Genomic DNA, 43,884 nt, shown 5'->3' on the forward strand with positions numbered 1-43,884 from the left:
CTGCCCCGCCTGCCCCGCAGCCCGCCCCCCCGGGCCAAACCCCCCAAACGTGGGCCCCGGCGCCGGGGGGGGGGGGGGGGGGCCCCCCCGGGGCCCCCCCGCCCCCCCCGCCCCTCCGTGATGCACCGACAGCGCGGTGACCCTCACATTCCGTGTTTCCCGGCACGACCCGGCCGGCGCCCGATGGGAGCTCACTGATGGCAGAACCTCAGATCCCGCCGAATCCCGATCAGGTCGGCCTGCCGGTGGACGTGCCGGCGGCCGACCTCCTCAATGGATTCATCGGCACTCATGTGCTGTACGCATTGACCATGACCGGCGTGTTCGACACGCTTGAGGCCGAGGACCGGCCGATGCCCCTGCGACAACTCGCCGAGACCACGGGAGCGGACCGGGGTGTGCTGCGCTCCCTGCTGAGCGCGGCGCACCGGATCGGCCTCGTCGACCATCAACGGCAGCCGGACTTGGTCGGCATCACCGAACGCGGGCGCGAGGCATATCGCATCCGCGGGTACTTCACCACCGCCGTGGGAGGCTTCGGCGAGGTCTTCCGGCACCTCGACTCGATCGCCGCCGGAAACGACGTCTTCGGCGAGTCGATCCTCCAGGACGGCCATCTGACCGCGATGGGGTGCGCGCAGAACTGGGCTTTCCAGCAGCCCATCTTCGACGAGGCCGTCGGCGGCCTGGACTTCCGCAAGGTGGCGGATATCGGCTGCGGAGCCGCTGCCCGGCTGATCCACCTGGTCGGCTCGCGGCCCCATACGACCGGTATCGGCGTCGACCTGAGCACCGAGGCGTGCCAGCTCGCCCGCGAGAACGTCAAGCACGCGGGGCTGGACGACCGCATCACGATCATCCAGGGTGACCTCGCGGATGTGGTCGGCACACCGGAGAGCTTCCCCCAGGTGACCGACGCCGACCTGGTGACCTCGTACTTCATCCTGCACCACTTCGTCGGACGGCAGATCGGCAACCGGGCATTTCTGCAGGCGCTGCGCGCGGCGTTCCCGGCGGCCCGCCACACCGTGCTGGCCGACGGGTTCCGTGAGCCACGGCCGGACCCGGAGCGGCCCGCGCCCTTGTTCACCCTGGCCTACCAGCTCTTCCACGACTGCACGGGAATCGACCTCCGGACACACGACGATCAGCGCCGGATGTTCCTCGACGCCGGATACGAGATCAGCCGGGAGGTTCCCTTCGGCCATCCACTGGAGTGGCTGTTCGTCCTTCGCCCGGTTCCGGTGTCATGAAGGCGGACGGTACGGGTGAACACCCCCTCGCTCAGGGCCCTTCGGGGAAGTCCCCCCGCATCATCTACATCCATGGCAACCGGACCATGCACTGGGCCACGGCATGGACCCGCTGGCTGCGGGACGAACTACGCGTCCTCGGCTTCGACACCTCCTTCGGAACGTTTCCGGACTCGATCGCCGCCCGCAAGGAGTACTGGCTGGCCTATCTGCACGACCATCTCGAAGCGGGGCCCGACGACGTGTTGCTCGGCTGGTCCTCGGGGGCGGTGGCGGCCATCCGCTACGCCGAACAACACCGGATCAGGGGATCGGTGCTGCTGTGTCCGTACACCGGCCTGGACGACGCCCTCGAACGAGAGAGCGGCTATTTCGACACGTCATGGGACTGGGCCGCCGCCCGGCGGAATCAGGAGTCGGTCGCGGTGTTCCACAGCGATGACGACCCCTTCATCCCGCAGCGCCAGTTCCACTTGATCGCCGACCAACTGGACGCCACCACCTTCGAGATCAGGGGGGCGGGACACTTCCTGCAGCAGCCGGAATTCCCCGAACTGCTCGAATACCTCCGGTTGACCTATGGATGACCGGCCGGCGACGGTCCGCCCCCCATTCGTCAGGAGAGCAGGTGCCGCAGCCGGCGCAGATGGACGGCGGTCGGCCCGTCACCACGCGCGACGGCCGATGGGTCGCCCTGATTGATCAGCCTGCCGCCGTCCGCGCCCGCGCCCGGCCCCATGTCCAGGATCCAGTCCGCACAGGCTGCGAAGTGGAGGTCGTGCTCGGCGACCACGACCGTGTTGCCGTGCTCCAGCAGCAGCTCGAAGGTGTCCACCATGCGCTGCACATTCGCAGGGTGCAGCCCGGTGACGGGCTCGTCCAGGATCACCAGGCCCCGGCCGCGCCCCCTGGTGCCGCGCATGACCGCGGTGGCCAGCTTGAGCCGCTGCGCCTCGCCTCCCGAGAGCTCGGTGCCGCTCTGACCGAGGTTCAGATAGCCGAGGCCGACGCGTTGCATCGCCCGCAGGGTCTCGACCAGGGTGCGGGGCTGGTCGAAGACCTCCACGGCGTCGTCCACGGTGAGTGCCAGCACTTCGTCGATGGCCAGCCCCCGGTAGGTCACGTCCAGTACCCCGGGCAGGAACCGGCGCCCGTCGCACGCTTCGCAGGTCGCCCATACGTCCGGCAGGAAGTGCATCTCGACCAGGCGGCGGCCGTATCCACGGCACTGCTCGCACCGGCCGCCCGCCGAGTTGAAGGAGAACGCCGACCCCTTCAGCCCGCGGTCCCGGGCGGCGGCGGTGTCCGCGAAGAGCGCGCGGATGAGGTCGAACGCCTTGGTGTAGGTGGCCGGATTGGAGCGGGGGGTCCGGCCGATGGGGTCCTGGTCGACCACGGCCGTCCAGTCCACGTACTCCAGGCCGTCGACCTGTCCCACGGCCCCGCCGCCATCCCCGGCCGAGGCCTGGGCCACGCTCACGAGCCCCCCGTGGAGCAGGCTGCTCTTGCCGCTGCCGCTGACGCCGGTGATGCAGGACAGCCGGTTCAACGGGAACCGCACCTCGTCGACTTGGACATTGTGTACCGCCACATCAGTGAGGGTCAGCCACCGGCCGGTGTGCGGGTCCGTCGTCCGCCGGGCCCGGACCGCCCGCTTCGCCCGGGGATCGAGGTAGGCACCGGTGACGGACTCCGGCAGGTCCCTGAGCTCGGCCGGCGGTACCGAGGCGATCAGCCGGCCGCCCTCCCGCCCGGCGTGCGGACCGATGTCGATCACCCAGTCGGAGCAGGCGATGAGCTCCGGGTCGTGTTCCACCAGCAGGACCGTGTTCCCGCTGTCGCGCAGGCGCTCCAGAATGCCGAACAGCGATTCCTTGTCGGCCGGGTGGAGTCCGGAACTGGGTTCGTCGAGGACGAAGATGATACCGGTCAGCGCGGTGCTCAACTGTGCCGCGAGCCGGGCCCGTTGGAGTTCACCCCCGGACAACGACGGTGCGGGCCGGCTGAGCTGGACGTGCGCCAGCCCCAGCAGTCCCAGCAGGTCCAGCCGGGCGGAGATGTCCGGCAGCAAGGTGTCCGCGACCTGCCGCTGCTGCTCGGACAGTTCGTCCGCCAGCCGGCCCACCCAGGCCGAGAGCTGCCCGACCGGAAGGCCGACCACGTCCAGAAAGGTCAGCCCACCCAGTCGGACGTGGCGCGCGGCCGGACCGTATCCGCTGCCGCCACACTCCGGACACGGCACATGCCGCATGAACTTCACATAGCGATGCTTGGCGCTGTCCGTCGCCGCGGCCGCGAACAGCCGCTCGACCTCGGCCAAGGCGCCCCGCAAAGGCCCGTTGTTGTTGTAGGTCCACTCCGCATCGGAGTTCTTGTTGGGGATCCTGATGCTCACCTGGATCGGCTCGTCGCCCGTACCGTGCAACAACGCGGTACGGAACCTCTCGGGCAGCTCCCGCCATGGCACGTCGAGGTCGACGCCGTAGTGGTCCGCCAGCGCGGGAACAGCGGCCTGCTCCGGCGAAATCAGCTTCGCGAACCAGGGCGAGGCCCCTGACATCAGGGGCAGTTCGGGTGCGGGCACGATGAGATCAGGGTCCGCGTGCAGAGTTCCACCGGAACCATGACAAGCCGGGCAGCCCCCTTCCGGGCTGTACCGGTCGAAGGTGGCCCCGGAGAACATTTCGCCGGCCTCCTGCCACCCGGGCGCGAACCGGGGCAGCCTCGAGTAGACGAGACCCAGATAGGCGTCGATCCCCGTCAACGTCGCCAATGTGGACCTTACGTTCCGGTTCAACTTGCGCTGGTCGACCGCGAGCGTCGCGGTCAGCCCCGTGATCCTGTCCACCCGCGGCCGGTCCCTCGGCGTGACGTACTGCCGGACGAAGGGCGACAAGCCCTCCAGGTAGCGCAACTGCGCCTCCGCGTGGACGGTGTCCATCACCAGCGAGGTCTTGCCGCTGCCGCTCACTCCGGTGCAGGCCACAATCCTGCCGCGGGGGATGCGCACACTGATATCGCGGAGATTATGCGTCCGCGCTCCGACAACCCCGATCCATTCAGAAATATCGGTTGCAAAACCGCCGTTCACCATATGGGCCTCCCAGGCTGGGTTCAGTGCGCGCAGCATAGCGAGACGCCCCGGGCGTCCCGAAACGGGATACTTGGCAGCTCAGTCGGAATTCTGTCGGAATTCTTTCGGAGATGGGTCGGAAGTCTCCGGCGGACAGACGCCGGACGTTACACTCCTCCCGACCGGAGAATCCTGTCGATTCATCTTCACCAGCCAGGGGGTCCGCGTGGCCGAAGCAAGTGAGGAACAGCTGGAGAATGCAAGCAGAATGCGGCGGATGCTCTTCGGTCAACTCGCGTCCAGGGCCCTTTGCCTGGTGGCCGGGCTCGGCATCCCGGATCTCCTCGCGAATGGTCCGCGGCCCACTGCGGAGCTCGCCGCCGAGACCGGCACCGACCTTCCGTCGCTGCGCAGGCTGCTGCGCGGACTGGCGATGCACGACGTGCTCCGGGAGATGCCCGGGGATGCGTACGGACTGACCCCTCTCGGACGCACCCTGTGCCGTGACGCACCCGCCTCGGCACACCCCTCGGCCCAGTTGCTCTCCGGTGTTGTCGGCGCGGCCTGGGCCGGTCTCGAACAGACCGTCCGGACCGGTAAGCCGGTCTTCGACGACATCTTCGGCATGGATTTCTTCACCTATCTGGAAAGTAATTCAGGGGTTCGCGAGACATTCAGCGCCTCGCAAGCCGAGGGACTCGCACTGGAGATGGGCGAGATTTCCTCGCAGGTGGATTTCTCCGAATACCGGAACATCGTGGACATCGGTGGCGGTGAGGGCACTCTGCTCTCCCATGTACTCCATCGGAATCCCCATGCCCATGGGGTTCTCTTCGAACTCCCCGGCACTGCCGAACTGGCCAGAAAATTCATTGCGGAGCAGCAGCTGACCCACCGCTGCACGACGGAGTCCGGCGACTTCTTCCGGAATGTGCCCGGCGGCGGAGATGCCTATCTCCTGTCCCATATATTGCACGACTGGAACGACCGGGATGCGGCGCGGCTGCTCCGCGTCTGCGCCGACACCATGCCGGAGCACGCGACCCTGCTCATCATCGACCTCGTCACCGCCGAACAAGGCGGCACGGACCCGGGCTACCGGTATGCGGGTCTGCTCGACCTCTACATGCTGTCGTTGTTCGGCGGTGACGGCGGCCGGGAGCGCAGCGCGTCCGAGTTCACCGCGCTCCTCGGGTCCGTCGGGTTCGACGAGGTCACCGTGCGGCGGCTGCCCAGCGGAATCGCCTGTGTCCAGGCGTACCACGGCAGATCACGGGGCTAGTCCGGACCCGGTAGGGCGGGGGGCCGGCGGCCTCGGGAAACCCGTCAGTCCCTGCCCAGCCGCTGCTTGACCTGGCGCGCCAGGGGCTCGAGATCCGCCCACGGGAAGTCGTCCGGCACCGCCAGCCCCCGGTCACGGAGATAGCGGTCGCTCGCCCGGTCGGCGTCCTCCGGCCCGTGCTTCTGCGACATGACCCGTTCAGGACGCACCAACCAGCAGCCGTCCTCGTCCACCAGTTCACCGCGCACGGCGAGCGTGTGCTGGACGTCGAGGTTGTCATCGTGTGTGTGCCAGAGCAGCCACGCCGGCCCCGAGGCCGCCGGCACACCTTCCGGCATGGTGATGCGGAAGACGTTCTCCCGGCGATCCTGCCGCGCATAGGTGCGCACGCTGAACGGATAACCGTCGATGTCGGTGAAGGTCAGGACGGTACGGGCGAACAGGTGCAGGCTCTGGTCGATCTCATCCCACAGGTTCATGCCACACGCTCCAGGGTCTGTTCACCGCTCGGGTCCCGGTGGTAGACCCAGACCCGTTCCGGGGTGACGGTGATGCGAACGCGCCAGAGGAATCCGGGCGGAACTGCCTGCTGGGCGGCCGGATTCAGCGCGAGGGCGTCGATGGCGTTGGGCTTGCGCCGGAAGAACTCCTCCCAGAAGTCTTCAAGTCCGGCCACCCCGAGCACCTCGTCCGGCACCCGTCCCCGGCCCTGTACCAGCACGGCGGGCGGTGAGTGCAGCCCGCTGCCGGCGAATTCGGAAAAGAGCAATGAAACCCGGTCGTCGCGCTGGATGTTGTACAGCTTCCTGGGCAGGCCGATGCCCGTTACCAGGTCGAACTCCCCACGGCCCGGCTTCCACAAGGCCATGAGGGGAAAGGTGACCGGACCGCTTTTCGCCACGGTGGTCACCTCACAGGTCAACCCCCTTTCGAATACCTGTCGCACCTGCTCGGGCAGGTCGTCAATCATGCACTCTCCTTCCTCCGGTTCCCGGCTGGTCAGTATGTTCCATTCGCCTGCCGCCGGGGAGGATTCGGTCAGCTTTCTTTCAGCCAAGCGCAGTTGAGGTGTTCCGGTGTGCGTGGTGGGCGATGCGGAGGAAGCCGGTGCGCGGTGCCCCCGCACCGGATCAGGGCCCGTGCCGACCATCGGACACCCCCTAGCCCCCGGGTGACCTGGCTGGCAGGATCCGCCCATGGCTCCCCGGCTCCCGCAGATCGGCAGGCGCCGCGCCGTACAAGCGGGTGCGGCGGCAGCCGTGGTGCTCACCCTGCTGATGTGGTTCCTGACCATGCAGCCCGAGGGGCCGGCGCCGAGCGGGCGTATCTCGATCGCCACCGGTGTGCAGACGGGGGTGTACGCGAGGTACGGCGACCTCCTGAAGGAGGACCTCGCACAGGATCTGCCGGCCCTGGACGTACGGCTCAGGCCCAGCCGGGGCTCTCTCGACAACCTGCGCCAACTCACCTCCGGTGCCGCGGACTTCACCCTGGCCACCGCCGATGCGGTGGCCGACTACCGCAATCAGGGGCAGCCGGGCGGACAGCGGCTGCGCGCCTGCGCACGGCTGTACGACGACTACATACAGCTGGTGGTGCCCGAGGACGCGCGGATACGGTCGGTGCGCGACCTCAAGGGGCTGCGGGTGGGTGTGGGTGCCCAGGGGTCGGGGGTACAGCCCATCACCAAGCGGCTGTTGAAGGCCGCGGGACTGGACTTCGAGAAGGACATCAAGCCCGTACAAATGGGCATCGACACCATGCCGGGGCTGTTGCAGAAGGGCGAGATCGACGCCTTCTTCTGGTCCGGCGGGCTGCCCACCAACGCCATTCAGCTCCTCGGCCGCCGGATGCCGATCCGGCTCGTCCAACTCGGCGACCTGATCGGCCCCTTGCACGAGCTGGGCCGTGAGGCGCGCTTCTACCGGGCGGCCGTCATGCCGCAGGACGCCTATCCGGATCTGCCCGCCGTGGAGAGCGTGAAGACGATCGCGGTCGCCAACCTGCTGGTCACCATGGACGACACGGATCCCGAACTCACCGAGAGCGTGACCCGGTCGGTGATCGACAGCCGGGACCGGATCGGTGCCGAGGTGCATGCCGCACAGCTGGTGGACCTTCGCACGGCGGTCTTCACCGATCCGCTGCCACTGCATGCGGGAGCACGGCGCTACTATGTGTCGGTCAAGCCATAGGCAGTTCACGCGGCACCCCGATGGTCACCCGCAGACCCTGCGGCTCATTCGACCCGAAGGAAAGCGTCGCACCTCCCGCCGCGAGCAGGGCGCGGGAGATGGACAGGCCCAGCCCGGAGCCGGTGACGTTCTGGTGCCGGCCGCTGCGCCAGAAGCGGTCGCCGATACGGGTGAGTTCGTCCTCGGTGAGGCCGGGCCCGCCGTCGGCGACCGTGACGACGACGCTGTCGCCGCCGACCGTGACGGTGACGTTCACCCTCGCACCCGCCGGCGTGAACTTGAGGGCGTTGTCCACGACCGCGTCCAGCGCGCTGGAGAGCGCGACCGGGTCGGCCCACCCCGTCGCGGCCGAGGGGCCGGCATAGCCGAGGGTGACCCGCTCCCGATCGGCGACCGGGGACCAGGCGCCCACCCGGTCCGTAACGATCTCGGCGATGTCGGTCAGCCGCAGGTCGGTGGCGGCATGCTCGGCCAGCGCCAGGTCCAGGAGGTCGTCCAGGACCTGGGCCAGCCTCTTGCCCTCGGCCCGCACCGAGGCGACCTCCGCGTGCCCCTCGGGGAGGTCCAGGGCCAGGAGATCGATCCGGAGCAGCAGAGCGGCGAGCGGGTTGCGCAATTGGTGCGAGGCGTCGGCGACGAAGGCGCGCTGCTGTTCCAGAACGTCCTCGACGTTGTCGGCCATCTCATTGAACGACCGGGCCAGGCGCCGGAGTTCCGGCGGTCCGCTGTCCGCTCCGACCCGGGAGTTCATCCGGCCGGTCGCCATGGAGTGGGTGGCCGCGTCGAGGATCCGTACCGGCCGCAGCACCCAGCCGGTGAGCCGGAAGGCCGCCGCGACGGCCAGCAGCATCGCCGCCATCTCGCCGGCCACGAGCAGCAGCCACTGGTGCAGGATCCGCGAGCGCAGACCGCCGGTGGGAGAGTCGGTGACGACGACCGCGATCACATCGCCGTCCCGGATGACGGGCGAGGCGACGGTGAGCCGGTCGCGCTGCCATGGCCAGACCTGCCCGGGATCATGGCTGCGGCGGCCGGCCAGGGCCTCCTGGAACGCCTCGGCGCGGAACGCCACTCCCCAGCCGGCGGGAGCCGCTGCCATGGCCTTGCCATCGCGGAGGAAGACCCCGGCCCGTATGCCGTACAGGCTCTGGTATCGGTCGAGTTCGTCCCGAAGGGTGAGGAACCGTTCGTCCGTCTCGGCGGCCGGGCCCGGCGACCCGGTGGCGACGTACTGGGCGAGTGAGGCGAAGCGGGCGGTGTCGTCGATCCGGTCGACGACCACCCGCTGCTGCTGTACGGCGGCCATGCCCGCGCCCAACGGGAAGCCGAGCGCGAGCAGCACACCGGCCAGGAGCACGATGAGCAGCGGCAGGAGTCGGGTGCGCACGGCCGGGCAGAACCTCTATCCCGCGGGGACGACGATTTTGTAGCCGACACCGCGCACCGTCTCGATCAGCGCGGGCATCCGCAGCTTGGAGCGCAGCGAGGCGATGTGCACCTCCAGGGTCCGTCCGGTCCCTTCCCAACTGGTGCGCCAGACCTCGCTGATGATCTGTTCGCGGCGGAAGACCACCCCGGGCCGCTGGGCGAGCAGTGCCAGCAGGTCGAACTCCTTGCGGGTGAGCGGAACGGTGCAGCCGTCCACGGAGACCCGGCGGTTGGGGAGTTCGATGGTCAGCGGGCCCAGCCGCAGGGCCGCCCGGGAGACCTCGCCCGGCGCACCCCGCCCGCCGGCAGCGGGCGGGGTGCGCCGGGCGACGGCATGGATGCGGGCGAGCAACTCGCCCGTGTCATAGGGCTTCACCACATAGTCGTCGGCGCCGAGGTTCAGGCCGTGGATCTTCGAGCGGGTGTCGGCACGGGCGGTCACCATGATGACGGGGGTGCCGGTGCGCTTGCGGATCTTGCCGCAGACCTCGAATCCGTCCTGATCGGGCAGGCCGAGGTCGAGAAGGACGACGCCGAACGGCGCGCCGTCGTCCGGCAGCAGCGCCTGCAGCGCCTCCTCGCCGCTACGGGCGTGGGTGACGGTGAAGCCGTGCCGGGCGAGCACAGCCGACAGCGCCGCTGCGACGTGATCGTCGTCCTCCACCAGCAGCAGTCTCATCGGCCCCTCCGCACGGCTGTGCTCCAACACCGCATCCACGCCGATGGATGCCCGGTGCGTCAAGGGGATTCCGGCTGCCGGGGGCTTCTGTTACTCAGCCGGTACCCCCTGCGCACCCCTCGCGCCCCCTTCACATAGAGTGTCCGTTTGCGGCCGGATCGTTATGCTCAATTTCAGCTCAGATGTAATGACGCTGGTTGGCGCGGCTCATTAGGGTCCCTCTCATTCCACTGGAGGACGGAGCGAGGAACGCCGATGAGCGAAGCACCGGTGACCAAGGAAGCGGCCCCCGCCCCGGACGCCCTGGTCGTCCTGGACAAGGTCAACAAGCACTTCGGCGCACTGCATGTCCTGCAGGACATCGATCTGACCATCGCGCGCGGCGAGGTCGTGGTCGTCATCGGGCCCTCGGGGTCCGGGAAGTCGACGCTGTGCCGGACGATCAACCGGCTGGAGACGACGGACTCCGGCTCCATCAGCATCGACGGCAGGCCGCTGCCCCAGGAGGGCAGGGAACTGGCGCGGCTGCGCGCGGACGTGGGCATGGTGTTCCAGTCCTTCAACCTCTTTGCGCACAAGACCGTCCTGGAGAATGTGACGCTTGGCCAGGTGAAGGTGCGCAAGAAGGACCGCAAGTCCGCCGAGACGACGGCCCGTTCACTGCTCGACCGGGTGGGCGTGGGCGCCCAGGCGGACAAGTACCCGGCGCAGTTGTCCGGCGGCCAGCAGCAGCGGGTGGCGATCGCCCGCGCGCTGGCGATGGACCCCAAGGTGATGCTCTTCGACGAGCCGACCTCGGCCCTGGACCCGGAGATGATCAACGAGGTGCTGGAGGTCATGCAGCAACTCGCCCGGGACGGCATGACGATGATCGTGGTCACCCACGAGATGGGCTTCGCCCGCTCCGCCGCCAACCGTGTGGTCTTCATGGCGGACGGCCGGATCATCGAGGAGGCGCGGCCGGACCAGTTCTTCAGCAACCCGCGCAGCGACCGGGCGAAGGACTTCCTGTCGAAGATCCTGCACCACTGAACCCCACGGGCCCCGGCACCCGACCCTCCCCCACCGCTCGCCGCACTCACCGCCTTGCAACGCAGGCAGACATAAAGGATGTTCACCATGAAGCTCCGCAAGACCGCCGCGGTGGCCACCGTGGTACTGGCGCTGACCGCGTCCGCGACCGCCTGTGGCAAGTCGGGCAGCCCGGACGACAACAAGGACAAGGCAAGCGACGGCAAGTCGGCACCGCCGCCGCCCAAGTACACGGTGAACACCTCGGCCGACATCAAGGATTCGCCCGTCTTCCAGCGGATCAAGGGCAAGACCATCACCATCGGCACCAAGGCCGACCAGCCCTACCTGGGCAACGAGGACCCCACCACCAAGAAGCGCTCCGGCTTCGACGTGGAGATCGCCCGCATGATCGCGGCCGATCTCGGCTTCGACGAGGACCACATCACGTTCAAGACCGTGCAGTCCGAGGCCCGCGAGACCCAGATCGCCAACGGCGGCGTCGATCTGTACGTCGGCACCTACACCATCAACGACGAGCGCAAGAAGCAGATCGCCTTCGGCGGCCCGTACTACGTCGCGGGCCAGGACCTGCTGGTCAAGAAGGACAACACCAGCATCAACGGCCCGGAAGACGTCAAGGGCAAGAAGGTCTGCTCGGCGACCGGCTCCACCCCGCTCAAGCGGATCAAGGAATCCAAGTACGGCGCCTCCGAGGTCAAGGGACTGTCGACCTATCAGATGTGCGTCCAGCAGCTGCTCAACGGCTCGGTGGACGCGGTCACCACGGATGACGCGATCCTCATGGGCTATGCCGCCCAGAACAAGGGCAAGTTGAAGGTCATCAACAAGCCGTTCTCCAAGGAGCCGTACGGCATCGGTCTGAACAAGAACGACAAGGCACTGCGCGAGGCGGTCAACAAGGCCCTCGAGGCCCATGAGAAGAACGGCGACTGGAAGAAGGCGTTCGACGCGACCCTGGGCCTGTCGGGCTCCCCCGCCCAGAACCCGCCCGCCATCGACCGTTACTGACGGGTCCCGCGCCCGGACTCCGGCCGCCCGCGATGAAGCGGCCCCAGGAGTCCGGGTGTGCCGGCCGCGGAAGCCCGCCATGTGATCCCGGAGAAGTGATGTGAACGTTCTGTCGGACAACTTCGCGGACTTCCGCGAAGGCTTTATCAACACCGTCGAGCTGACGGCGTTCAGCGCGCTGCTCGCCCTGGTCCTGGGCACCCTGATCGCGGGGTTCCGGGTCTCTCCGGTGCCCGCGCTGCGCGTATTCGGCACCGCGTGGGTGACGCTGCTGCGCAACACCCCGCTGGTGCTGCTCTTCCTGGCCGTCACCCTGGGGCTGCCCCAGCTCGGGCTCACGGGCTGGGACGACTTCTGGCTCGCCGTGCTGGCCCTGGGGTGCTACACCTCGGCGTTCATCTGCGAGGCCGTCCGGTCCGGCATCAACACCGTGCCGGTGGGCCAGGCGGAGGCGGCCCGTTCCATCGGGATGACCTTCCCCCAGACCCTGGGCCAGATAGTGCTGCCGCAGGCCATCCGCACCGCGATCCCGCCCATCGGCAGCCTGATGATCGCCCTCGCCAAGAACACCGCGATCGCCTCCGGCTTCAATGTCTCCGAGCTCGGCTCCGTGCAGAAGACCCTCAACGCCGATGCGGGCTACAACATCTACGTGATCTTCCTCTGGATCGCGATCTGCTATCTCATCATCACTTTCGCGATCGGCGGCCTGTTCCGGCTGCTGGAGAACCGGTTGGCGGTGGCCCGATGAGCAAACGCAGTGAGCACATCATCGAAAGGCGCGTGCCGCGCTCGCGCGGGCCCGAGCGAAGCGAGGGACAAGCATGAGTGCAAGCGTTCTCTATGACGTACCCGGCCCCAAGGCACGGATGCGCAACCGGATCTACGGCGTGGTGTCCATCCTCGCGATCCTCGGCCTGATCGCCTTTGTGGTCCACCGGCTCGACGACACCGGGCAGTTCCAGTCCGGGCTGTGGGAGGCCTACGAATACTCCAGCACCCAACAGCAGATCGTGGATGCCCTGGGGACGACGCTCAAGGCGTTCGCCCTGGCGGCGGTGCTCTCGCTCGCGTTCGGTGTGCTCCTGGCGGTCGCCCGGCTCTCCGATCACCGTCCGGTCCGCTGGGCGGCCACGGTGGTGGTGGAGTTCTTCCGCGCCATGCCGCTGCTCATCATGATGTTCCTGCTGGCCGCGGCGTTCTTCACCACCACTCCCATGTGGGCGGTGGTCATCGGGCTGATGCTGTACAACGGCTCGGTCCAGGCGGAGATCTTCCGCTCCGGCATCAATGCGGTGCCCAAGGGACAGAGCGAGGCCGCGTATGCCATCGGGCTGCGCAAGACCCAGGTGATGACCGGCATCCTCGTCCCGCAGGCCGTCCGCTCGATGCTGCCCTCGATCATCAGCCAGCTGGTGGTGACCCTCAAGGACACCTCGCTGGGTTCCATCATCCTCTTCGAGGAGCTGCTGTTCGTCGGCAAGAGGTTCGGCACGGTGCAGGTGAACGGCGTCTATGCCTTCATCCCGATGGTGATCGTCTTCGGCTCGATCTATGTCCTGCTGTGCCTGGCGCTGTCCTCCGTGGCCACCTGGGTCGAACGGCGCACTCAGCGCTCGCGCAAGGGTGCCCCGCCCGCACTGGTCGCCGCGGGCGCGGCCGTCATGGCCGATCCCGGACACAGCGCTCATGAGGCCGGACCGGGCGCCTCCGGCGCGGATTCCCCCAAGGCCGACTGAGGCCGCGGCAGCTGACGCCCCGTCGTCCGGTCCCGGGCGACGGGGCGCACACCACCGGCGCACCGCCCGGCCGGCACTGATCACTTGACGCATGCAGCGGCAGTGGGTTGCATACGTTCTGTGATCGCGCTCCTCCGTCTTCTCCCCTCCGGTGCACCGTGGACCCGGTGATCGTCGTCGGGGCCGGCCCGGTCGGCCTCACGCTGGCCCTGGCCCTGGCCCACCGCCAGGTACCCGTCGTCGTCCTGGACGAGGCACCGGCCGACGGCACGGACGGCGACCGGCGCCTGGCCCGCACGGCCGTGCTGCGGCCGGACACCGCCCGGATGCTGGAACGGCTCGGGTGCGCCACCACGGGCGGCGCCCGCTGGACGGGCTGGCGCACCCTGCGCCGCCGCTCGGTGGTGGCCCGGGTGGCGTTCGACGCTCCCCCCGAACCGGATGGGGACGACCCCCGGGCACCGGACGGAGCCGAAGACCTCCCGGTGGACTCCTCGGTGGACCCCTCGGTGGACCTCTCCGTCGGGGAGAGCGCCGGGGAACCATCTCCGCTGCACCTGCCGCAGTACGTCCTGACCCGGGAGCTGCGCGCCGCGCTCGCCGCCCAGGAGGGCGTGCGGATCGTTCCGGACAGCCGGGTGACCGTTCTCAAGCAGGACGCCGACGGGCTCACCGTGCGCACCCGGGGCGACAACGGCCCGTCCTGGCGGGCCAGTTATCTGGTCGGGTGTGACGGCGCGCGATCCGTGGTGCGCAAGCTGCTGGGCGCCCGCTTCCCGGGGCGCACAGCCGTGGAGCGGTATGCGGTCGCCGCGCTGCGCGCCCAACTGCCGTGGCCCGGCGAGGCCGTGCTGCACCGGTCTCCGGTGCGCGGCGGAGAGGTGACGGCCCGTCCGCTGCCGGACGAGGTGTGGCGCCTCGACTGGCTGCTGCCACCGGATGGCGAACTGGTCACTCCCGACGCCCTGCTCACCCTCGTCCATGACTCGCTGGCCATGTGGTGCGATGGCATTCCGTCGTACGACCTCCTGGACACGGGTGTGCACACCGTGCACCATCGGCTCGCGCGCCGCTGGCGCAGCGGGCGGGCCTTCCTCGCCGGGGATGCCGCGCATCTGCTGGGCGCGCTCGGTGTCCAAGGGGTCGAGGAGGGACTGCGGGACGCCGAAAACCTCGCCTGGAAGCTGGCGTTGGCCTGGCATCACGGTGCCTCGGAAGCGCTGCTCGACAGCTACCAGGCCGAGCGGCGCGCGGCGGTCGGGGCGCGGCTGCGGGCCGCCGACCGGGCGCTGCCCGCGGTGCGCGGCGAGGGCGGCTGGCGCACCGTACGGCGCGCGATGGTACCGGGCGCCGTACGCGGGCATGACGCGCTGCTCACCGAAGGCCAGCTGGGGCGCGGTGGGTTGGGCGCGCCACCGGTCCATGCCCGCACGGCCCTGGCTCCGGCGGCCCCGCCCGCCAATGCCGTCCCGGTGGAGACCGGTGTCGGCGCACCGGTGACGGATGTGCCGGTGACCGCGCCGGACGGGTCGGCGGTGGGGCTGCGCGACCGGCTGAACGGGGATCTGCTGGTGGTGCTGGTCGCCCCGGGCACGGGCGTGTGGGACCGGCGGCACTGGCTGGGCGCGGGGCTGATGCCCCGGCTGGCGGCCGCCGTCGGCGCGCTGCCGATGCGGGCGGAGCTGCTGGTCGCCGAGGGCTATCCAGGGGCCCCGGCGCACACGGTGCTGGTGGTGCGGCCGGACGGCCATCTGGTGGCCGCGCTCGCCGGGGTACGGGCCGCGGAGCTGTCCGCGTGCGCGGATGCGGCGCGGGGCGGTCCGGCGGAGCCGGGGCGGGCGGACCGGGCCACCGGCCGTGACCGGGAACTCCCGGAGCTCGACGGCGAGCCCAGTGAGGCTACGGCCAAGCGTTGACCGGTTCGTACCGTCGTGATTGACTCCGATGCGTGACAACGAGCGGCGCGCGCTTCTGGCGGAGGGTCCATGTGGACCTCCTCCGCTACGCGGGCTGCGTCTGTCGTCCGTCCTGTTGATCCGCTTTCTCGCCGCGCGGCCGGGTGCCGTGTGCTCTCTCGCGATCTCCCAGGACGGTTCCCTTGTCTCTTCCTGTACACACTGCTCCTGTACACACTGCCGCACCCGAGGCCCCGGGCGCACCGTCGGGCGCGCCCTCCGCGGCCGATCTGCTGCGCTTTGTACGCGCCACCGCCACCGATGAGGCGCTGGTTTCCGCTCTGCCGCTGGATCCCGAGGGCCGGACCTGGATCCGGCTGGAGGGGCCGGGCGGCAGCGAGGCCTGGCTCATCGGCTGGCCGCCCGGTTCGGGTACCGGCTGGCACGATCACGGTGGCTCCAACGGGGCCTTCGCGACGGCGGCGGGTGCGCTGATCGAGCAGTCGCTGGCGGCCCAACTGCCCACCGAGGGCTGGAAGGTGCTGGAGCTGGCGGATGGTGTCGACCGCGAGCGGCGGCTTGCCCATGGGGAGGGGCGGGCATTCGGCCCGCACCATGTGCATCAGGTGTGCAACGCGTCGTCACGGCATGCGGTGTCCGTGCACGCCTACCATCCGCCGCTGCCGATGATGCGCAGGTACAGCCGGGTTGGGCAGGTGCTGCGGCTGGAGCAGGTGGAGTGGCCGCAGGAGTGGGCATGAGGGTCGAGGAACTGCTGGCCGCCGCCCGCGCGGAGCTCGACCGCCTGGGCCCGGCCCGGGCGGCGGAAGTCCAGGCCGGGGGCGGGCTGTTGGTGGACATCCGCTATGCGGCGCTGCGCGAGCGCGACGGAACGATCCCGGGGGCGCTTGTGGTGGAGCGCAATGAGCTGGAGTGGCGGCTGGATCCGGCCTGCGCCCACCGCGCGGCGGAGGCGACCGGACATGATCTGCGGGTGGTGGTGATCTGCGACGAGGGCTATGCGTCATCGCTGGCGGCCGTGTCCTTGCGGCGGTTGGGCCTGTACCGGGCCACGGATCTGGCGGGCGGCTTCCAGGCCTGGCGGGCGGCGGGACTGCCGGTGGAGAGGGATGGGCGATCCGGTCCGTCCCGGGAGCACCCCCAGCGGTAGCCGGGGAATCCGGCACCGGACGAAACCGACATCGGCGGAACACCGCTCACCCCTCCGGAAGGTATCCGTCCAGCAGCTCGGGGTCGTCTCCCTCTGCCGCGAGAGCATCCCGCACCACCCGCAGGGCGAGCCCCTCGTCATAACCCTTGCGCGCCAGCATGCCGACCAGCCTGCGCACCCGCTTCTCCCGCTCCAGCCCCCGAGTGCCGCGCAGCTTGCGCTCGGCCAACTCCCGTGCCGTGCACTCCTCCTGCTCGGCATCGAGTTGCCCCAGCGCCTCGTCGATCACCGCCGAGCCCACCCCCTTGGTGCGCAGTTCGCGCGCCAGCGCCCGGCGGGCCAGCCCACGGCCGTGGTGCCGGGACTCCACCCATGCGCCGGCGAATGCCGCGTCGTCGACCAGCCCCACCTCCTCGAACCGGGACAGCACCTCCTCCGCCACCTCATCGGGAATCCCCCGCTTGGCCAGCGCCCGGGCGAGCTGTCCACGGGTGCGCGGTGACCCGGTGAGCAGGCGCAGACAGATCGCCCGCGCCTGCTCCTCCGGCGACGGTGGCACCACTTCCCCGGCCCTCGACGGGAACGCGGCACCACCGCCCGTACGGTCGCCGGCATACGGCCCCGGCCAGTCGCTTCGCCGTGTCATGGGATCGGCCGCGGCACTAGCTCTTGGCCGTCGCCTTGGCGGCCTTCCCCGTGGGCTTGGCCGCCGGGGCGGGCACCTTGGCCGGCTCGCCGACGGCCGCGCCCGCCGCGTCCGCGCCCGGCTCATCGCCCGGGGCCTCGGGCTTCACGCCCACGCCCAGCTTCTCCTTGATCCTCTTCTCGATCTCATTGGCGAGGTCGGGGTTGTCCTTGAGGAAGTTGCGGGCGTTCTCCTTGCCCTGGCCCAGCTGATCGCCCTCGTAGGTGTACCAGGCGCCCGCCTTGCGGACGAAGCCGTGCTCCACACCCATGTCGATCAAACCGCCCTCGCGGCTGATGCCCTGGCCGTAGAGGATGTCGAACTCGGCCTGCTTGAAGGGCGGCGCGACCTTGTTCTTGACGACCTTGCAGCGGGTGCGGTTGCCGACCGCCTCCGTGCCGTCCTTCAGCGTCTCGATCCGGCGGATGTCGATGCGCACCGAGGCGTAGAACTTGAGCGCCCGGCCACCGGTGGTGGTCTCCGGGGAGCCGAACATCACGCCGATCTTCTCGCGGAGCTGGTTGATGAAGATCGCGGTGGTCTTGGACTGGTTCAGCGCACTGGTGATCTTCCGGAGCGCCTGGCTCATCAGCCGGGCCTGGAGGCCCACGTGCGAGTCGCCCATCTCGCCCTCGATCTCCGCGCGCGGCACCAGGGCCGCCACCGAGTCGATGACGATCAGGTCGAGGGCGCCGGAGCGGACGAGCATGTCAACGATCTCCAGGGCCTGCTCACCGTTGTCCGGCTGGGACAGGATCAGGTTGTCGACGTCGACGCCCAGCTTCTTGGCGTACTCGGGGTCGAGCGCGTGCTCGGCGTCGACGAAGGCCACCGTGCCGCCCGCGCGCTGCGCGTTGGCCACCGCATGCAGGGTCAGGGTCGTCTTGCCGGAGGACTCCGGCCCGTACACCTCGACCACGCGGCCGCGCGGCAACCCGCCGACGCCGAGCGCGACATCGAGCGCGGTCGACCCGGTGGGAATGACCTCGATGGGCTCATTGGGCCGCTCGCCCAGGCGCATCACGGCGCCCTTGCCGAATTGCCGTTCAATCTGTGCGAGCGCGGCGTCCAGCGCCTTCTCGCGGTCCGTGCCTGCCATGGGTTCCACCCGGTTTGCTTGAGTCGATCGCTTCACGTCCATGACGCTAACGCCTGCCACTGACAACGGGCCCGGACGCCGCCCTGACCTGTGGATATCTCGTCCGGAGAGTTCGTCATCCGGCCGGGGCGGAACACCCATCAGAATGGATGTTCGATTTTCATGTCAAGCGGACCGCGCCGGTACCGCCGGGCGGCACCGTACCCGCGTCAGCGCCTGCTCTCGGGAACCTCCATCGCCCGGCACACCCCGCGCCACACGTCCTTGGCGTTCCAGCCCGCGTCCAGCGCCTGGTGCACCGTCCTGCCGCCGAGCTCGGACATCACATGATCGCGCGCGAAGGAGTCGGCATACACCGGACCGAAGTGGTCGGCCATGCGCTCCCAGAAGACCGTCAACCTCATACCCGCAGCGTACGGCTTCCTCCGCCGGGGCCCGGACGCCGCTGCCGCCCGAGGACGTCAACCCGGTACGCCCGGCCCCCCGCCCCTGCGGGTGCAGCCGGGCATGAGCCGATGACCGATGCCGTATTCGGCCCTACGGTCTTGTGCATGGCCCCATCCGGAGCATCCGCCGTAGTCCGTGCCGAACATTTCGTCTGGCTCACCGCCCGCGTCCTCGAACAACGCAGATTCGCCTACCACTTCCTGGGCGGCAGCCCCGATGCCGTGGAGGCGGCCCTGACCGCCTACCGGGGCGACGACGGAGGATATGGACACGCCCTGGAGCCCGACCTCCGCGGCCCGGTGAGCCAACCCCTGCACACCGCACACGCGTTGCGCGTGCTGGACGAGATCGGCCGCTGCGGCGACCGCCGTGCGGAGCGGGTCTGCCGCTACCTCACCGCGGTCTCCACCCCCGACGGCGCCCTGCCCGCACTCCACCCCTCGCTGCGCGGCTGCCCGGCCGCCCCCTGGCTCCCGGTACTGGACGACCCGCCGAGCGATCTGCTCAGCACCGGTCCCGTGGTGGGCCTGCTGCACCGCAACGCCGTGTGGCACGCCTGGCTGTTCCGCGCCACCGACTTCTGCTGGGCGGCGATCGACGCCCTCGGCCTGGGTGCGCGGACCCACCCGCACGAGGTCGAGGCCGCCGTCGCGTTCCTCGACGGCGCCCCGGACCGCACCCGGGCGGAGGCGGCCGCCGACCGGCTCGGCCGCGCGGTACGGGAGCAGCGGCTGGCCGTGCTGGACCCGGAGCGCATGGCGGACCACCCGGTGCCGGACGGATACGCACCCGGTGAGCACCACTTCCCGCACGACTTCGCACGCACCCCCGGCTCACTGGCGCGCGCCTGGTTCACCGACACGGAGCTCGAGCGGTCGCTGGACTTCCTCGCCGCCGCCCAGCAGGAGGACGGCGGCTGGCCGCTGCGCGGACGGGCATGGGCGCCGGGGACCGCCCTGGAGCACCGGCCGATGGCCACCATCGACGCGCTCCTGACCCTGCGCGCCCATGGACGCCCCGTCTGACATCTGGACGGGCCAACACCTGGACGAGCCGCTCCGGCCGACGGGCTTCCCCGGCCGAAACCGCCTCTGACCTGCCGGGACGGGGCATTGTCAGTGGTGCGGTGCACGATGGGGGACATGACGGACGACTCGGTGGCGACCACGGCGGGAGAGGGGTCTTCGGCTCTGGCCGCGTTCTCTCCCGCGACCCGCTCCTGGTTCACGGGGGCCTTCACCGCGCCCACGGCCGCCCAGGCGGGGGCCTGGCGGGCCATCGGCGAGGGCTCCGATGTGCTGGTCGTCGCACCGACGGGCTCCGGCAAGACACTCGCCGCCTTCCTCGCCGCGCTGGACCGGCTGGCGAGCATCCCACCGCCCGCCGAGCGCCGCCGGCGCTGCCGGGTGCTGTATGTGTCACCGCTCAAGGCCCTCGCGGTCGATGTCGAGCGCAATCTCCGCAGCCCGCTCACCGGCATCCGCCAGGAGTCGGTGCGGATGGGGCTGCCGGAGCCGGAGATCCGCGTGGGCATCCGGTCCGGGGACACCCCGGCCGGCGAGCGACGCGCGCTCGTCACCCGGCCGCCGGACATCCTGATCACCACCCCCGAGTCCCTGTTCCTGATGCTCACCTCCGCCGCGCGGGAGGCGCTCATCGGAGTGGAGACCGTCATCCTCGACGAGGTGCACGCCGTCGCCGGGACCAAGCGGGGCGCACACCTCGCACTGTCCCTGGAGCGCCTCGACACCCTCCTCGCCCGCCCCGCCCGGCGCATCGGCCTGTCCGCCACGGTGCGCCCGGTCGACGAGGTCGCCCGCTATCTCTCGCCGCTGCGCAGGGTGGAGATCGTCCAGCCGCCCTCGGGCAAGGAGTTCGACCTGTCGGTGGTCGTGCCGGTCGAGGATCTCGGGGAGCTGGGCAGCTCCCCCGTGCGGGAGGGCGACGACCGGGAGCGGCCCTCGATCTGGCCCCATGTCGAGGAGCACATCGCCGATCTCGTCCAGGCCCACCGCTCCACCATCGTCTTCGCCAACTCCAGGCGCCTCGCCGAGCGGCTGTGCAACCGGCTCAACGAGATCGCACACGAGCGGGCCACCGGGGAACCCCTGCCCGAACACCACTCCCCCGCCGAGCTGATGGCCGAGTCCGGCGCCGCCAAGGGAGCGCCGCCGGTCCTCGCCCGCGCCCACCACGGCTCGGTCTCCAAGGAGCAGCGGGCGCTGGTCGAGGAGGACCTCAAGGCAGGCCGGCTGCCGGCCGTGGTGGCCACCTCCAGCCTGGAGCTGGGCATCGACATGGGCGCGGTCGACCTCGTCGTCCAGGTCGAGTCACCACCGTCGGTCGCCTCCGGGCTGCAGCGCGTCGGCCGCGCCGGGCACCAGGTCGGCGCCGTCTCCACCGGCGTGGTCTTCCCCAAGTACCGCGGCGACCTGGTGCAGGCGGCGGTGGTGACGGAGCGGATGCGCCAGGGGGCCATCGAGTCCCTGCGGGTGCCCGCCAATCCGCTGGACGTGCTCGCCCAGCAGATCGTCGCCATGACCGCCATGGACCCCTGGCCCGTCGAGGAACTGCTGGCCCTGGTGCGCCGTGCGGCTCCCTTCGCCGCCCTGCCCGAGTCCGCCTTCACCGGGGTGCTCGACATGCTCGCCGGGCGCTATCCCTCCGACGCCTTCGCCGAGTTGCGCCCCCGCCTCGTCTGGGACCGCGTGGCCGGTACGGTCACCGGGCGCCCGGGGGCCCAACGGCTCGCCGTCACCTCCGGCGGCACCATCCCGGACCGCGGCCTCTTCGGGGTCTTCCTGGCGGGCGCCGAGCCCAAGAAGGGCGGCGGCCCATCGGACACAGCAGCGCAAAGCGCCTCCACTCGGGGTGGTGGCGGGCGGCGGGTCGGCGAGCTCGACGAGGAGATGGTCTACGAGTCGCGCGTCGGTGATGTGTTCACCCTCGGCACCACCTCCTGGCGGATCGAGGACATCACCCGCGACCGCGTCCTGGTCACCCCCGCACCCGGCACCCCGGGCCGGCTGCCGTTCTGGAAGGGCGACCAGCTCGGCCGCCCGCTCGAACTCGGCCGCGCCCAGGGCGCATTCCTGCGCGAACTCGGCGGCCGGCCGCCAGAGGCGGCGCGCGAGCGGCTCACCGCCGCCGGCCTCGACTCCCGGGCCGCCGACAACGTCCTCTCCTACCTCGACGAACAACGCCGCGCCTGCGGCCATGTGCCCGACGACCGGACCATCGTCGTCGAGCGGTTCCGCGACGAGCTCGGCGACTGGCGGATCGTCCTCCACTCCCCCTTCGGCGCCCAGGTGCACGCACCCTGGGCGCTGGCCCTCGGCGCCCGCCTCACCGAGCGGTTCGGCGTGGACACCCAGGTGATGCACGCCGACGACGGCATCGTGCTGCGCCTGCCCGACACCGACCTCCTGAGCCTGGATCCGGAGCCGCCCGGCACCGATCCGGCCGGTCAGGGCACGGCGTTCGACACCGGGCAGCCCCCCGTCGCAGCCGCCGATGTCGTCTTCGGCCAGGAGGAGATCGGCCGGATCGTCACCGACCAGGTCGGCGGCTCGGCCCTGTTCGCCTCCCGCTTCCGCGAATGCGCCGCCCGAGCCCTGCTCCTGCCGCGCCGCAGCCCCGGCAAGCGCACCCCGCTGTGGCAGCAACGCCAGCGCGCCGCCCAACTGCTCCAGGTGGCGGGCGAGTTCGGATCGTTCCCCATCGTCCTCGAAGCCGTCCGCGAATGCCTCCAGGATGTCTTCGACGTCCCCGGGTTGACCGAACTGATGGGCGACATCGAGGCGCGCCGCGTCCGGCTCGTCGAGGTGACCACCCCCGAGCCGTCGCCCTTCGCCCGCTCTCTGCTCTTCGGCTATGTCGCCCAGTTCCTCTACGAGGGCGACTCCCCGCTGGCGGAGCGCCGGGCGGCGGCCCTCTCCCTCGACTCCAGGCTGCTGGCCGAGCTGCTGGGCCAGGCCGAGTTGCGCGAACTGCTCGACGCGGAGGTGCTGACCGAGCTGGAGCGCGAGCTGCAGTGGCTGACCGAGGACCGCCGGGTCAAGGACGCCGAGGGCGTCGCCGACCTGCTGCGGCTTCTGGGCCCCCTCACCGGCTCCGAGCTGACCGAGCGCGGCGCCGAGCCGGAGTGGGCCCAGGAGCTGGCCGACGCCCGCCGGGCGATCCGGGTCCGGATCGCCGGCCAGGAGCACTGGGCCGCCGTCGAGGACGCCGGGCGCCTGCGCGACGCACTGGGCACGGCCCTGCCCACCGGCGTACCCGAAGCCTTCACCGAGCCCGTCAAGGACCCCCTCGGAGACCTCCTCGCCCGCTACGCCCGCACCCATGGCCCCTTCACCTCGGCGCAGGCCGCCGCCCGCTTCGGACTGGGCCCGGCGGTGACCGACGGGGCCCTGCACCGTCTCGCGGCGGACGGCCGCATCACCCCTGGCGAATTCCGCCCACCCGGCGCCCACCACCCTTCGGACGAAGCACTTCACCCTGCCGCCTTCACCGGCCCGAGCCAGGAGTGGTGCGAGACCGCCGTGCTGCGCAGGCTGCGCCGCCGCTCCCTCGCCGCACTGCGACAGGAGCTGGAGCCCGTACCGCCCACGGCGCTCGCCGCCTTCCTCCCCCAGTGGCAGCACCTCGGCGGCCACCGGCTGCGCGGTGTCGACGGACTGCTGCGCGCCATCGAGCAGTTGCAGGGTGTGCCCGTCCCCGCCTCCGCCCTGGAGAAGCTCGTCCTCCCGGCCCGGGTGAGCGACTTCTCCCCGGCGATGCTCGATGAACTCACCGCCGCCGGCGAGGTGTTGTGGGCCGGCGCCGGAGCCCTGCCCGGCAAGGACGGCCGGCTCATGCTGCTGCCCGCCGAGATGGCCCCGCTGCTGCTCCCGGCCCCGCACCCGCTGGAGCTCACCCCCCTGCAGCACGCCGTGCTGGACGCGCTCTCCGGTGGCTACGGCCTGTTCTTCCGTCAGATCGCCGAGCGGGTCCGGGCCGCGCTCCCGGATCTCGACGGCTCCGCCGGTGCGGACGCCCGGCTCGCCGATGCGATCTGGGAGCTCGCCTGGTCCGGCAGGCTCACCAACGACACGCTCGCACCGCTGCGTTCACTCCTCGGCTCCGGCCGCACCGCGGGGTCCACCGCACACCGCGCCAGGCGCGCGGTCCCCCGCGGCCGCTATGGCGCCTTCACCGGCCGTACGGCCCTGGCAGCCCGCCCCACCGCCGGCCGTGGCGGGCCGCCGACGGTCGCGGGCCGCTGGTCCCTGCTGCCCGACCGGGCCCCCGATCCCACGCACCGAGCCCATGCCCTGGCCCGTACGCTCCTCGACCGGCACGGCGTGGTGACCAGGGGCGCAGTCGCCGCGGAGGGGGTGGAGGGCGGCTTCTCGGCGGCCTACCGGGTGCTCTCGGCCTTCGAGGACAGCGGCCAGGCCCGCCGTGGCTATGTGGTCGAGGGCCTGGGCGCCGCCCAGTTCGCCATGGAGGGCGCGATCGACCGGCTGCGCGCCATCAGCATGGCGCGGGAGCGGGCAGGCGACACCGGGCCCGCCGAGCGCACCGGCGACCCGGCGGCCGCGCAGCCGCCCCGGCAGCGCACGGTCGTCCTCGCCGCCGCGGATCCGGCCAACGCCTATGGCGCAGCCCTCCCCTGGCCCGATCCGCCCGGCGACGCCTCCCACAAGCCCGGGCGCAAGGCCGGCTCCCTGGTGGTCCTCGTGGACGGCGCGCTCGCCCTCTATCTGGAGCGCGGCGGCAAGACCCTGCTGGCCTGGCCGCAGCCGGATGGCGGCGAAGAATCCGCCGGCCCCGGTCCCCGGCTGCAGGAAGCGGCGGCGGCCCTGGCCGAGGAGGCCCGGGCGGGCGCGCTGGGCACCGTCACCGTCGAGCGCGTCAACGGTTCCCCGGCACTCACCGACCCCTTGGGCGCGCTCCTGGAATCCGTGGGTTTCCATGCCACCCCGCGCGGACTGCGCCTGCGTGCGCCCTGAGCCAGTGCGATCCAGCCCCTGGGCCGGCCGGGTGAACGCCAAGCGGTCCCGGGGCCCGGCTCATCCCGAGCTCACCGCCGGGCACCGCGCCTGCGCTCCCGCCGCGCGGGCCGGGGCACACAGTGCACAGGCAGCAGGCTCAGCCCCCAGCCTCCGGCGGCCACCAGCCCTTCCACCATGCCGACCCTGCCGCCCGGCTGTGTGAACAGCCGGAACGTCGCCCAGCCCCACACACCGCCGACCAGGAGCGCAAGCAGCCGGTGGACCGGGCCACGCGGCCGACGGCAGCCCGGGATGTCGCGCCACAGCATGGCTTGCCTCCTTCGGCCGACACCGAGGCCACCATCAGTCGGACGGCTCCCCACTCTCCCCGCGCAGCCGTGCCAGCTTCTGCTCGAGCTCCGCGATCGTGCGATCGCGCCGGTGCAGTTCGACGATCACCCGCTGCTCCCCCTCCCGCATGCCCTCCTGGTAGACCGCCCGGACAAAGGCACCGGCGGTCCGCTGGTCGAGCTCCGAGACCACCATCAGCTCCCTGGTGAAACGGACCACCGGATGCTCGTCCATGCCCCCAGGAGACCGCCCCCGGGCCTCGCCCGCCACCCGGCGCCTGCCCGGGGCGGGGGCGAGAGCCCGCTCAGGCGTTCTCCGCCTGGAACATCCAGTGGTGCTTCTCGAGGTCGGCCGTCAGCCCGATCAGGAGGTCCTGGGTGACCGGGTCCGGTTCATCGGTGGCCCGGATGCGTTCGCGCATCCGCTTGATCACGGCGGCGAGCGCCGCGACAAGAATGCGCACCGATTCCGTGTCCTTGTTCCAGCCGCCCCCGATCGCCTCGATCCCGCTGGTCTTGGCAACCGTCTCGGCCCGTCCGTCCGGGGCCAGACCCAGTGCCGACGCGCGCTCGGCCACCGTGTCCGCGTGCTCGCGCGCCGATGCGACGACTTCGTCGAGCTGCCGGTGTATGGGGAGGAACCGGGGTCCCACGATGGTCCAGTGGACCTGCTTGGAGACCAGGGAAAGATCCACCAAGTCGACGAGCGCACCCTGCAGTGCATCACCGACGACCTTGCGATCCTGTTCCGACAACGGGCTCTTGACGACAGACATCCGCTTTCTCCTCTTCAGCGCCTGAATCCGTTTACTCCCGTTTTTCCACCATGGCACAGAGACGGAAAGCGGGCCCGAAAACGCCGGGGTCCCGGTCGGTTCGACCGGGACCCCGGGTGACAATGCCCAGACGCTTTGGAACGGTGTCAGGCCGCGACCACATCCACGGCTTCCGCCGGTGCCTTGATGGTCACGCGCTCCGCCGGAACGCCCGAAACGGACGCCACGGACACGGAGTTGAACATCGGCCGCATCGGCGCGGGTACCGGCTCGCTCGCCGCCGCCGACTGCGCCAGCTCGGCAAGCGACAATTCATCACTCACCTCACGCATGACCTCGGACATCCTTACGTCCAGAGCGTCGCAGATTGCGGAGAGAAGCTCGGAGGACGCCTCTTTCTGCCCGCGCTCGACCTCGGAGAGGTAACCGAGCGAGACCCTGGCCGATGAGGAGACCTCGCGCAGAGTGCGGCCCTGGCGCTGGCGCTGCCGACGCAGCACGTCACCAAGCAGGCGACGGAGCAAAATCATCGGTGGCTCCCTCCTTGGACCGCGAATCCGGATCCTTCACGCCCCACCGTACCGCCTCGGGGTGCGGCCGTGCGGGGAGCTATGTCGTGTTCACTCAGGGCTGCAAACATCCATTCCCCCCGTTGTGTTCCGTATCCTTTGCCCCCGCGTTCCCGGTCAGTTCGCCCAGCAGCAGCGCGAGGACGGCACCGACGCTCTCGGTCCTGATCCGCTCCCGGTCGCCCGCCAGCGACAGCTCGCGCACGGTGCCGCTGCCGCCGGGGCCCAGCACCGCGACGAAGACCGTCCCGACGGCCTTGCCGTCCTGGGGGGTGGGACCCGCCACCCCGGTCGTGGCCAGCCCCCAGTCCGCGTTCAGCAGCGCCCGTACACCCCGTGCCATCTGCCGGGCGACCTCGGCGTCGACCGCTCCGCGCTCGGCGAGCAGCAGTGCGTCCACCCCCAGCACATCGCGCTTGACCTCGCTCGCGTAGGCGGTGACCGAGCCCCGCACCACCCGGGAGGCGCCCGGGATGGTGGTCAGCGCGGCCGAGACCAGGCCGCCGGTGAGCGACTCGGCGACCGCGACCGTACGGTTGTCCCGCTCCAGCGCCGCCAGTACCTCCCGCGCAGGCCCGTGATCCGCCGTGCTCACTCCGCGGACCCCCCGGCCGGAGCCGCCCGGCGCAGCACGATCGCCTGCCGCACATAGTCGAGCCCGGTGAGCACGGTCAGGACCACGGCGACCGCCATCACCCAGAAGCGGAAGGTGGCCAGCAGCCCGGTGAGCGGCAGGATGTACATCCCCACGCCCACCCCCTGCGCGAGCGTCTTCAGCTTGCCGCCCCGGCTGGCCGGGATGACCCCATGCCTGATCACCCAGAACCGCATCAGCGTGATGCCGACCTCGCGGAAGAGGATCACGCCCGTGACCCACCAGGGCAGGTCGTTCAGGGCCGAGAGGCAGATCAGGGCCGCGCCCATGATCGCCTTGTCGGCGATGGGGTCGGCGATCTTGCCGAAGTCGGTGACCAGGTTGTAGGTACGGGCCAGATGACCGTCAAAGAGATCGGTGATCATGGCGATCGCGAACGCGGCCCAGGCGAAGGAGCGCCAGGCCTGGTCATAGCCGCCGTTGTGCAGCATCAGCAGGACGAATCCGGGCACCAGGCACAGGCGGATCATGGTGAGGATGTTGGCGATGTTCCACAACCGGACCGGCCGCTTGGCTGCCGTCGGGGCGGGACCGCTCGCGGCTGAGGCCGGGACTCCGCTCATCTGCCCGCCTCCTCGGTACACCTGCCGTCTCCGACAGGCTCGGCGACGAGGTCAACTCCCTCGCTCGCCACCACCTTCGCCACGACCATACGGCCGGGAGCCGGTGTGGTGTCCATGGCATCGACGGCGTCCATGGCGAGCGCCACCTGGCCATCGGTCTCGGGGGCCTGGTGCGCGGCCCGGCCGATGACCCCCTCCTCGTCGTCCACGCGGTCGACCAGTACCTCGATTGTCTCCCCGATCCGCTCCTCGGCGCGCTGCGCGGTCAGCTCCTCGGCCAGCCGGGAGACCCGGGCCAGACGCTCCGCGACGACCTCGGGGTCGACCTTGTGCTCATAGCCCGCCGCCTCGGTGCCGTCCTCGTCGGAGTAACCGAACACCCCGATCGCGTCCAGCCGCGCCTCGGACAGGAAACGTTCCAGCTCAGCAAGGTCGTCCTCGGTCTCGCCGGGGAAGCCGACGATGAAGTTGGAGCGGGCTCCGGCCTGCGGGGCCTTGCTCCGGATCCGGTCGAGCAGCTCCAGGAAGCGGTCGGTGTCGCCGAAGCGGCGCATCGCGCGCAGCACACCGGGCGCCGAGTGCTGGAAGGACAGGTCGAAGTAGGGGGCGACCTTCTCGGTGGAGGTGAGCACGTCGATCAGGTCGGGCCGCATCTCGGCGGGCTGGAGGTAGCTGACCCGCACCCGCTCCAGGCCGTCCACGGCCGCCAGCTCGGGGAGCAGCGTCTCCAGCAGCCGGATGTCTCCGAGGTCCTTGCCGTACGAGGTGTTGTTCTCGGAGACCAGCATGATCTCCTTGACGCCCTGCTCCGCCAGCCAGCGCGTCTCGGCCAGCACATCGGAGGGGCGGCGGGAGATGAAGGACCCGCGGAAGGAGGGGATGGCACAGAACGAGCACCGGCGGTCACACCCCGAGGCGAGCTTCACCGAGGCGACCGGGCTGGTGCCGAGCCTGCGGCGCAGCGGGGCCCGTGGTCCGGAGACCGGAGCGATGCCCTCCGGAAGATCCGCCGGGGCGGTGCCCGGCTGCTGCGCGTGCCCCGGCAGGGCCGCGACGGGGGCGTTCTGCCGCTCGACGGGGCTGACCGGCAGCAGCTTGCGCCGGTCGCGCGGGGTGTGGGCGGCGTGGATGCCGCCGGAGAGGATGGTCTGGAGGCGGTCGGAGATGTCGGCGTAGTCGTCGAAGCCGAGCACACCATCGGCCTCTGGCAGTGCGTCGGCGAGTTCCTTGCCGTACCGCTCGGCCATGCAGCCGACGGCCACCACGGCCTGGGTGCGACCGCCGCGGCCCTCGGCGGACGCGGCCTTGAGGTCGTTGGCCTCGAGCAGGGCGTCGACGGAATCCTTTTTGGCGGCCTCGACAAAGCCGCAGGTGTTGACGACGGCCACATCGGCGTCGGCGGCGTCCTCGACGAGGTCCCAGCCATCCGCCGCCAAGCGGCCTGCCAGCTCCTCCGAGTCCACCTCGTTACGGGCGCAGCCAAGTGTGACAAGAGCGACGGTACGGCGTTCGGGCATAGGGCTCAGCCTACTTTGTCCCGGCGCCGCGTCGGCTGCCGAGTGGCCCGCGGACGCGGAGAGCCTGATCACCCCGGGTGGCTCTCCGCATCCCCGGCCGGATCGCCGTCGTGGCAGGTCAACCCGCCACCGGATCACCCTTGGTGTAGGTCAGCCGCTGGACCTGCCCGTCGCCTCCCACCTTCTTGATCTGTTTGCCGTTCACAAACAATTGCACGGCCCCGGCATTGCCCAGCACCAGGTCGATTTGTTTGCTGTCGGTGAACGTCTTGGAGGCACCGCGCTTGAGCACGCCCTCCTCCGCCCACTTTCCGTCGTGGCCCTTGGCGGACATCCAGGTCTGGTCCTTTTCCGCGGTGAGTTTGACGGTGACCTTGTTGGCCGGAATGCCGGCGATGGCGCTTTCGGAGGGCTCGGGCTTGGAGTCGGCCGCCTTGCTCGCGGCGGGCTTGCCCGGGGCTTTCGGCGGCTTGCCGGAGGGTCCGGCCGCGACGGAGTCGTCCTGGCCCTTCGCTCCGCCGTTGAAGATCGAGAATCCCACGAAGCCGACGACGGCGACGATCGCGGCGACCATGGCGGCCGTCCAATTGGGCCGCCGGGGCTCGGACCGGATCCGCTCGGCGTCGAAGACCGGCGCGGCCCGGCTCGGCCTGGGGCGTCCGCCGTGCTCGGCGTCGTACCGCGAGACCAGATCCGTGGGGTCGATGCCGACGGCGCGGGCCAGCGTGCGGACATGGCCGCGGGCATAGACATCGCCGCCGCAGCGGGAGAAATCATCCTGTTCGATCGCATGCACGATCGGAATGCGTACCCGGGTGGTCGAACTGACTTCGTCTACGGTCAATCCGGCATTGATACGGGCCTGCTGGAGGGAGCGGCCGATGGACGGCCGGTCGTCTTCCGGAGATTCCGGGGGAGAGTTGCCGATGGACACGTGGGCGCCTTTCGAGCGTGCAGCCACCTGCTGGAATATCAGTCTAGGGGGGATGCGAAAGGGTCCGGCAAGCGGAAAGCCGGACTTTGTACGCCATCAGAAGGCTCTGCCGCGTCGACAGTGGAATTTCGCCCCTCCCTGCCCTCTCAACTGTGCGCTCGGCCCAGAGAAACGGTGGGTCAGGGACCTTTTCCAGCCGACGGATCACCGGCGAAGCCGACCGTCGAGGCCTTCAGGAACCGCCGTCCCCGCGGATCAGCGCGAGCACCCCGTCCAGCTCATCGGGCTTGACGAGTACATCGCGAGCCTTGGAACCCTCGCTCGGGCCCACGATGTTGCGCGACTCCATCAGGTCCATGAGCCTGCCCGCTTTCGCGAAGCCCACACGCAGTTTGCGCTGCAGCATCGAGGTGGAACCGAATTGGGTGGAGACGACCAGTTCGGCGGCCTGGCACAGCAGGTCGAGGTCGTCGCCGATATCCTCGTCGATCTCCTTCTTCTTCGCCGTCCCGACCGTGACGTCGTCCCGGAAGACGGGTGCCATCTGGTCCTTGCAGTGCTTGACGACGGCCCCGACCTCGGCCTCGGTCACAAAGGCGCCCTGCATGCGGATCGGTTTGTTCGCCCCCATCGGCAGGAAGAGGCCGTCGCCCTTGCCGATCAGCTTCTCGGCGCCCGGCTGGTCCAGGATGACCCGGCTGTCGGCCAGCGAGGAGGTGGCGAAGGCGAGCCGGGAGGGCACGTTCGCCTTGATGAGACCGGTGACCACATCGACCGACGGCCGCTGGGTGGCGAGCACCAGATGGATGCCGGCGGCTCTGGCGAGCTGGGTGATGCGGACGATCGAGTCCTCGACATCACGCGGAGCCACCATCATCAGATCCGCCAACTCGTCCACGATGACCAGCAGATACGGATACGGCGACAGCTCCCGCCCGCTGCCGTCCGGCGGGGTGACCTTGCCCTCGCGCACAGCCGCGTTGAAGTCGTCGATGTGCCGGAAGCCATAGGCCGCCAGGTCGTCGTAGCGCAGGTCCATCTCGCGCACCACCCACTGCAGGGCCTCGGCGGCGCGCTTGGGGTTGGTGATGATCGGCGTGATCAGGTGCGGGATGCCCTCGTAGGCGGTCAGTTCGACGCGCTTGGGATCGACGAGCACCATCCGTACATCCTCCGGGGTGGCGCGCACCATCACCGAGGTGATCAGGCAGTTGATGCAGGACGACTTGCCGGAGCCGGTGGCGCCGGCGACCAGGATGTGCGGCATCTTCGCCAGATTGGCCATCACATAGCCGCCCTCGACGTCCTTGCCCAGCGCGACCAGCATCGGGTGCTCGTCACCTGCGGCGTCCGCGAGCCGCAGCACATCGCCCAGGTTGACCATCTCGCGGTCGGTGTTGGGGATCTCGATGCCGACCGCGGACTTGCCCGGGATCGGACTGATGATCCGCACATCCGGGCTGGCGACGGCATAGGCGATGTTCTTGGCGAGTGCGGTGATCCGCTCGACCTTGACCGCGGGGCCCAGCTCCACCTCATAGCGGGTGACCGTCGGGCCACGGGTGAATCCGGTGACCGCGGCATCGACCTTGAACTCCGCGAAGACGTTCGTCAGTGCGGCCACTATGGCGTCGTTGGCGGCGCTGCGGGCCTTTCCGGGGCCACCGCGCTCCAGCAGCTCGAGCGAGGGCAGCGAGTAGGTGATGTCGCCCGCGAGCTGCAGCTGCTCGGCCCTGGCCGGCAGCCCCGCCGGGGGCTCGGGCGCGGACTTGGTCAGATCCAGCACACCCGCCGGCTTACGGCCCGGCTCCGCGCCGGACGGCGTTCCGGGCACCGCGACCGTGCGTTCGTCCTCCGGCGAGATGCCGCTGCTGAGCCCGGCGACCAGCGGGGACGGCTGCACTCCGTGCAGCACCGCGCCGTCCAGCGAGGCGGCCGCGGCCGCCGCCACGTCCACCGCATCCGGCTCCCGGCCCGCCGCCGGACGGCGCGGACGGCGGCGCTTGGTGAGTGCCTCCTCCTCGGCCTGCTCCGCGTCCGGCCCGCCGTCACCGGCCGTGCGCCGGGGGCGTGCGGCTGGTGCGTCGCGCCACTCGGCGCCGTACTCGCCCGCATACCGGTCGTCCGGCTGGTACTCCCCGGGCATCGGCTCTATCACCCCGAGCCTTATCCCCAGCTGCCGCAGCCGCCGCGGAATGGCATTGACCGGGGTGGCGGTGACCACCAACAGCCCGAACACGGTGAGCAGTACGAGCAGGGGCACGGCGAGCACCTCGCCGACCGTGAAGATCAGGGGCTTGGAGGCGGCCCAGCCGATCAGGCCGCCGGCGTCCTGCAGCGCCTGGGAACCGTCGCCCCGGCCCGGCGCCCCACAGGCCACATGGACCTGCCCGAGCACGCCGACGACCAGCGCGGACAGGCCGATGATGATGCGTCCGTTCGCCTCGGGCCGCTCGGGGTGGCGGAACAGCCGGACCGCGATGATGCCGAGAAGTATCGGCACCACCAGGTCAAGCCGCCCAAAGGCGCCCGTGACCAGCATCTTCACCAGGTCGCCCACCGGGCCCTCAAGATGGGACCAGGTGCCCGCGGCGACGATCAGGGCGAAGCCGAGGAGGAGCAGCGCGAGCCCGTCCTTGCGGTGTGCGGGGTCGAGGCGCTTGGCGCCGCGGCCCACTCCCCGGAACATCGCCCCGACGCCCTGCGCCAGGCCGCGCCCGGCGCGACGGGCGCCCCCGGCCGCGGACGGCGCGCGCTTGGGGGCCGCCTTGGCGGCGGCCTTCCCGGCGGGTGCCCTGCCCGCCGCCTTCGGCGCCGCCTTCTTCCTGGCGGGCGCCTTCGCGGCGGCTCCCCCGGCGCGTCCGGCGCGCTGCTTGGAGTTGCCCGCCGTGCTCTGGGAACCCTTGCCGGACGTACGTGAGGCCATGGTGCCGAGGTTACCGTCGTCGACGTGTGGTTACACCCGCGCCCGGGTGTTCACCCATTCGTGTCGCGTCCGAGTGGTGGCAACGGTGACGCGACATCAAACGGCCCGCCGAGCACCCCGGGCGACGCGGCGTCACCCTCAGGTCTGCGACGGGACCGGCGGCGCGTTGCTGCCCGCGCCCGGCTCGAGCGCGTCCAGCGCCCGGCGCAGGCCGCTGAGTTTGCGCTCCAGATGAGCGGCGGTGGCGACGGCCGCCGCATCCGCGGATTCGTCCAGCTGTTTGGATAGCGCCTCGGCCTGCTCCTCGACAGCCGCCAGCCGCGCCGACAGCTCGGCGAGCAGCCCCGCGGGCTCCGGAGGCTCGGCCACCGAACCCCGGCCGGACTGGCCGCCGTTCTCCAGCTGCAGCCGCAACAGGGCCGCCTGCTCGCGCAACTGGCAGTTCTTCATATACAGCTCGACGAAGACCGAGACCTTGGCCCGCAGCACCCAGGGGTCGAAGGGCTTGGAGATGTAGTCCACCGCGCCCGCGGCATAGCCGCGGAAGGTGTGGTGCGGACCGTGGTTGATGGCCGTGAGGAAGATGATCGGGATGTCCCGGGTCCTCTCCCGGCGCTTGATGTGCGCCGCGGTCTCGAAACCATCCATGCCAGGCATCTGGACGTCCAGCAGGATCACCGCGAAGTCGTCCGTCAGCAGCGCCTTGAGCGCTTCCTCCCCTGACGATGCCCGCACCAGTGTCTGATCGAGCGCCGAGAGGATGGCCTCCAGCGCGAGCAGATTTTCCGGCCGGTCATCGACCAGGAGGATCTTGGCCTTCTGCACCATGGCCCGTCCTCCTCGCCCCGGCGTGGAGCTTCCCCTGCTCAAAGAGCTTGGGGAAGCACCGGGAGCCGCCCCAGGGGACGACTCCCTTGCGCCGCCCGTCCTTGTGCCGGTCATGGTAGCCGCACCCCGGCCGTCACCACACCCTGTCACCACGATGTCACTGCGCACTTAGCGGAAACGTGCCGGGAGATGGGAAAGTTCCCGGAATGCCGCGCTCCCGCCGTCTTGGCCGCGGTGGGCCGGGGACCGGCCGGGCGGCCGTCACTCGGCGCGCATCCACTGCTCCATCACTGTCAGCAGCTGATCGGTGTCAACCGGCTTGGTGACATAGTCGGACGCCCCGGCGTCGATGCTCTTCTCCCGGTCGCCCTTCATCGCCTTCGCGGTGAGCGCGATGATGGGCAGGCCCGCGAACTGCGGCATCCTGCGGATGGCGGCCGTCGTGGCATAGCCGTCCATCTCCGGCATCATGATGTCCATCAGGACCACCACGACATCGTCGTGCTGTTCCAGGACCTCGATCCCCTCCCGGCCGTTCTCCGCGTAGAGCACCGAGAGCCCGTGCTGCTCCAGCACGCTGGTGAGGGCGAACACATTGCGGATGTCGTCGTCGACGATCAGCACCTTCTCGCCGTGGAAGCCGAGGCGCACGCCGCTCGGCGCCGCCTGGCCGTCGTCACTCACCGCAGTCGGCGGCCACTGCTCCGGCGCGACGGGGACGGCCGGCTGCTGAGCCCTCGCACCCTGGTGCGACCCCTCGGCCTCCCTGGGCCCGGCCAGTTGCGCGGCCCGGCGACGGCGCAGGAAGAGTCCGGCCGCCCCGCTCGGGAACGCGTCCGGGCCGGCACCGCTCTCCGCCGGCCGGCCCACCACCGCCGATGCGGCCTGCTCCTCGCCGGCCTGGCCCGCCGACGGGAGCTGCGGGTAGCCCTCGGCCGACAACTCGCCCGCGTTGAGCGGCAGATAAAGGGTGAAGGTGGAGCCGCGGCCCGGCTCGCTCGCCGCATGGATCTCACCGCCGAGCAGCCGGGCGATCTCCCGGCTGATGGACAACCCCAGCCCGGTTCCGCCGTACTTGCGGCTGGTCGTCCCGTCGGCCTGCTTGAACGCCTCGAAGATCACCCGCATCTTGCTCGCCGCGATGCCGATGCCGGTGTCCGTGACGGAGAAGGCGATCAGTTCGCCGTCGGCGTCGCGCAATGCCCCGGACTCCAGCAGCTGCTCGCGGATGGAGTCCGGCACGTCCGTGCCCGCCGGCCTGATGACCAGTTCGACCGCGCCGGTGTCGGTGAACTTGACCGCGTTGGACAGCAGGTTGCGCAGCACCTGGAGCAGCCGCTGCTCATCCGTGTGGAGGGTGGCCGGCAGCTCCGGCGAGACCCGTACGGAGAAGTCGAGCCCCTTTTCCGCCGTCAGCGGCCGGAAGGTGGCCTCCACATAGTCGACGAGCTGGACCAGTGCGATGCGGGTCGGGCTGACGTCCATCTTGCCCGCCTCGACCTTCGACAGGTCCAGGATGTCGTTGATCAGCTGGAGCAGGTCGGAGCCCGCGCCATGGATCGTCTCGGCGAACTCCACCTGCTTCGGTGAGAGGTTGCCGTCCGCGTTGTCGGCCAGCAGCTTGGCCAGGATCAGCAGCGAGTTGAGCGGGGTGCGCAGCTCGTGCGACATATTGGCGAGGAACTCGGACTTGTAGCGCATCGAGACGGCGAGCTGCTCGGCGCGCTCCTCGAGCACCTGCCGGGCGTCCTCGATCTCGGTGTTCTTGACCTCGATGTCGCGGTTCTGCCGGGCCAGCCGCTCGGACTTCTCCTCCAGCTCGGCGTTGGAGATCTCCAGCGCCTTCTGCCGGTTCTCCAGCTCCGCCGACCGCTCCCGCAGCTGCTCGGTCAGCTCCTGCGACTGCTTGAGCAGCACCTCGGTCTTGGTGTTGACGCTGATCGTGTTGACGCTGGTGCCGATCATCTCGGCGATCTGGCTCAGGAAGTCCTGTTGGATCTGCGCGAACTTCTGGAACGATGCCAGCTCGATCACGCCGAGCACCTGTCCCTCGAACAGCACCGGCAGCACGATGACATGAGCCGGCGGCGCCTCCCCCAGCCCGGAGGCGATCTTGAGATAGCCCGGCGGCACGCTCTCCACCAGAATGGTGCGCTTCTCCTCGGCCGCGGTGCCGATGAGCGTCTCCCCCGGCTGGAAGGAGGTCGGCATCGAGCCCGTGGAGCAGCCGTACGAGCCGAGCATGCGCAGCTCGTACGCGTCCTCGGCGCCGGCCGTCTCCTGGCCGCCGGTCGGCATCGCCAGGAAGAACGCGCCGTGTTGTGCGGAGACCACCGGGGTCAGCTCGCTCATGATCAGTCCGGCGACGTCCTCCAGGTCCCGGCGGCCCTGCATCAGACCGGAGATGCGGGCGAGGTTGCCCTTGAGCCAGTCCTGTTCCTTGTTGGCGAGCGTGGTCTCCCGCAGGTTGGCGATCATCGTGTTGATGTTGTCCTGGAGCTCCAGGATCTCGCCGGCCGCGGCGACGTCGATCCTGAGATTGAGGTCGCCGCGAGTGACGGCGGTGGCGACCTCGGCGATGGCCCGCACCTGGCGGGTCAGATTGCCCGCCATCTCATTGACCGACTCGGTGAGGTCGCGCCAGGTGCCGTCCACATCGCGCACCCGCGCCTGGCCGCCCAGCTGTCCTTCGGTGCCCACCTCCCGGGCCACCCTGGTCACTTGCTCGGCGAAGTCCGACAGCTGGTCGACCATGGTGTTGATGGTGGTCTTCAGCTGGAGGATCTCACCCCGGGCATCAATGTCGATCTTCTTGGTGAGGTCGCCCTGGGCGATGGCGGTGGTCACCATCGCGATGTTGCGGACCTGCCCGGTCAGGTTGGAGGCCATCGAGTTCACGGACTCGGTGAGGTCCTTCCAGGTGCCGCTGACGCCGGGCACCCGTGCCTGGCCGCCGAGCCGGCCGTCGGTGCCCACCTCCCGGGCCACCCGGGTGACCTCGTCGGCGAACGACGACAGCGTGGTCACCATGATGTTGACGGTGTCGGCCAGCTGCGCGACCTCGCCGCGCGCCTCCACGGTGACCTTCTTGGTCAGGTCGCCATTGGCGACCGCCCCCGCGACCTGCGAGATGTTACGGACCTGGCTGGTCAGGTTGTTGGCCATCAGGTTGACGTTGTCGCTGAGGTCCTTCCAGATGCCGGTGACGTCGCGCACCCGGGCCTGGCCGCCCAACTGGCCTTCCGTGCCCACCTCCCGCGCCACCCGGGTGACCTGCTCGGCGAAGTCCGACAGCTGGTCGACCATGGTGTTCACGGTGGTGACGAGCTCCAGGATCTCGCCCTTGGCATCGACGGTGATCTTCTTCGACAGATCGCCCTTGGCGACCGCCGTGGTCACCTCGGCGATGTTGCGCACCTGGATCGTCAGATTGTTGGCCATGAAGTTGACCGACTGGGTGAGGTCCTTCCAGGTGCCGGAGACGCCCTGCACCTCCGCCTGGCCGCCCAGGATGCCCTCGGTGCCCACCTCCCGGGCGACCCGGGTGACCTGGTCGGCGAAGGCCGAGAGCTGATCCACCATCGTATTGATGGTGTTCTTCAACTCCAGAATCTCGCCCCGCGCATCCACATCGATCTTCTGCGACAGATCACCACGCGCCACCGCCGTGGCCACCTGGGCGATGTTGCGGACCTGGGTGGTCAGATTGCCCGCCATCCCGTTCACCGAGTCGGTCAGGTCACGCCAGACGCCCGCCACCCCGGGCACCTGAGCCTGGCCGCCGAGCCGGCCGTCGGTGCCCACCTCCCGGGCCACCCGCGTCACTTGCTCGGCGAAGGCCGAGAGCTGATCCACCATCGTATTGATGGTGTTCTTCAACTCCAGAATCTCGCCCCGCGCATCCACATCGATCTTCTGCGACAGATCACCACGCGCCACTGCCGTCGTCACCTGGGCGATCTGCCGCACCTGCGAGGTGAGGTTGCCGGCCATGAAGTTGACCGAGTCGGTCAACTCCTTCCAGGTGCCACTGACCCCGGGCACCCGCGCCTGACCACCGAGCCGGCCTTCCGTGCCCACGTCCCGCGCCATCCGCGTGACCTGGTCGGCGAACGCAGACAGCTGGTCGACCATCGTGTTGACGGTGTTCTTCAACTGCAGCATCTCACCGGAGACTTCAACGGTGACCTTCTGCCCCAGATCACCATTGGCCACCGCCGTCGTCACCTGAGCGATATTGCGCACCTGGCCGGTGAGATTGCGGAAGGCCGTGTTCACCGAATCGGTGAGATCCTTCCACGTACCCGCCGCACCCGGCACCTGCGCCTGCCCGCCGAGCTCGCCCTCGACGCCGATCTCCCGGGCCACCCGCGTCACTTCGGCGCTGAAGGACTGCAGCTGGTCCACCATCGAATTGACGGTGTTCTTCAACTCCAGCATCTCACCGGACACATCGACGGTGACCTTCTGCCCCAGATCACCATTGGCCACCGCCGTCGTCACCTGAGCGATGTCCCGCACCTGGCCGGTGAGATTACGGAAGGCCGTGTTCACCGAATCGGTAAGATCCTTCCACGTACCCGCCGCACCCGGCACCTGCGCCTGCCCGCCCAGCAGGCCGTCGGCCCCGATCTCGCTGGCCACCCGGGTCACCTCGTCGGCGAAGGTGCGCAGCGTCTCCGTCATCTGGTTGATCGTCTCGGCCAGTTGCGCGATCTCGCCCCGCGCGCTCACGGTGACCTTCTGCGACAGATCGCCACTGGCCACCGCCGTGGTGACCTGAGCGATCCCCCGCACCTGGGCCGTGAGGTTTCCGGCCATCAGGTTCACCGAGTCGGTGAGGTCCTTCCAGACCCCGGCCACCCCCGGCACCTGTGCCTGGCCGCCCAGCTCACCCTCGGTGCCCACCTCCCGGGCGACCCGGGTGACCTCGGAGGCGAAGGAAGACAGCTGGTCGACCATGGTGTTGACGGTGTTCTTCAGCTCCAGCATCTCCCCGGCCACATGAACCGTGACTTTCCGGGAGAGATCACCCTTTGCGACCGCCGTCGTCACCAGCGCGATATCACGCACCTGAGCGGTCAATCGTGATGCCATCGTGTTGACGGAGTCCGTGAGATCCTTCCAGGAACCCGACATACCGCGCACCCGGGCCTGCCCGCCGAGCTTTCCCTCGGTGCCGACCTCGCTGGCCACCCGCGTCACTTCATCGGTGAACGCCGACAGCTGGTCCACCAGGCCGTTGACGGTCCGCCCCACCTTGAGGAACTCACCGCGCAGCGGATGCGCCGCACCATCCACCCCTTGGGCCCGCAGGTCCATCCGCTGCTCGAGATCGCCGTCGGCGACCGCCGAGAGCACCCGGCCCACCTCGGAGACCGGCCGCACCAGGTCGTCCACCAGGGCATTGGACGCGTCGACGGCGGCCGCCCAGGCGCCCTCACAGGCGCCGACCTCCAGCCGCTCGGTGAGTTTGCCCTCCCGGCCGACCACCCGCCGCACCCGCGCCAGCTCCCCCGTGAGCTGGAGGTTACGGTCCGCGACCTCATTGAACACCGCCGCGATCTGGGACAGCGCGCCATCGCCCGAAACCGTCAGGCGCTTGCGGAAGTTCCCGTCCCGCATGGCCTCCATCGCGGACAGCAGCCGCTGCAGGGCCGCACTGTCCACCTCCGTCGTCCCATTGGGCCGGGACCGTCCGCCCTTCGCGCGCGTGCTGCCGCTCCGCGCCGCTCCGCCAGACTCCACCGTGTCCCTCCCGCAGGTTCACTGATCCTCGTAGGGTTTTCGCTTCCAGCTTTCCCAGTGTTTCACCCAAGCGCACCGGAGCGGCTGCCCGTCAGAGCGTAACCAGACTGTCGAGGACTCGTTTAAACCGAACAGGACTCGGCTGGCACTCCAGGGGAAGCAGTCACCACGGCGACAGCATCACCCGCCCAGCACCCCCGCGCCGGAAAGCGTGTACGGGTTGCGAGGCCATCGCATTCACTCCCGAATTACCCGACTCTGTTCCCCATCGCCCGGGCCGACGGTTTAGCCTGGCGGACGAATCACCGTCATGGGAATGGGCACAGGACTCGGGGGAGCGATGAGAGGCCAATGGGGAGTGCTGTGATCACCGCGCGGGCAGCCGCAAGCTTCGAGCCGGTCGGACGTTCGGTCGCCGCCGCTCGCGCCTTTGTCCGGGACACGCTCCAGGGCTGGGGATTCCCCGACATCATCGACGATGCCGTCGTTCTGACCAGCGAGCTGGTCACCAACGCCGTGGTGCACGCCGGCACCGCCGCCGACGTCCTGTGCGTACGCACGGACGCGGGCGTGCGCGTCGAGGTGAGCGACCACTACCCGGAGCGCGAGCTCCCCCTGCAGAGCCCCGCCCGCAATGCCGCCCGGCAGTTCGGCGCCCTCGACCGCGAGGGCGGGCGCGGCCTGCTCCTGTGCACGGCACTGGCCGCCCACTGGGGCGTCGAATACACCTCCACCCACAAAAAGGTGTGGTTCCGGCTCGACCTCGAGGACCGTCCCGCGGGCACCCGCTCCGCCGGACCCGCACTCCCCGCCGAGGCCCTGCCGGTCGCCGAGGCCCGGGTGCGGGTGGCGGTCGTCCAGATCGACCGCTCCGGCGGCATCAACGCCTGGAACGACGACGCCGAGCACCTCTTCGGCTACACCGCGGACCAGGTCACCGGCAAACCCCTGGCCGACCTCGCCGCCTGGCCACACACCCCCGGCACCTCCACCGGCATCGCCGAAGCCCTGCTCCTGTCCCGCTGGGAAGGCTCGTACGGCATACGGGGCGCGGACGGCCGCGTCATCCCCGTCTACGCCTCCCACCTGCGGGTCCGCGACAACGCCGGCGCTCCCTCCACCGTCTGCCTGCTGGTCCGCGATGACGAGCGCGCCGTGCTGCAGAGCCCCCAGCGCTCCCCGGCCACCGATGCCACCGCCGTGGACCGCGGCACCGCGACCGACCCCTTCGAGGTCTTCATCGGCTCCCCCGCACCCGACGACCTCGACGGCCTCCTGCAGCGCACCGTCGAACGCGCCCGGGACATGCTCGACGGCGACTCCGCCTATCTGCTCCTCGCCACCGACGACGAGACCGAGCTGGAAGTACGCGCCTCCACCGGGCTCCCCTCCGCCCGCCAGCGCTTCGCCCGGGTCCCCGTGGAAGCCGGCACCGGCCGCTACGGCTCGGCCCGGATGCCCGCCGTCCATGACGACCTCAGCGCCGTCCCCGGCGCGGTCCCCCTGCTCACCGACACCGGCATGCGCTCCGTGGTGACCGTGCCCCTCAAGGTCGAGGGCCGGCTCACCGGCTCGCTCGGGGTCGCCGCCGAGGCCCCCCACCGCTACGGCAACGAGGAGGCGCTGCGCCTGCAGTTCGCCGCCGACCGCATTGCCCTCGCCGTCGAATCCGCCCGCCTCGGCGAACTGGAGCGGCTGCGCCGCGGCTCCCTCTCCTTCCTCGTCGAGGCCTCCGACCTGCTGGCCGGCACCCTCGACCGGGACCAGACCCTGGCCCTGATGGCCCAGATGACCGTCCCCACCCTCGCCACCTGGTGCGCCGTCTACACCATCGCCGACCAGTCCTCGGAGCCCGAACTCTCCTACGTGCTGCACGAGGACGAGGACCTCATCGACGGGCTCAAGGCCCTGCTCGCCAAGATCGCCCCGCCCGACCCCGTCCCCACTCCCGGCGCCCGTGTCTGGACCGCACCCGCCGAGGCCGCGCACGCCAAGGGGCTGCGCGCCGCACTGCGCGGCCTGAGCCTCGCGGATGTCACCGACCACTCCCCCGCCCCCGGCATCTCGCTGGCCACGGCCTCGGCCGTCGGCGGTGAAACCGTCGTCCTGCCGCTCGTCGCCCGCAACCGGGTCATCGGCATGCTCACCCTCGGCAAACCCACCGACGATCACTTCCGCCAGGAAATCCTCGAGCTCGCCGAGGATCTCTCCCGCCGCGCCGCGCTCGCCCTCGACAACGCCCGTCTCTACAGCGAGCGCACCGCCATCAGCCAGAGCCTCCAACGCAGCCTGCTCCCGCCCGGCATGCCGGACATCCCCGGCGTGGAGGTCGAGGTCATCTACCGCGCCGCCGGCGAGGGCAACGAGGTCGGCGGCGACTTCTACGACCTCTTCCCGATCCGCGACGGCGCCTACGGCTTCGCCATCGGTGACGTCTGCGGTACGGGCCCGGAGGCCGCCGCTGTCACCGGCCTCGCCCGGCATGCGCTGCGTCTCCTCGCCCGCGAGGGCTTCGGCGGGCCCGCGGTCCTGGAACGGCTCAACGCCGCCATCCTCGACGAGGGCGCCCGCAGCCGCTTCCTGACGCTGCTCTACGGCGAGTTGTGGCCGCAGGAGGACGGCAGCGCCCTGCTGAAGGTCGTGTGCGCCGGGCATCCGCTGCCGCTGCGCCTGCGCCAGGACGGCACCGTCGAGCCGGCCGCCGACCCCCAGCCACTGCTGGGTGTCATGGACGATCTCGAGCTGTACGAGCAGACGGTCACCCTCGACCCGGGCGATGTCCTGCTGTGCGTCACCGACGGGGTCACGGAGCGCCGCGAAGGCACCCGCATGCTGGGCGACGACGGACTGACCGAAGTCCTCACCACCTGCACGGGTCTGACCGCCGGTGCGGTCGCCGCCCGGGTGCTGCGCGCGGTCGAACGGTTCGCCGCCGAACCCGCTTCGGATGACATGGCGATCCTCGCCATGCGGGTGCCCGAACCTCCTCAGCCCTGAACACCCGTGCCTCACACGCAAGAAGGCCCCCGCCAACAGGCGAGGGTCTTCTTGCATTGAGCCCCAAAACGGAATCGAACCGTTGACCTTCTCCTTACCATGGAGACGCTCTGCCGACTGAGCTATTGGGGCCGGCAACGGGATAAAGCATACCCGACTTTCGCACATGCTTTTGACCAACTACCAGTGCCTCACTACGCGGCCACCGGCAACAGTCCACCGAGCCCATTGCACACCGACACCACTCGCTGCAGTTCCCGCCTCGTCATCCCCTCGTCGGCGGGAAGGGCGAGGCAGTCATCGGCGGCCCGCTCGGTCTCGGGAAGCCACAACTCCCGCCGGTACGCGGGGGTTCGGTGCACCGGAGTCTGTACGGGAACCCGGCACCGCACCCCACGCGCACGCAGGGCCCGCGCAAAGGCATCACGGTCCGGCCGCCCATTACCGGGGACCCGCACCACATAGGAGTGGTAGCTGTGCTCAACTCGGTTTGCCACCGGCGGTGTTAGCACGCCGGTCAGACGAGCGTCGAGGTATGCGGCATTCACTTGCCTCCGTCGCCTGGTCTGCGCGTCCGGCACCGCCTGCTCGACGTGTTCGACGACTGCCAACGTCCTCTCACCAGGCAGGCTTTGAAAGCCCATCAGGTGAATGGGGTAACCGAAGAGGCGTACGGGCACGATGGCCGAGGTGCGCGAGGTCACCGCATCGGCCACGGCCGCCGGGTCCAGGCAGAGGCTCCTCGGATCGATGTCCGCGAACACGGGCAGCGCCCCCACACTCCAAACCGCCTCGGCAGCCCCGGCAGTGGCGTAGGAGGGCACGATGACCTCGTCGCCGGACCGCACACCCGCCGCTTCGAGCATCTCCACTGTCCCCATACCTGCGGATGGTGGACGCGTAACGTTAACCCGACATGACACTCTGCACCGCATTATGGAAACAAAAAAGCTCTGGTGTCTGAACCAAGGTTCAGACACCAGAGCTTTCCTGAATAATTGTTCGGCGGCGTCCTACTCTCCCACACGGTCCCCCATGCAGTACCATCGGCGCTGAA

Annotated in this window: 35 protein-coding genes and 1 tRNA gene; 15 read left to right on the plus strand and 21 right to left on the minus strand. The window is 70.1% G+C overall.

The annotated features are described in order from the left end of the window. The first annotated feature begins 197 nt into the window (after positions 1 to 197). The gene (locus ABCR83_RS26645; protein ID WP_462697741.1) at positions 198 to 1,253 is read left to right on the plus strand and encodes an SAM-dependent methyltransferase; all 1,056 of its coding nucleotides are present in this window, start codon (positions 198 to 200) and stop codon (positions 1,251 to 1,253) included. Then, positions 1,250 to 1,840 carry an alpha/beta fold hydrolase gene (locus tag ABCR83_RS26650; RefSeq protein WP_462697742.1) on the plus strand — a complete coding sequence of 197 codons (591 nt, stop codon included), beginning with the start codon at positions 1,250 to 1,252 and terminating at the stop codon, positions 1,838 to 1,840. The genes ABCR83_RS26645 and ABCR83_RS26650 overlap by 4 nt, the downstream gene beginning before the upstream one ends. A 29-nt stretch (positions 1,841 to 1,869) precedes the next feature. Here the strand turns inward: ABCR83_RS26650 and ABCR83_RS26655 are convergent, their stop codons facing one another. Continuing rightward, on the minus strand, positions 1,870 to 4,263 hold the full coding sequence (locus ABCR83_RS26655) for an AAA family ATPase (protein ID WP_462697743.1): 2,394 nt from the start codon (positions 4,261 to 4,263) through the stop codon (positions 1,870 to 1,872). A gap of 289 nt (positions 4,264 to 4,552) precedes the next feature. Between ABCR83_RS26655 and ABCR83_RS26660 the strand changes: the two genes are divergently transcribed. After that, a complete protein-coding gene (locus ABCR83_RS26660) occupies positions 4,553 to 5,608 on the plus strand; it encodes a methyltransferase (RefSeq protein ID WP_462697744.1) in 1,056 nt (351 codons plus the stop codon). Between the two features lie 44 nt (positions 5,609 to 5,652). On the opposite strand, the gene ABCR83_RS26665 is transcribed toward ABCR83_RS26660, so the two are convergent. Next, a complete protein-coding gene (locus tag ABCR83_RS26665; protein ID WP_462697745.1) occupies positions 5,653 to 6,087 on the minus strand; it encodes a hypothetical protein in 435 nt (144 codons plus the stop codon). Continuing rightward, positions 6,084 to 6,758, minus strand: a complete 675-nt coding sequence (locus ABCR83_RS26670; protein ID WP_462697746.1) for a pyridoxamine 5'-phosphate oxidase family protein — start codon at positions 6,756 to 6,758, stop codon at positions 6,084 to 6,086. The genes ABCR83_RS26665 and ABCR83_RS26670 overlap by 4 nt, the downstream gene beginning before the upstream one ends. A 46-nt stretch (positions 6,759 to 6,804) precedes the next feature. Between ABCR83_RS26670 and ABCR83_RS26675 the strand changes: the two genes are divergently transcribed. Further along, the gene (locus ABCR83_RS26675) at positions 6,805 to 7,803 is read left to right on the plus strand and encodes a TAXI family TRAP transporter solute-binding subunit (RefSeq protein ID WP_462697747.1); all 999 of its coding nucleotides are present in this window, start codon (positions 6,805 to 6,807) and stop codon (positions 7,801 to 7,803) included. On the opposite strand, the gene ABCR83_RS26680 is transcribed toward ABCR83_RS26675, so the two are convergent. Further along, entirely contained in the window at positions 7,793 to 9,190 is a 1,398-nt protein-coding gene (locus ABCR83_RS26680; RefSeq protein ID WP_462697748.1) for a sensor histidine kinase, read from the minus strand. The two genes, ABCR83_RS26675 and ABCR83_RS26680, sit on opposite strands and share 11 nt — an antisense overlap. A gap of 15 nt (positions 9,191 to 9,205) precedes the next feature. After that, a complete protein-coding gene (locus ABCR83_RS26685; RefSeq protein WP_462697749.1) occupies positions 9,206 to 9,910 on the minus strand; it encodes a response regulator transcription factor in 705 nt (234 codons plus the stop codon). Between the two features lie 255 nt (positions 9,911 to 10,165). Here ABCR83_RS26685 and ABCR83_RS26690 point away from each other — a divergent pair, with 255 nt between their 5' ends. From ABCR83_RS26690 to ABCR83_RS26725, 8 genes are all read left to right on the plus strand, one after another. Beyond that, entirely contained in the window at positions 10,166 to 10,942 is a 777-nt protein-coding gene (locus ABCR83_RS26690; protein WP_462697750.1) for an amino acid ABC transporter ATP-binding protein, read from the plus strand. A gap of 87 nt (positions 10,943 to 11,029) precedes the next feature. Then, a complete protein-coding gene (locus tag ABCR83_RS26695; protein ID WP_462697751.1) occupies positions 11,030 to 11,953 on the plus strand; it encodes a glutamate ABC transporter substrate-binding protein in 924 nt (307 codons plus the stop codon). 100 nt (positions 11,954 to 12,053) lie between these two features. Further along, positions 12,054 to 12,704 carry an amino acid ABC transporter permease gene (locus ABCR83_RS26700; protein ID WP_462697752.1) on the plus strand — a complete coding sequence of 217 codons (651 nt, stop codon included), beginning with the start codon at positions 12,054 to 12,056 and terminating at the stop codon, positions 12,702 to 12,704. Between the two features lie 73 nt (positions 12,705 to 12,777). Next, positions 12,778 to 13,692, plus strand: coding sequence for an amino acid ABC transporter permease (locus ABCR83_RS26705; RefSeq protein ID WP_462697753.1), 915 nt, complete (start codon positions 12,778 to 12,780; stop codon positions 13,690 to 13,692). A 158-nt stretch (positions 13,693 to 13,850) separates the two neighbouring features. Next, positions 13,851 to 15,608 carry an FAD-dependent monooxygenase gene (locus tag ABCR83_RS26710; RefSeq protein ID WP_462697754.1) on the plus strand — a complete coding sequence of 586 codons (1,758 nt, stop codon included), beginning with the start codon at positions 13,851 to 13,853 and terminating at the stop codon, positions 15,606 to 15,608. Positions 15,609 to 15,640: 32 nt separating this feature from the next. Further along, a complete protein-coding gene (locus tag ABCR83_RS26715; protein WP_462697775.1) occupies positions 15,641 to 15,727 on the plus strand; it encodes a putative leader peptide in 87 nt (28 codons plus the stop codon). A 63-nt stretch (positions 15,728 to 15,790) separates the two neighbouring features. Further along, complete coding sequence (locus ABCR83_RS26720; protein WP_462697755.1) at positions 15,791 to 16,348, plus strand: cupin domain-containing protein; 558 nt, start codon at positions 15,791 to 15,793, stop codon at positions 16,346 to 16,348. Then, the gene (locus tag ABCR83_RS26725; protein ID WP_462697756.1) at positions 16,345 to 16,758 is read left to right on the plus strand and encodes a rhodanese-like domain-containing protein; all 414 of its coding nucleotides are present in this window, start codon (positions 16,345 to 16,347) and stop codon (positions 16,756 to 16,758) included. The genes ABCR83_RS26720 and ABCR83_RS26725 overlap by 4 nt, the downstream gene beginning before the upstream one ends. Before the next feature lie 46 nt (positions 16,759 to 16,804). On the opposite strand, the gene recX is transcribed toward ABCR83_RS26725, so the two are convergent. From recX to ABCR83_RS26740, 3 genes are all read right to left on the minus strand, one after another. Continuing rightward, positions 16,805 to 17,404 (minus strand): recombination regulator RecX, encoded by a 600-nt coding sequence (gene recX, locus ABCR83_RS26730; RefSeq protein WP_462697757.1) that lies wholly within the window; start codon positions 17,402 to 17,404, stop codon positions 16,805 to 16,807. Positions 17,405 to 17,420: 16 nt separating this feature from the next. Next, a complete protein-coding gene (recA, locus tag ABCR83_RS26735) occupies positions 17,421 to 18,542 on the minus strand; it encodes a recombinase RecA (protein ID WP_462697758.1) in 1,122 nt (373 codons plus the stop codon). A gap of 209 nt (positions 18,543 to 18,751) precedes the next feature. Beyond that, positions 18,752 to 18,946: a DUF3046 domain-containing protein gene (locus ABCR83_RS26740; protein WP_462697759.1), complete on the minus strand. Its 195-nt coding sequence runs from the start codon at positions 18,944 to 18,946 to the stop codon at positions 18,752 to 18,754. Positions 18,947 to 19,093: 147 nt separating this feature from the next. On the opposite strand from ABCR83_RS26740, the gene ABCR83_RS26745 reads away from it, so the two are divergent. Then, complete coding sequence (locus ABCR83_RS26745) at positions 19,094 to 20,014, plus strand: hypothetical protein (protein WP_462697760.1); 921 nt, start codon at positions 19,094 to 19,096, stop codon at positions 20,012 to 20,014. Between the two features lie 117 nt (positions 20,015 to 20,131). Beyond that, a complete protein-coding gene (locus ABCR83_RS26750) occupies positions 20,132 to 24,982 on the plus strand; it encodes an ATP-dependent helicase (RefSeq protein WP_462697761.1) in 4,851 nt (1,616 codons plus the stop codon). Between the two features lie 71 nt (positions 24,983 to 25,053). Here ABCR83_RS26750 and ABCR83_RS26755 read toward each other — a convergent pair whose 3' ends face one another. The 11 genes from ABCR83_RS26755 to ABCR83_RS26805 all read right to left on the minus strand — a co-directional run bounded on the left by ABCR83_RS26755 (position 25,054) and on the right by ABCR83_RS26805 (position 39,830). Then, on the minus strand, positions 25,054 to 25,293 hold the full coding sequence (locus ABCR83_RS26755) for a hypothetical protein (RefSeq protein ID WP_462697762.1): 240 nt from the start codon (positions 25,291 to 25,293) through the stop codon (positions 25,054 to 25,056). A gap of 34 nt (positions 25,294 to 25,327) precedes the next feature. Then, positions 25,328 to 25,549 (minus strand): hypothetical protein, encoded by a 222-nt coding sequence (locus ABCR83_RS26760; RefSeq protein WP_462697763.1) that lies wholly within the window; start codon positions 25,547 to 25,549, stop codon positions 25,328 to 25,330. Positions 25,550 to 25,619: 70 nt separating this feature from the next. Continuing rightward, positions 25,620 to 26,090, minus strand: a complete 471-nt coding sequence (locus ABCR83_RS26765; protein ID WP_462697764.1) for a Dps family protein — start codon at positions 26,088 to 26,090, stop codon at positions 25,620 to 25,622. A gap of 146 nt (positions 26,091 to 26,236) precedes the next feature. Continuing rightward, the gene (locus ABCR83_RS26770) at positions 26,237 to 26,620 is read right to left on the minus strand and encodes a helix-turn-helix domain-containing protein (RefSeq protein ID WP_462697765.1); all 384 of its coding nucleotides are present in this window, start codon (positions 26,618 to 26,620) and stop codon (positions 26,237 to 26,239) included. Positions 26,621 to 26,714: 94 nt separating this feature from the next. Continuing rightward, positions 26,715 to 27,254 (minus strand): CinA family protein, encoded by a 540-nt coding sequence (locus ABCR83_RS26775; protein WP_462697766.1) that lies wholly within the window; start codon positions 27,252 to 27,254, stop codon positions 26,715 to 26,717. Beyond that, entirely contained in the window at positions 27,251 to 27,877 is a 627-nt protein-coding gene (pgsA, locus tag ABCR83_RS26780) for a CDP-diacylglycerol--glycerol-3-phosphate 3-phosphatidyltransferase (RefSeq protein WP_462697767.1), read from the minus strand. Before pgsA ends, ABCR83_RS26775 begins: the two co-directional genes overlap by 4 nt. Then, on the minus strand, positions 27,874 to 29,394 hold the full coding sequence (rimO, locus tag ABCR83_RS26785; RefSeq protein ID WP_462697768.1) for a 30S ribosomal protein S12 methylthiotransferase RimO: 1,521 nt from the start codon (positions 29,392 to 29,394) through the stop codon (positions 27,874 to 27,876). The genes pgsA and rimO overlap by 4 nt, the downstream gene beginning before the upstream one ends. 118 nt (positions 29,395 to 29,512) lie before the next feature. After that, positions 29,513 to 30,328: a helix-turn-helix domain-containing protein gene (locus ABCR83_RS26790; protein WP_462697769.1), complete on the minus strand. Its 816-nt coding sequence runs from the start codon at positions 30,326 to 30,328 to the stop codon at positions 29,513 to 29,515. 232 nt (positions 30,329 to 30,560) lie between these two features. Next, entirely contained in the window at positions 30,561 to 33,254 is a 2,694-nt protein-coding gene (locus tag ABCR83_RS26795; protein ID WP_462697770.1) for a DNA translocase FtsK, read from the minus strand. 138 nt (positions 33,255 to 33,392) lie between these two features. Then, complete coding sequence (locus tag ABCR83_RS26800) at positions 33,393 to 34,082, minus strand: response regulator (RefSeq protein WP_462697771.1); 690 nt, start codon at positions 34,080 to 34,082, stop codon at positions 33,393 to 33,395. A 261-nt stretch (positions 34,083 to 34,343) separates the two neighbouring features. Continuing rightward, entirely contained in the window at positions 34,344 to 39,830 is a 5,487-nt protein-coding gene (locus ABCR83_RS26805) for a HAMP domain-containing protein (RefSeq protein ID WP_462697772.1), read from the minus strand. 351 nt (positions 39,831 to 40,181) lie between these two features. Here ABCR83_RS26805 and ABCR83_RS26810 point away from each other — a divergent pair, with 351 nt between their 5' ends. Then, complete coding sequence (locus ABCR83_RS26810) at positions 40,182 to 42,827, plus strand: SpoIIE family protein phosphatase (RefSeq protein WP_462697773.1); 2,646 nt, start codon at positions 40,182 to 40,184, stop codon at positions 42,825 to 42,827. A gap of 59 nt (positions 42,828 to 42,886) precedes the next feature. Here the strand turns inward: ABCR83_RS26810 and ABCR83_RS26815 are convergent. Further along, positions 42,887 to 42,959, minus strand: a tRNA-Thr gene (locus tag ABCR83_RS26815). Positions 42,960 to 43,021: 62 nt separating this feature from the next. Then, positions 43,022 to 43,708: a DegT/DnrJ/EryC1/StrS family aminotransferase gene (locus ABCR83_RS26820; protein WP_462697774.1), complete on the minus strand. Its 687-nt coding sequence runs from the start codon at positions 43,706 to 43,708 to the stop codon at positions 43,022 to 43,024. Positions 43,709 to 43,884: the final 176 nt, after the last annotated feature.

The sequence above is a fragment of the Streptomyces xingningensis genome (assembly GCF_054957865.1).

Excerpts from the sequence above, each read along its gene's own strand:
- ABCR83_RS26685 (WP_462697749.1), bottom strand. The coding sequence starts at position 9,910 with ATGAGACTGCTGCTGGTGGAGGACGACGATCACGTCGCAGCGGCGCTG.
- ABCR83_RS26675 (WP_462697747.1), top strand. The coding sequence starts at position 6,805 with ATGGCTCCCCGGCTCCCGCAGATCGGCAGGCGCCGCGCCGTACAAGCG.
- ABCR83_RS26740 (WP_462697759.1), bottom strand. The coding sequence starts at position 18,946 with ATGAGGTTGACGGTCTTCTGGGAGCGCATGGCCGACCACTTCGGTCCG.
- ABCR83_RS26690 (WP_462697750.1), top strand. The coding sequence starts at position 10,166 with ATGAGCGAAGCACCGGTGACCAAGGAAGCGGCCCCCGCCCCGGACGCC.
- ABCR83_RS26810 (WP_462697773.1), top strand. The coding sequence starts at position 40,182 with ATGGGGAGTGCTGTGATCACCGCGCGGGCAGCCGCAAGCTTCGAGCCG.
- ABCR83_RS26725 (WP_462697756.1), top strand. The coding sequence starts at position 16,345 with ATGAGGGTCGAGGAACTGCTGGCCGCCGCCCGCGCGGAGCTCGACCGC.
- ABCR83_RS26750 (WP_462697761.1), top strand. The coding sequence starts at position 20,132 with ATGACGGACGACTCGGTGGCGACCACGGCGGGAGAGGGGTCTTCGGCT.
- ABCR83_RS26765 (WP_462697764.1), bottom strand. The coding sequence starts at position 26,090 with ATGTCTGTCGTCAAGAGCCCGTTGTCGGAACAGGATCGCAAGGTCGTC.
- ABCR83_RS26670 (WP_462697746.1), bottom strand. The coding sequence starts at position 6,758 with ATGGTCGGCACGGGCCCTGATCCGGTGCGGGGGCACCGCGCACCGGCT.
- rimO (WP_462697768.1), bottom strand. The coding sequence starts at position 29,394 with ATGCCCGAACGCCGTACCGTCGCTCTTGTCACACTTGGCTGCGCCCGT.
- ABCR83_RS26705 (WP_462697753.1), top strand. The coding sequence starts at position 12,778 with ATGAGTGCAAGCGTTCTCTATGACGTACCCGGCCCCAAGGCACGGATG.
- ABCR83_RS26800 (WP_462697771.1), bottom strand. The coding sequence starts at position 34,082 with ATGGTGCAGAAGGCCAAGATCCTCCTGGTCGATGACCGGCCGGAAAAT.
- recA (WP_462697758.1), bottom strand. The coding sequence starts at position 18,542 with ATGGCAGGCACGGACCGCGAGAAGGCGCTGGACGCCGCGCTCGCACAG.
- ABCR83_RS26795 (WP_462697770.1), bottom strand. The coding sequence starts at position 33,254 with ATGGCCTCACGTACGTCCGGCAAGGGTTCCCAGAGCACGGCGGGCAAC.
- recX (WP_462697757.1), bottom strand. The coding sequence starts at position 17,404 with ATGACACGGCGAAGCGACTGGCCGGGGCCGTATGCCGGCGACCGTACG.
- ABCR83_RS26820 (WP_462697774.1), bottom strand. The coding sequence starts at position 43,708 with ATGGGGACAGTGGAGATGCTCGAAGCGGCGGGTGTGCGGTCCGGCGAC.
- ABCR83_RS26745 (WP_462697760.1), top strand. The coding sequence starts at position 19,094 with ATGGCCCCATCCGGAGCATCCGCCGTAGTCCGTGCCGAACATTTCGTC.
- ABCR83_RS26770 (WP_462697765.1), bottom strand. The coding sequence starts at position 26,620 with ATGATTTTGCTCCGTCGCCTGCTTGGTGACGTGCTGCGTCGGCAGCGC.
- ABCR83_RS26760 (WP_462697763.1), bottom strand. The coding sequence starts at position 25,549 with ATGGACGAGCATCCGGTGGTCCGTTTCACCAGGGAGCTGATGGTGGTC.
- ABCR83_RS26650 (WP_462697742.1), top strand. The coding sequence starts at position 1,250 with ATGAAGGCGGACGGTACGGGTGAACACCCCCTCGCTCAGGGCCCTTCG.
- pgsA (WP_462697767.1), bottom strand. The coding sequence starts at position 27,877 with ATGAGCGGAGTCCCGGCCTCAGCCGCGAGCGGTCCCGCCCCGACGGCA.
- ABCR83_RS26755 (WP_462697762.1), bottom strand. The coding sequence starts at position 25,293 with ATGCTGTGGCGCGACATCCCGGGCTGCCGTCGGCCGCGTGGCCCGGTC.
- ABCR83_RS26695 (WP_462697751.1), top strand. The coding sequence starts at position 11,030 with ATGAAGCTCCGCAAGACCGCCGCGGTGGCCACCGTGGTACTGGCGCTG.
- ABCR83_RS26665 (WP_462697745.1), bottom strand. The coding sequence starts at position 6,087 with ATGAACCTGTGGGATGAGATCGACCAGAGCCTGCACCTGTTCGCCCGT.
- ABCR83_RS26645 (WP_462697741.1), top strand. The coding sequence starts at position 198 with ATGGCAGAACCTCAGATCCCGCCGAATCCCGATCAGGTCGGCCTGCCG.